This is a genomic window from Ruthenibacterium lactatiformans, assembly GCF_000949455.1.
Taxonomy (GTDB): Bacteria; Bacillota; Clostridia; order Oscillospirales; family Ruminococcaceae; genus Ruthenibacterium; species Ruthenibacterium lactatiformans.
Window position 1 is genome coordinate 1 of the sequence record NZ_JXXK01000025.1, and the last position, 57671, is coordinate 57671.

Here is a 57671-nt window from a genome sequence, read left to right on the forward strand (position 1 = left end):
TATTAGCACAACTATTTCCCTTGCCATTATCCTCTAAATCCGAGCGCATGGTGTCTTACCAATCTTTTTCGCATTTCAGTATTTTTCTCTTTAATAGCGTATGCATGTAACGTACAAAAAAGAAAATTGTTTCTGTACAAGAGAGAGAAACGGAAACCAAACTCTTGACAATGGCTTCGACCGTCCATATCATCAGTAGCAAAAGCTCTCCCTTTTTCGGTCTTGAAAGGAGTTCTTATGGCAATTTATGATATCACGTTTCATCCAGCTTGGTGGCATAAACGCACTGGAGTTTCATTTGACAAAAAATTTTTCCTAAATCCGGATTATCGTATTCAAGCCGACATGCTGATGCGCCGTTTTCTTTTCGAGAACTTTCCGGAAATTTATCCTTCTGAATCATACATGGTTCAGCCGCGTCCTTTGATTGACAGTGATCTTCTTGCCGGAGAATATCTTCAAGCACAGTTGCTCGGATGCGACATTCTTTTTACTGACGACAATCTTCCAGAGGTCCAATGCGCCCATTTAACGGACGCCCAAATTGAGGCGCTTTCTGTTCCAGATTTGGATCACAGCACTGTCTGGGCCATGTACGAAAAACAGATGAAAACGCTTATCAGCCGGTTTGGGCATGTAGAGTCCTATTTGGACTTATGTGGAGTACAAAACCTTGCTTTTGCGCTGCGCGGGCAAGAACTTTTTATTGACTACTATGAAAATCCGAGGCTTGCTCACCATCTTCTCACCGTATGCACACAAACTCTGATCGCGGTTGCCGACCGGCTTCGTCAGTACACTTCTCATATCAGTACCGGCGTTAGCTCTATCCTTGGAAAAACAGCCCCACAAGCCTATCTGACATCAAATTGTACTGTAGATATGATTTCAGCAGATCTGTATGAAACATACCTTATGCCGTACGATATCCAACTTGCAGAACATTTTGGGGTCTTTGCAGTGCATCACTGTGGAATGCATTGCGAACGCTTCGCCCCTCTCTACCGAAAAACCCCCAATCTTGTCTGGCTAGAAGCCGGCGCACACTCTGATTTTCATGCCGTTCGTTCTGCTTGTGAAAATTCATGGCTCAATTTACGCTATTCTCCTCAAAATCTTCTGTGCGAAAGTATTCCAGAGATTCAAGAAAACGTCCGTTCGCAATTCAGTTCCGCCTCTTTCGAGAAGAGAAACGATTTCACAAGTATGTCGTGTGTTGGAATCGACGTCAATACGCCAGATCAAAATGTGATTGCTTTTTGTAGAGCCATACAGGATATCCCGCAATAGCGATAGCTCGGCCTTGCATGACCAGTGCAATTTTTTGCAGTGGTTATAATGGCCTTTCTACAACTCACGCAGGGAATGGGCAAGATCCACGGCTGTTCTGGCATCAGACGGCTTTACCACGCTCTTGCAGGCCAGTGATTCAAACGCGACGAACAGATTGACCTTACCACATTGGCGATATTCATAGCCTTCTCCCTTTGAACTTTCGGGCCTTGACAGAATGCTCCGCCTCTCAATGAGCTGCAGTTCGTCTCATCCAGGCAACGCACCGGGTGCAGAGGAGCATAATGTGCGTTCATTCCTAACTTATCCCCAATCATCCATCCATTTTCACCAACTGATTTAGCGGTTCAGACTACTGTTTGACCACCAATATACAAAAAACTTGCGAGGCCTTCTGATATCAGATTCCGCGGGCTTTTTACCTGTCTTTACAATTTGTACACCTCACTAAAAACAGCATGATTATGCCATTTAAAGCTGTCTGTCACAGTTCTCATTTCTCTGAGACGAGAGGCTATCTTTGGCGCTGGATTCGCCGTGCCTCTTCCTGTTTTTCCGGTCTTGAGGGGCTGCTCCATTCCTTTCACGTCTCCGATGTCCCTACCTTTCTCGTGGCTGTAATCGTAATCAGACACACATACAAAGAATTGACACCACTATTCGGCCAAAGCGATACTAAAAGAGGAAAGCAATGATTCATATTATCCGCCAATAATCAAAACCCGCCCTGTATACAAGATACCGAGCGGGTTTTCTTATGCTCCAAATGTTTTTCATAAAGAGTCTGGTCATATAAAGCTCAGAGTTGATTTTGCCTGCTCCTCATTTTCCACCTCGGCCGAAGACTCTACATCAAGATAGTTCAGCATATCCCGCCACATGGAAACCGGATATCCCGAGAACTGTCCGGAAATGAGGCTCTGACACGCTATTTCTCTGTAAGGAGGCAGTCTCAAATCAGATATGTATATGCAGCCCAGCTCCGCAGATAAATCTTCAAATAAATCTCCCGTCCTCTTCATTTTTTCCTCATCCTCCCGTTTGTTCAAGTTATAAGCCTGTTTTCCTCGCTATAACGAGAATTCTGGAGTCGCTGTCCTGGCGGCTGCAGGTGGAAAGCGCCAGAATTTGATCTCCCCAGACTGCCTGTATACCGGTATCATATAATGCTGCGTCTGCCAGCCGACTGATATATTCCGTGAAGTTCATTTCATCACAGGGAACGGAATAATAGTCCTGCGCCGCCTGCTCCGAGTCTTTGAATTGCAGCACCGCCATGACCTCGTATTCCCGCTGCCGGGTGAGGCTGTCGCACTGGATAATGGGGTGTTCGCGCCAATAAGTTTCCTGCGTATAGCCAGCGATGTCCGCAAACATACTGCCGTCGTTCATGTTGTGGCCGTAGATGATGAGTCCTATCCCCTTTTCCATGTCGCACTGTGCGTCGAGAAAGGGTGTGCCCGCGATGGAGTAGCTCCCCTCGAAGCTGCGGCGAAGATAATACTGTGGTTCCGCCTTTGTCTGTACAACAGGATAGTTCACCGATGTGCCCTCTATCTTTATCCAGCCCACGAAATCCGGATTTTCGGCTTTCAAATCCGCATATGCCTTCGGCGTCTGCCCTGCGGGCAGGCCGACTGTTTCTTTCTCCACCCTCTGGGCCAGTTCATCGAACTCCTTGCGTGCGCCGCCTGTAAGCAGGACATATATCACAAGCCCGCCCAGCGCCACCACGATCAGCCCGATGCACAGGCCCATGAGCAGGCCCATGGCCCAGCGCGGCAGACCCTCCGACCTCTTTTTCGTCCATTTTGTCTGTTTCAATCTTGTTTCCTCGATACGTTCAAGTAAAGGGGCGGCGGATCATTCCGCCGCCCCTTTTCACGGTTGGTTTATGGTGTGCCTTACTTGCCTGCTCTATGCTTTTTCAATTGCACACCGGTAAGTACCACGAGCCCTGTCGTACCGATGCACAGCAATCCCACAAACAACCACACATTGAACGGGTCGCCCGTCTGCGGTGTGGACGTACCTGTGGCAGGCACTGTGGCGCACACACCGTAGCCGCAAACCGTACAGTTTTTCTCCTGCACGCCCGTCTTTGTTGCTGTGGGCGCCAGCGTCGTGTGCCACTCACCAAAGGTGTGCGTGCCCTGGGAGAGCTTTTCGCCGCACACACTGCACACATGCCAGTGATTCGAGCCGTCGGAGCTCCACGCCGCCACCGGCGTATGGGCTGTCTTGGACATCGCCACCGGCGCAGCAATCTCGTTCACGCCATTCCCGTCGCTGAACAGCTTGCCGCACCCGCTGCAGGTCCAGTAAGCCTCGGAGCCTTCCTTTGTGCAGGTGGGCGCCACCGCCTCTGTCTTTACAAGCGTGTGGGCTGTCTTGGGTACTATCACCGGCGCAGCAATCTCATTTGCGCCAGCCTCATCGCTAAACAGTTTTCCACACACACTGCACGTCCAGTATGCCTCTGTGCCCGGAGCCGCGCAGCTCGCTGCCACAGCCTCCGTCTTTACAAACGCATGGGTGTGTACCGTGTAGTCGCCTGTGATGGGATCCTTGTTTGGCGCAAAACCCTCCGCACAGAAGGCCGGGTCCACCGGTTTTTTGAAGGCGCCGCCCGACACGTTGATGTCTGCGCCGGTGCTGTCCGCTGCAGTATGGATGATGCCTCCCGAGCCCTTGTGCTCGCCCTTGTAGATGCTGCCCGTCACGGTGCCTCCTGTGATGTTCACCACAGGCTGCGCCGCCGCGTCCATATAGTTAACGGCCGCCACGTCGCCATCTACCACCGCGCTGCCAGCGATGTTCGTCTCGCTGGGCTGGTCGCCGTAGGCCCATGTGATGACATTCCCCTCCAGCCTGCCGCCGGAAATGTTGGCCTGTGTCCAGTTCTGCACGGCCTGCTCGTTCGAGCGGATGACGCCGCCCGTTACATTTAGAATGCTGTTGTCGTCGTTCTTCACGGCGATGAAGCCCATCTGCTCCACCTCGCCGCCGCTGATGGTCAGCACGGCCTTCGCTGCGGCGCTGTCACCCACGTTGCGGATGAGGGACGAGAAATGCCCCTCGTTCACTACCTTGCCGCCCGCAATCTCCAATGTGCCGTGGTTGTCGATGACATACCAGCTGTTGCCGCCGCTCTGCGACGCGCTCGTGCTGGCCTCGGAGCTGCGTGTGAGCATGCCGCCCCGGATGACGGCCTGTGCGCCTGAGAGGTTCACCAATGCTCCTTTAGCATGAGTCACGTTGTCCACAGTGCCCTCGCCTGTGATGGCAAGTGTGCCGCTGTTGGTGATGGTGTGTGCGCCGTTCGTGTTCGTAAGCGTGACTCCCGCCGGGATGTCCAGCGTCACATTCGCGCCCGCGGGCACGGCCACGCTCTCAGCTTTGCTTTGCAAAAGCTTCACGGTGCCTGCGGCATCGCTGTTCGCTACAGCGTCAATGGCCGCCTGCACGGTGGTGTAGCCTACGCCATTAGCCTCGGCCACAGCCTTCGCCTTGTCCACCACAACGATGAAGTTGCCTTCGCTGTCCGTATCAGTGGTGTTGCCCTCGGGCACAAACTCCTTCACGTCGGACGAGAATTTGCCGCCCGTCACAGAGATAACGGGGGTGGCGCTGCTGCCTTTGCCGATGGCAGCTTTTTTGCCCTCCAGCGTACCGCCCGTCACCGTCACGTTCGCGCTGTCGTAGACCATCACCGCCGTACCGCCCGTGACATTGCCACCGCCGATGTTTACTCTGCTCTTCTCCCGGGCATACACAGCATAGCCAGTGCTGCTGCCCGTGCTGATGGTTCCGCCCGTCATATTCAGCTCCACGACGCCGTAGCCGCTCTGTGTGGAGATGGCAGTGTTCGTCTCAGAGCGGATAACAGCATCACCGGATACATTGATGACAGCGCCGCTGTATGCCTGGATGGCCTGGCCCGTATGCTGCACAGAGCCGCCGTTGATGTTCAGTTCAATGGCGCCGTCCTTGTCGCCGCTCACATACATAGCCAGACGGTTGCTCCCAGCACCCAGGATGTCGCCGCCCTTGATATCCACTTTCACATTCTCTTTGCCGCGGATGCCGAACACGTTATCGGAATTGCCCTGCGCAACCGTGACTGAGCCGCCGTTGATCTCCACCTTCACGTTGACGGCGCTGGTGTAAATATCCAGTGCGGCGCCGTGGCTCGAGGTGATGGTGCCGCCGTTCATGATGAACGTGGCGTTGCTGTACAACTGAACAGGATAGGTGCTGTTCACAGTGCCTGTCCCCTTTGAATCGTTCAGCGTCAGCGAGCCGTTGTTTTTAATGGCAAACAGTTTGCTGCTGCTGTCGCCCGAGCGAGTGATGGAAAAACCATTGAGGTCGAGCGTTACGGCATTCTGGATGGTGAAGCTTTTGCTCGCATTGTCAATGGTGATATTGCCGCTCAGCACTACCGTGCCGCCCGCCGCCAGCGCGGTCTCCAGCTTCTCCGGCGTGTTCACGCCATCGAGCATTGTGACAACAGGCTCGCCGTTCTCCTTCGGAAGCACACATTCGCCCTCATGGCCCTCGGCCAGCGTGCAGCCCTCGGTTTTTGTGCATACCGCAGGCGCGTCGGACTCGCCGCCTTCCTCCGGCAGCACACACGCGCCCTCGTGGCCCTCGGCCAGCGTGCAGCCCTCGGTTTTTGTGCATGCCGCAGGCGCGTCGGGCTCGCCGCCTTCCTCCGGCAGCACACACGCGCCCTCGTGGTCCTCGGCCAGCGTGCAGCCCTCGGTCTTTGTGCACGCCGCAGGTGCATCGGGCTCGCCGCCCTCCTCCGGCAGCACACACACGCCCTCGTGGCCCTCGGCCAGCGTGCAGCCCTCGGTCTTTGTACACGCTGCAGGTGCATCGGGCTCGCCGCCCTCCTCCGGCAATACGCACTCGCCCTCATGCCCATTGGACAATGTACAGCCTTCGGTCACAGTGCATTGGGGCTCCCCTTCGCTTGCCGCCAGCACAGTGGCAGGAAGCAGGGATGTCACCATGCACAAGGCCAGTGCGATAGCGATGATCTTCTTTTTCATCTTACTTCTTCCCTTTCTGATATTTTTTGCCGCTTAGACATCAGTACCGCAAAGCGTCTTTTTCTTCCATCCAAAACCATTCTCGCCTATCGAGCGGGAGTTGTAACATAATGCACATTATGTTGTTTTTCATTTGTCGTTAGGTCTCTCTAAGCCTTGTCACACCCTCAATTTGAAGAGAAATTGCTTTCTTCGGTAATTTTTTCTTTACCCAAGCAGGAGTAAGTGTGAGAAGCTTTCTTTTTTGTGCCTAAAAATACGTTGGAAAGCTGTATTTAAGCTTATTATTCAATTGACAACTGAAACATCAGGAGGATATAATTAGATAATGTAAAGACCCGAGTGTCTTTTTGTGGTTTCTTATGTAACATAATGTGCATTATGTTTTAAATCAACAAATGGAGGCGGGAGATCGCTTTTGCGTGCTCTGTACTGCTTGTAAGTGTATATATCCTCGTTGTTTCTATACTTGAATGTCCCAGAATATCCGCCAGGCGGACGATATCCTTTTCCATTCGGTAAAAAGTGAGCGCAAACAGGTGTCTGAGATTGTGCGGAAACACTTTTTGGGAATCCACATGCGCTTGTGCGCACAGTCTCTTCATCATGCACCATATATTTGTGCGGTTCATAGGCTTTCCCGTGCGGGTGACAAATACCGGCCCGGTGGTAAGTCTCTTTTTTTTACAAAATTGCAGCAAAAGCCCACGCAGTTCCCTTGGCAGGATGATCACACGCATCTTTCCCTTATTGGATATCTGCACCTGTCCTGTCTGCAGCGCTTCGACCGTTACGAAGCGATGTTCACTCACCCGGATGCCGGTACTGCAAATTGTCTGTAAAAGAAGCGAAAGTCTTTCATTGCGGTGTGACTTTGCCGCTTTTACCAATCTCTCATATTCCTGGCGGGTCAAGTCCTTCTCTGGACTGCGGAAGCTTCTGCGCTGCAGTTTAAATAATCTGACACGGCACTGCGCGAGTCCGATATAGCTGAGAAAGCCGTTCAAGGCCACCAGCATGCTGTTGGCGCTGGCCGGGCGATATTTTTGAATCAGCTCCTGTTTGTATGCAAGCACTTTTTCTTTGCTGATCTCCGCTTCTGCCGGCAGGAAGCTGAAAAAAAACGCAATGTCATGGATATATTTTCTAATCGTCTGTGGGCTGTGTTCTTCTTCCAGCAGATGGCTTTGGTAGCTGTCAAGCCATTGCCTTCTTATCGATGAGTTTTTCATAATGTCTGCCTCCCCTATTTTGTTTTCACTTATTGTACCCGCATTTTCTGCGGCTCACGCTCCCTTCTGCCTGTTTAAATATCTGGATATAAGTAAAAAGCAGCGCGCAAGGGCTTTTTTCGCCCTTAAAGCGCTGCTTTTTTCTGCCTGCTTGTGTTATGGAAAAGATGCAGCTTTGTTAAAATTATAAAATGGCTTTTTAAGGGAAACAATATTGAATCTGAATAGCTAATCATATAGTAAAACAGGTAAGTTTTGGTAAAGGAGTTTTATGAGTTCTAAAGAGACACGCTTTTCTTACGTCTACAAAAGCCTGAAATGCCGTATCACGGAAGGATTGCTGTTGCCGGGAAGCCGTCTGCCGTCCTCCCGAGTTTTAAAAGACGAATATCAGGTAAGCCTTTTTACGATAAACAAGGTGCTTGCCGTGCTGCGTGAAGAGGGGCTGATTGAACTGGAGCCGCGGCGGGCCGCCAGAGTTTGCCGCCTGGAAAATGAGCGTACCTTCTCCGCTTCCGTCGAAGCCATTTTATCGCAAAAAGGCTTTTTGCTTCAGCTATACCAGACCATGGAGCTTGTTCTTCCCCCTTTGCTCGCCTTCGCTTCGCACGGATGCAAACTTGAAGCCATGCCCCATTATCGGCAGGTGATGAAAGTAAAAAAGAATGGCGACAGGGCCGGGGGATGGCGGCCTGTCAGTGGTTTTTTATGTGATGTGCTGCGGAACGGAGGCGGCGAGCTTCCCGTCGATTTGTACACCGCTTTAGAACTACAGGGGCGCCTTGGCTTCTTTGTAGATAAGCAAGAGGCTTATACCGGATATTCTCTGAAGAAATATTTCTCACAGTCAGATGTATTTATAAGGATTTTGAACGTATCCGACAACCGGAAAAAGTATTTTGAGCTGTGCCGGCTCTACCAGGCCCTGCATGCCGAAATACGGACAGGCTTAGACCAGCTTGCCCATACTCTGCCTTCGCTGCCTCTTCAGACTGAAACAACATTCTCCTGGAATCCCAACCGCGGCCGGGAATACCGATATATGCATATCGTGCAGGATCTGGAAATCAAAATCGGCACAGGCATTTACCCCGTCGGCTCTTATCTTCCACACGAGGCCGAACTGGCCCAGTTGTACCAGGTATCCGTTTCTACGGTGCGCAGCGCTTTGGCTATACTGGAGCAGAGGACCTTTACCAAAACATTAAATGTAAAAGGAACAATCGTTCAGACACCAAATCTTGATGCACTTTCTCCTTTTACAGATAAATCCACCCGGCAAGCAGCCATACGATATCTGCGCGCTCTGCAATTTTCATCTCTTATTATGGAGCCAATCTCGTATTATGCCGCAGACCTGTTTCAACCGGCGGATTTTATTCAATTGGAGCGGAGATTCGCCGTGCCCCAATCCATTCTTCTTAATGATATTATAGAAACAATGATGCAGCGTATCGGGTTGCCGCCTCTGCTGGTTATTATGACGGAGGCCCGCCGAATGACTGACTGGGGATATTTTCTCGCATTTTATAAAAACAAAAGGCAAACCATCGCCGAACTAAATGAAAAGAGCCTGCTGGCATATCAGTATTTGTGCAAAGACGATAAAAAAGCGTTCGCACACGCAGTCGCTTCATGCTATCATGATATCCTTGATTCAGTGCGCAAACAGCTTGCTACCTAATTTCATCTTGCAGAGGCCGATTCTATCCTTACCCCGCCTTTTTTGTTTACTTGAGGCTGTGAAGTTGCAGTATAATGAACAGCCCCCGTGCCGATATCAACGGCACAGGGGCTGTGTTTCGATAATTTTTTTGTTAACTCTACGCCGGCATTCTTTACCCGTGAAAAACTTCCAATATTTTAAGCCACTCGGCACCTACAACATTGGTGGCGGATACAGCCTGTGACGAATACATTCCAGTTGCATTTACAACTGTATTAGCTACTTGTAGCGTTCAAACGTTACTGCTACATTATATTATTTATATAACTGCTCTATCCTCTCGCTCATTCTCGGCTTAGGTACGTACATTTCTTTAATCCATACAATCATTTCTCCCGGTTTCTGGCTGCACCACGAGCCATAAGGAATGGCCATAAAAGATGTCGATTGTATCTGCTCACTTTCATTTATCCTTTCTCCCTCCAATTTCAAGGTTATTGTCCAACCAAGTAAGTCACCGCACTATACTTCTTCTATGCACGCGGAACTATCCACAAACACGTCGGCAAGGAAACTTCCATCGTCGCAGCCCTCCAGGCAGTATACCTCAAGGCCTCGTACGATTACAATCTTGCCGATATTCTGCTCTCATACGCGGATCGGCTTTTACAAAATGAGGAGACATGGCAAAATCGATTTCCAGTTCTGTATCGCCGGGCAGAGCGTTCAAATATAAAAAGCCCTTTTCAATTTTCTCGAGGTCCGTGCGCCATCCACAAGGAGTTCAAAATTCTCCGCATATTCCGGGATACGCAACGCTAATGAAAAGACTCGCCGTTTTCCGCACCAGTTCGTACTTTGACGTGGCCGCTGCGCGGGAAATCGGTATCCAGTTCCATGGAAACGCGGGTATCATTCATCGAAAATGACATTTTATTTTGTATATAATATCACGATATGCAGCCACGCATCTGCGGCTTAGACAAAAACACACGGTTTTAGATATTTTTTCAAATTCCTTAGACCGGTATTAGGAAGGAGCCATCTGATAGGTGCGCCGGAAAGCTACGCCGAACCGGCCAGTACTCTGATGGCCTATCGCCAATGCCACCTGCAGCACGTTTATGGAGGTAGCACACAGCAATTTTGCCGCATATTCAATCCGTCTAGCTTGCAAGTACCGATGTACCAGCCGACCATATAGCCGCTGTAAACAATCTTTGAACGAAGTTGGGAGAAATGCGGTGTCGGGCCAGCCGTTCATTTATAAGCTTTTCTTTCAAATGTTCCAACATATAGTCGTGAGTTCTACTTACGGTATTCATCAAATATCGATCCCGATAGGATGGACCGATGATCAAATCGGTAGCGGATGGACACTGCACAGCAAGTAAACCAATTCCACTGTTTTAAGAACGCAGTATGCTCCCCGCTGCTCAACTGGCAGGGACTGCAATACGGTGAACGTGCTTTCGCTCCAAGTATTGGCTTTCAGTGCCACGCAACCATCATGACGGAGCATCAGCTTTTTTACCTGTGCCACATCCAAAAATGGACCGCCCAACCGGGCGCATAGCTCCATCAAATTCTGACGGGCACCTGTACCATCTGTTTCGACCAGTATCCCTTGCAAACGCAGTCCAGTGCATTTTGCCTCCCGCAACTGAGCCGCATCCGCTAGAAGAAGTACTCATTTTCCCGAATCGTGTGATTGCTGCCGTCTGCAAGGTTTAACTCGAGCCCTCCCTCACAACAAAAACGTCTCATAGTATCCGGGGCGCAGATATGGAGATAGATGTACAGAGGCATCTACATTGAACACGCAGGTGCAAACGCCCGGCACAGGGATGTTCCATGTGAGTTGAAACAGTGCAGACAACGAACCGCTCAAAAATTCCTCAATTACTGCACGAGCCTCCTCCACAGCTTTTATTTTTCCTTTGGGAAAGCAACCGCGCCGTTCGTTAGTTATAACTAACCAAAAATATTATGTCTTACGCTGAGTATCTGTCAAGCCGCTGCACAATGATTCAAGGCGAATCTTCACAACCTTAGAAGTTACGAAACATTTCCAGCTGCAGATCAAAAATTGGACAGTATTCCGTTACCTCTTGACAATCTCTTTTGTTCGATGTACTATAGCGGTGTTATATAACATCGTTATCAAAAGAGGGGCATCATGGTGGAGAGTTCCAGCGCGACATTGGAAAAAATACAGCAGGCCGCTCTAACGGAGTTTCTTGACAAGGGATTTCTGAGCGCGTCCTTGCGTCAGATCGTGAAAAATGCCGGGGTGACCACTGGGGCCTTTTACGGCTATTTTTCCTGTAAGGAGGCCCTGTTTGCTTCTATTGTAGAACCTCACGCCGCAGCGCTTATGGGACGCTTCATGGAGGCTCAGACGTCTTTTGCCGGGCGACCCGAGGCGGAACAGCCGGAGCATATGGGAGAGGATTCTGAAAGCTGTCTGGACTGGATGGTGGACTACATCTGCCAGAACCGTGAGCCTGTAAAACTTCTGTTGTGCCGGGCGGAAGGGACCGGTTACGAGAGCTTTGTCCACAATATGGTGGAGGTGGAAGTGGAGTATACCCTAAGATACATGGAGGTGCTCCGTCGCCTGGGGCGAAGGGTTCCCACTTTGAGTCGTTCTCTGTGCCATATCATCGCCAGCGGTATGTTTAACGGGCTCTTTGAGGTGGTAATTCACGATATGCCCTATGAGCAGGCCCTTCGGGATGTGAAGCAGCTGCGGGCGTTCTATACTGCCGGATGGCTGGAATTGGTGGGGGCATAGCCCCTGTCTTTTTTAGAGTATGGTTAGCGTAAGCTAACTTCAAAGGGAGGTTTTTCCATGAATCAAAAGAAAAAGAGCGATGTAGCGGTCCTGCTGGACTACGCAGGCAGCCATAAGGGTCTGACTTTCCTGGGACTGGCTTTGTCGGCGGTATCCATGCTGCTGAGCATGGCTCCTTACATCTGCATCTGGCTGGCGGCCCGCGATCTGATCGCCGTGGCGCCGGACTGGACACAGGCTCAGAGCGTTGCCCAATACGGCTGGCTGGCGTTTGGCTTTGCAGTGGCCGGCATCTTCCTGTATTTCGCAGGACTGATGTGTACCCATCTGGCAGCTTTCCGCACGGCGGCCAATATCCGCAAGCAGGGCGTGGCCCGTGTGATGAAGGCTCCGCTGGGCTTCTTCGATTCCAATGCTTCCGGCCTCATCCGGGGACGGCTGGACGCGGCGGCGGCCGACACGGAGACCCTGCTGGCCCACAATCTGGCGGACATCGTGGGTACCATCACCCTGTTTATCGCCATGCTGGTGATGATGTTCGTCTTTGACTGGCGCATGGGAGCGGCCTGTCTGCTGGCAGCAGTGATCTCCATCGCCGCCATGTTCTCCATGATGGGCGGCAAAAACGCCAGAATCATGGCGGAATACCAGGCAGCTCAGGACCGCATAACAAAAGCGGGTACCGAGTATGTCCGCGGTATCCTGGTGGTCAAAATTTTCCAGCAGACGGTCTACTCCTTTAAAGCCTTCCAGCAGGCCATCGAGGATTACAGCAACAAATCCGAATACTATCAGGCCAATGTGTGCCGGATCCCTCAGTCCATCAACTTGACCTTTACCGAGGGGGCTTTCGTGTTCTTGGTGCCCGCAGCCCTGTTCCTGGCGCCCGGCGTTCTGGCGAGCGGTGATTTTGCAGGTTTTGTCACCAACTTTGCTTTTTACGCGGTGTTCTCTGCCATCATATCCACGGCGCTTGCCAAAATCATGTTCGCCGCCTCCGGAATGATGCTGGCCAGCACCGCGCTGGGGCGCATCAATCAGGTTATGTGCGCGCCTGAACTGAAAAAGCCTGAGCATCCGCAGAAGCCCCGTGACGGCCGTGTGGAATTTGAGGACGTGAGTTTTACTTACAACGGTGCGGAGACACCCGCCCTTTCCCATGTTTCTTTTACAGTGGAGCCGGGCCGGACCGTGGCCCTGGTGGGTCCCTCCGGCGGTGGCAAGACCACCGCAGCCAGCCTGATCCCACGCTTTTGGGACGTCACTTCCGGCATGGTGAAGGTAGGCGGTGCGGACGTGCGGCAGATTGATCCCCATGTGCTCATGGAGCAGATCGCCTTTGTGTTCCAGAACAGCCGCCTGTTCAAAGCCTCGATCCTGGAAAACGTCCGGGCCTCCCGCCCGAACGCCACGCGGGGGGAGGTGCGGGCGGCGCTGATGGCCGCCCAATGCGGAGACATTTTGGAAAAGCTACCGAAAGGCATTGACACCCAGCTCGGCCCCGAAGGGACTTATCTTTCGGGCGGCGAGCAGCAGCGCATCGCCCTGGCCCGGGCCATCCTGAAAGACGCGCCCATCGTGGTGCTGGATGAAGCCACCGCTTTTGCTGATCCCGAGAATGAAGCGCTGATTCAAAAGGCCTTCACTACACTGACTAAAGGGCGTACCGTCATTATGATCGCGCATCGCCTGTCCACAGTCGTGGGCGCGGACAAAATTCTCGTGCTGGAGGGGGGCCGCGTCGTGGAACAGGGTTCCCATCGCGAGCTGGTGGAAACGGGCGGCCTCTATGCCCGGATGTGGGCGGATTACAACCAGTCGGTCCAGTGGAAGATCACCAGCGAAGAGGAGGCGAAGTAAATGTTCAGCAAAAATTTTCAGCGCAAATATGCTCTCACCGATCAGGGAATGTGGAACACCAAAAAGGGGACTTTCTGGACGGTCATCGCCAATCTGGTCGTCATGGGCGGCATGGGCATTTTGTACCTGTTGATGGCCGATTTCATGAGCACTTTGACGGACGGCCAGCCGCTGCCCAGTGCATCCCTTTTCATAGGATTGGCGGTTATGTTTGTCATCCTGTCCTTTGTAACCCACCTACAGCAGTACCATAACACCTACAGCTTGGTTTATAACGAGGTGAAGGCCACCCGCCTCAGTCTGGCGGAGCGGTTGCGCAGGCTGCCTTTGGGCTATTTCGGCAAGCGGGATCTGGCGGACCTGACCGAGACTCTCATGGGCGATGTGAACCGCATGGAACATGTCTGGTCTCATGTGCTGGGGTATCTGTATGGCGCGTACATCTCCACGGCGGTCATTGCGGTGTGCCTGCTGATGTATGACTGGCGTCTGGCCGTCGCCTGCCTGTGGGGAGTGCCAGTGGCATTCGGCTTGCTGTTCGGCACCCGGAAGATCTCCGCGCGTGCTTCCGAAAGGACGAAAACAGCCGCTGTCCGCGTCTCCGACGGCATTCAGGAAGCCCTGGAGAATGTCCGGGAGATCCGCGCTACCAATCAGGAGGAGCGGTATCTGGCCGGGCTCAATCAGAAAATCGATATCTATGAAAGGGTCATGATCCAAGGGGAACTGGGTACCGGTATCTTCGTCAACGCGGCCAGCGTCATCATGCGTCTGGGCGTGGCCACGACCATCCTGGTGGGAGCTGATTTAATCCTTTCCGGCCAGATCGACTTCATGCTGCTGTTTTTGTTCCTGCTAATTATTACCCGCGTGTACGCGCCGTTCGACCAGAGCCTGGCCCTCATCGCGGAGATGTTCGTCTCCCAGGTGTCCGCCAACCGCATGAATGAGATTTATGATGCTCCTATCGCTGAGGGCGTGGAGGCCTTTGCTCCCATGGGCCACGACATCGTGTTCGACCATGTGTGTTTTGCCTATGACAAGAAAAAGGTACTGGAGAATGTGAGCTTTACCGCCAGAGAGGGGGAAGTGACCGCACTGGTGGGGCCTTCCGGCTCTGGCAAGAGCACCTGTGCCCGATTGGCAGCCCGACTGTGGGACGCCGCTGAGGGGACGATTCAAGTGGGCGGCGTGGATATCTCCGCCGTGGATCCGGAGGTTCTGCTGCGCGATTACTCCATGGTATTCCAGGATGTAGTGCTCTTTGACGACAGCGTGATGGAGAACATCCGCCTAGGCAAACGGGGGGCCACCGACGATGAGGTGCGTGCTGCCGCCGAAGCCGCCAACTGCGGAGAGTTCATCCGCCGTCTGCCGCAGGGCTACGACACCCCCATCGGGGAGAATGGAGCGAAGCTCTCCGGTGGCGAACGCCAGCGCATCTCTATCGCCAGAGCTCTTTTGAAGAACGCCCCCATCGTCCTGCTGGACGAGGCCACCGCCAGCCTGGATGTAGAGAATGAGACCAAAGTACAAGGAGCCCTCTCCCGTCTGCTGGTGGGCAAGACCGTGCTGGTCATTGCCCACCGGATGCGCACCGTAGCTGGGGCGGATCACATCGTGGTTCTGGAGAATGGCCATGTGGCCGAACAGGGGACACCAGCGGAGCTGATGCAGAAAGGCGGCCTTTACCGGCACATGGTGGAGCTTCAGAGCCAGAGCGCCCAGTGGAAGTTGAACGGGACGAAGCGATAAGACAAGATATAACGATTTTTAAAGTTCATATTTCAAAATCACTGTAGCTGTTTTCCACTTTAAGTTAAAAATGCGGGATGTATTTTTTCAAGAAACACAGCCTCAAATTGGCAAGGAATTGCTCCGCAAGCATTAAATCAAACACACTTTTAAATAAAATCCCTGTTTTTACAATCCTATTCCCGGGTTCCAGTAACGTACACGCAAAGAAAATTTATAGAAACAAATAAGTATATTTCTTCTGAAATCTTTTTTCTTATTTTTCATTGCTTTTTGCGAAAAGACATGCAGCAAACCATAAAAAATTTTCATAGAAGGACACATGATGCTAGACCACGCAAACCTCTTGAGAGGTGCACCGCCCAAGTATAGCATTTCACAAAGCATGGGATATCTCAAAGGCAGAAGCGCATATGTTTTTGTGTAGCGGTTAGAACAAATTTATTTTCGCCCTGCAACTACTATGCTTTTGAAAGCGTTGCTGTACGCTTTTTCAAGTGTAGAATATATACAACACCATTTTTAAGACAGCATAGTATGCAGTACATCCAAAACGACCCTCTACATCTGGGACACATGAGATGTAGGGGATTGTTTTGTGATAGAATTTCAGACCTCAAAAATTGAAAACGGTTTTCAAATTATATTGACAACAAAAACACTTTGTAATAAACTGAAAACAGTTTTCAATTTCAAAGGAGCGGATCCAGTGGCACGCAAAGCACAGTATCAAACCAAACAGATGGCTGAATTACTTGCCTTTCTGAAATCCGTCCCTGGTAGCCATATTACGGTCAATGATATTTGCGACCATTTCAAAAAGGAAGGTATCACAGTGGGAATGACGACGGTGTATCGTCATTTGGAGCGCATGGTAAAGCAAGGCGTGGTTGCAAAATACATCATCGAAGGAAGCAGCAGCGCCTGTTTTGAATATATCGGCGGACAGGATAACTGCGAACCGCCGAGCTGCTACCACTGCAAATGTGAAAAATGCGGCAAGCTGCTCCATGTACAGTGCGGCGAAGTCGCTCATTTGGGACAGCACATGTTGGAGCACCATGGGTTTGAAATGGATTCTCTGCGGACGATATTCTACGGAATTTGCAGCGAGTGCAGGAAAACAGGCTGCTGACGGACAAATCATTTTTGTGAAGGAGGGAAAGTTATGGATAAAAAGGCGCAAAGAATCCTTGCCGGATTTACCTGTGCTGCCTTTGTTATTGTCGCCTTCTTTTCTCTTCTTTTCATCGCAAAAGAGGCCCATCACGACTGCACAGGAGAGGATTGCCCTGTCTGCGCCTGCATTCATCGGGCCGAACAAACATTAAAACAGATCGGAACCGGCTCGTCTGAAACGGCCGGGGCGTTTGCGCCTCAGTTTCCGCTGGTTGTGGCATTTCTTTGCCTTCCTCTGTTTGTACCTGTCGTTTCCCTTATCAGCCAGAAAGTAAGAATGAACAATTAAATAGAATCCTTTGATACAAGGGAATACTATGCCCATTTTCCAATCGGGGAGGTTATCCCTTGTATTTTTGCGCCCATTTTTAAGAAAATATGCGAATTTACGGAGGATTCAATTTCATGAAAAAATACATTTCAATTCTGTTGGCGGCGGTACTGGTTCTCGCCTGCCTGTCCGCCTGCGGCACTTCCGATAAACCGGCAGATGCCGATAATTCGGAGAAGCTGTCTGTTGTAACTACGATTTTCCCCCAATATGATTTTACCCGCCAGATTGTAGGCGACAAGGCAGACGTTACGATGCTGTTGAAGCCCGGCGCGGAAAGCCATTCCTATGAGCCGACCCCGCAGGATATTAAGACGATTCAGAACTGCGATTTGTTCATCTACACCGGAGGCGAGAATGATGTATGGGTGGACGATATTCTGAACTCTATGGGCGATCAGAGGCCGGACACCCTGCGTCTGATTGATTGTGTCCCCACCGTCAATGAAGAAATCGTTGAAGGGATGGAGCACGAGCATGACCACGACCATGGGGAAATTGTGGAAAGCGAAATAAAAGACCGCCCGCTTTCTGATTTTGCCGGAGATTTTCAATCGGTGCTTCCCTACTTTGAGGATGGAACGCTGGACGAGTATATCACAGAAGAAGCCGAAGAAAATGAGAAATCCTTTGATGAAATGAAGCAGGAGTTTTTGGAAAAGAGGAAATCCGATTACAATACGCTTTCCATTGAGGGGAACAGCGTTTCTTTCCACACGCCCTCCGGGACTGTATCTGCGGAGTATGAATATCAGGGGTTTCAGACGGTAAAAGACGACGATGGAGATATTACCAGCGTGTGGTATACATTCCAAGCCAAAACGCCTGATTCAGGAGCGCCGGTTTATCTGGCCTTTAACGACCATGGCACCGGCGCCGACAGCCATGAAGAAGAACACGAGGAACATGAAGAAGAAATCGCTCATTTCCATCTGCGCTATGGTAATGAAAGCGTGGAAGCTCTCATGGATGTAGAAAATTGGGCCCCTACGTTTTACGCTGCTGACGCTACAGCAGACGAAATCAAAGAAGCCCTGGCAGGACACTCCCACGAGCACGAGGAGGAAACCGACGAACATGTGTGGACTTCTCCGAAAAATGCGATTGAAATTGTAGACAAGATTACTTCTCTTATCTGCGGAAAAGATCCGAAAAACGACGATTCCTATGAAAAGAACAGCGCCGATTACAAAGAGCAGTTGGAACAGCTGGACGCCTCTTTCCGCAAAGTTGTAGACAGCGCTAAACGGAAAACGATTCTGTTTGGCGACCGTTTCCCGTTCCGGTATTTTGCCGACGAGTATGGCCTTAGCTATTACGCCGCCTTTACAGGCTGTTCGACGGAAACCGAAGCCAGCGCCGCAACGGTTGCATTTTTGACCGATAAGGTGAAGGAAGAACAGATTCCAGTTGTCTTTACCATTGAGCTTTCCAACGAAAAAATCGCAGATTCTATCTGCGAGGCTACCGGAGCGAAGAAGATGACCCTGTATTCCTGCCATAATATGACGAAAGAGCAAATGGAGAACGGGGCTACCTACCTGTCTATGATGATGGAAAATGTAGACAGCCTGCGCGCTGCCTTAAACTAAAATGAGCAGCGGCGGCGCGTGAGTACTGCCGCTGCTGTTTTTTGAATGGAGGTTACAGAAACGCGATGAATTTAATCACATGCAAGAATATATCTTTTGTATATGACGGCGTTCCCGCTGTAAAGGATTTGGATTTTTCAGTAGAGCCGAACGATTATCTTTGCATTGTCGGGGAAAACGGCGCGGGGAAAAGTACGCTGGTAAAGGGGCTATTGCGTTTGAAAAAGCCAGCGTCCGGTACGATTCACATGGGAAACGGGCTTTTGGCAAAAGAAATCGGCTACCTTCCGCAGCAGACAGCGGTACAAAAGGATTTCCCCGCCAGTGTCTATGAAGTCGTCCTTTCCGGCTGCTTAAACCGATTGGGGTTAAAGCCCTTTTATACCAAACGGGAAAAAGAACTTGCAAATGAAAACCTGCAAAAAATGGGAATTACAAAGCTGAAAAACCGCTGCTATCGTGAATTATCCGGCGGCCAGCAGCAAAGAGTTCTGTTGGCCCGCGCTCTATGCGCCACGAAAAAGGTGATTTTATTGGATGAACCTGCCGCCGGGTTAGATCCTGTGGTGACGCAGAACCTATACGAGCTGATCCGGCAAATCAATGAAGATATGGGGATCACCATCATCATGGTTTCCCATGACATCCACGCAGCGGTACAGTACGCAAAACATATTTTGCACCTGTGCCATTCCCAGCTTTTCTTTGGTACAACGGAGGACTATCGGAACAGCGAAGTGGGCAGCCGTTTTATAGGGGGTGTTTCCCATGCTTGACTTGCTGAAAGAGATGTTTTCCTACCCCTTTATGGTTCGCGCAATCCTCGTGGGAACCATTGTGGCCCTTTGTTCCTCTCTGCTGGGGGTAAGCCTTGTCCTAAAGCGGTACTCCATGATCGGAGACGGGCTTTCCCATGTTGGCTTCGGTGCGCTGGCTTTAGCGACGGCACTGAATATGGCCCCGCTGACGATTTCCATTCCCATTGTGGTATTGGCGGCCTTTCTGCTGCTGCGGATCAACGAAAGCAGCAGGATTAAAGGCGACGCGGCGATCGCTCTAATTTCCACTGGTGCATTGGCCATAGGGGTGATGGTCATCTCTTTAACCACAGGAATGAATACGGATGTGTGCAACTATCTGTTCGGAAGCATTCTGAGCATGTCGCAAAGTGATGTGAATTTAAGTGTAGTTCTATCCGTTATTGTATTAGTGCTGTTCATTCTATTCTATAACCGTATTTTCTCCGTTACGTTTGACGAATCTTTTGCGAAAGCGACAGGCACGAACGCGGGGCTATATAACACGCTGATTGCCCTGCTGACAGCCTTGATGATTGTTTTGGGGATGCGGATGATGGGCGCTCTTTTGATCACCAGCCTGATTGTGTTTCCCGCGCTGACCTCTATGCGGTTATGCAAAAAATTCAAAGCTGTGATTATCAATTCGGCTATCATATCCGTGATATGCTTATGGGCAGGACTGACATTTTCCTATGTATACGCAACGCCTACGGGAGCCAGCATTGTCCTATGTAATATCATTGTCTTTTTCCTCTACTGGGTCATACAAACCGTGAAAGGGGTGATTGGCCGTGCGTAAAATATGGAACAGGATTGTTCCTGCTTTATTGCTCTGCATGCTGCTGTCCGCTTGCGGCAATGGCGGCGGTAAAACAGGGTTCAATGTTACACCTCCCGATTCAAACAGTCCGGAGTCTTCCTTAAATGTTGAATCTGCCGCTCCAGAAACCAAAGCCCTTGAAGAGCCTTCTTCCAGTGTGCCGGCAAGCCGCCCTCCTACGCTTGGCAGCGATTCTCCCAACACACCGGTTACAGACGCAACAGGTGAATCGGCTGAGGGCGATGTGTTGGAAATCGGGGAAAAGATGTTTTTAACACAGATCAGCGATATGTACTGCAATTTTGATCGCTATAAGGATAAAACGATCATCGTGGAAGGAATGTATGCACAGTTTTATTCATGGGACGGCAGTGAAACTGCTCCGGTTGTATACCGAAACGGCCCCGGCTGCTGTGGAAATGACGGCTGGGGAGGTTTCCTGCTAAAATACGACGGGGAGTTTCCCAATGAGAACGACTGGATTAGAGTAACAGGCCACCCAGAATTGGTTACAGAAGGATATTACACCAATTTATACCTTAATGTCGCTTCTCTTGAAGTAAAAGCGGAACGTGGAACAGAATTTGTTACACAATAATCACATGATCATTGAACTAGTACTTTTAAAATTTTTCCCGCAGTTCGTACAAAAGGATGGGAATCGTAGATGATAGGATAACGGCAGAGAGCGTCATAGCACAATCGATTAGAACTGCAAAAAAATTGTGCTGGACGCAAAGAGCGCTGTTGAGAAAATCGTCAAAAAGGCCAACGAGAAGTCTGAAGGAACGTAAAATGGACAACTTGCTTTGCTTGTAGGATATGTACATATGCAAGAACACAAGGCGGCCGATTATAACCTGTCGCCTTGTGCTCTTGCATTCCTAAATTGTGGTATATAAAAAACGGACACTTTAATTTCTCTCCCCCCCCGGAGAGGCCGGGAGCGCCAGCTTCGCCGGACGTGTCAGGCTGTGCAAAAAAGAACGACTCAATCCAATTCTATAGATAGTGCGACCTGTCGGATATTCCTTGAATCTAAAAGAAAGGTTGTCTCCAGAAGCCGTTCGCCTAACACGGAAAACACGATGATGAAGGACTAAGGTTATCAAACAGCCATAAAGAGGGCCCGAGCACGATGAATTTACAAACGCGCTCGGGCGGTTTTGTATGAGCTGTTATATTTTACCATAATCCGAAAAATAATATAATTCTTCTTTCTCTCAATCACAAAAGTGCAGCAGAGTCAATGCCCCGTAATATATCGGTGAATTGTTTCCAGCAGAATGTCCGTGACCATGTCCGATTTTTCGCTGAACCAGTATTGTGCCGTTTCTCCTGATGAGACGGGCATATACGACAGATAGGTCAGCGCTGACAAGTTGCTGACAATTTGAGGGTCCCGTTCAGATGGCGATGAACCCATTAATTTAATGATCCGCGCAAAAAAGTCCTCTTCGAACTTTCGAAACTGCTGCCACTGCTCCTTGCTAACTTTTTGGTTGATATAAAACATATCCTCATAATTGGCAAATTTGAGCTTTCGGTACAATTGGCGATGGAGCACGCTCAACTCTGAAGGCGTTGCTCCTTGCTGACTGGCGTCCAACAGGGCTTGAAATATCTGCTCCATTTGCCACATTACGGCTTTTAGGAAGAAATCCTCTTTCGATTCAAATAATAAATAAAAATAACCTTTTGATCCTCCGGTCAGCTTGATCAATTCATCTACAGTTACATTTTTATATCCTCGTTCCATAATTAAGGCCAATCCACGGTCAAAGAGCAGCTGCTTGTGCGACAACTTTTCTGATTCGGAAAAAATCTTTGGCACCCTTATCACCACCTTTAAAAGTTTAAGATGAGTTATATTATAGATATTTTTACACGAAAAGTATAGACTTTTTTGGGCACACGAGCTATAATGACTAAATAATAGAATCAGTCAAATAAAAACGCCCTAAGGCGCTTATTTTAAATGTTGTTTTTGACTTGTTTTTATTTTTAGTCAAAAACTACAAACAAATTATAAGTAACTTCCTCATCTATATAAGAAAGGAAATGAATCAAAATGCAATTGAAAATCACTACAGATTATGCGATTCGCATGATTCTCTATTTGGCACAAAATGAGTCAGTCATTGTATCCGCTACGGAAATTGCTCAAGCAATGAAGATTCCGCACTCCTACTTAATTCAAATCGGAGCTGTTTTGAAAAAATCCGGGCTTATACAAGCACATTCTGGACGGCTTGGAGGATATTCACTTGCAGAGCCATCAGACAGCATTACACTGTATGACATCGTCGCTGTAATGGAGAGTACTACTCTCATCAACCGCTGCCTGGAGAGCGACAGCTATTGCAGCCGATCCGCCGCTGAATTTTGTCCCGTCCGAAAAAGCTATTGCCTGCTGCAACAACATATCAATAATTTTTTACAGTATCTGACTATTGCAGAACTTTTGAAAAATCATATTTCACACGAAGGTCCTCCCCCATCCTCCGCGCGGGCACCGCAGGCTGCCGAGCTTTCGTCTGCTTTTTTAATTGCTGAAAAAAGATCATAACAGCATTGTTTGACTGGAGGCTTGTCATATGAAAAAGGTAGAGAATTATTTAGAAACGTTAAAGCTAAAAAAATGCTTGTTTGGAGGAATTGCCCCGAAGCAGATTGAAATTGTGATTCAAGAAATCTGTATGCTGTACGATTTGGAACTGTATAACAAAAACAACGAGTTAGAGCAAGAGCGCAAAAAAAATGAACAGCAGGACATCAGGATGGAAAAAGTAGCAGAATACGTTCGGCAAGTGTTGGAAACACTCCGGTCTCAAATTCAGGAAACAAACCATCAATTAAATCAGAGCAGTTCTGCCTATAGTGTTTTAGGCCGAAAGATGGAAGAAATGGAACTGCTATTTGCTTCCTCAGCATATCAAAGATCACATGTTTTCAAATGTCGGAGGCGCAAAAAACGTGTTGTTCTCAGGAAGGGGGTATCAGAGTGAGTTCTATATGTTTTCATTCGCAAGCGGCCACATGGCCGTAGTATTTCTTGGCTGTGACCCAGCGATTTACTAAAGGAGGAATAAAAAACATGTATAAAAGAAAACGATTGGCTTTTTTGTGCTTGGGTATGGTGTTCGCTTTCTTAGTGAACAGCGTCCCCGGATACGCTGCGGAGGGCATAGACAGTCTGCCTGTTGCTGGAACTGTATCAATAGACAATAGTGTTCCAGCAGACCCCTCTTCAATATCAGAAGCTGCTTTTGATACTGACTTGCCGGACAGTCGGTCATCCGCACCAGAAAGCGAGTCTACTTCAGTACCCGCAGATATTTCGAACGAAACCAAACCGGATGACGTAATAGATCCTGCATCATCTACCTCTCGTGTGGAAGCAGAAACCGTCACGGAGCCAATCGAAGGAAGCGAAACGGGCACAGACAGTGAAACCCTTCTTCCAGCAGAAATTGAGCTTAAAAAAATAGCGCCTGTGGATGAATCGCCTTCAGAGACTGCCGCAAGAAGCGCCGATGTAGGGGACATCCCTATTGATGAGCAACACTTCCCCGGTAAAGTGTTCCGGGAATGGTTGTTGGGAAAGCGAGAAGGAGATCCAGCTAATCCCAACGTGTTCGGATCAGACGACGGCGTTTTAACGGAATCAGAACGGGCCGCCGTAAAGGAACTCCGCTTCCATTACAGTACTCAGTCTGGTCCTCTGCCCCCGGCGGAGGGGCTGGATTTAACAGGCATTGAATATTTCCCCAACCTAACAATGCTATCCGTTCAAAATGTTGAAATCACCAAAGACCTCGACGTGAGTCAAAACACGAAGCTCAAAACCCTCTCTCTTGCTTTAACCGGAATCAAAGGTACGGTAGATGTAAGCAGTCTGCCTGATTTGGAAGTATTAATTCTTTCTCGCAATGAAATCACTTCGTTGGATGTCAGCCATAATCCTAAACTAAAAAATTTGGGCGTATCCATGCTTGAAAAAGATGGCCTAACCGGGAAACTTACAGAACTGGATTTGAGTAACAACCCGGCTTTGACATATATAGATATTGACGGAAACAAATTGTCATCATTAGATTTGAGCAATAACAAAGAGCTTACCACTATCGACGTTGACAACAACGAACTGCAGGCTTTAGATGTGAGCATGCTTCCAAAGTTAGAATATCTGTATGCTGAATCAAACGCGCTCCGGAAAATTGATGTTACGAAAAATCCTGCGCTCATCAGACTGTACGTCAGCGGAAATGCCGGCATCACTTCGATGGATATGAGTAATAATCCAAATTTGAAAGAGCTTGGAGTACAACAAACTACCCTTTTCTTTTTAGATGTAAAGAATAATCCTAATCTTGAGATCTTGCATGTTGGCAACAATCCATTGCTAGGGTTTGAGATTCCCGATGGGGGCGGCTCTCTCCCTATCCTGTATTATAATTTTTTGCGGGCAATTACAGTAAAAGCAACACCGGAAGGCACTTTTGACTTGGGGCAGTTGGTTCCCGAGCTTGATTCCAGCCGTATCTCTGATTTGAAAGGTGCTGACAGAATTGAAGGGACAACACTGTATGGCTTAAAGGACGGAGTCGATGTCACCTATTATTACCGTATAGGAACAATGGCAGATGGCAGAAAACCCAATATGCTCGCCCGAATCCATATTGTCCAAGATCCTTTGCCTGTGGGCGAAGCAGAGTTGAATGTCCATGTCTTGAACAGTACAGCAACACCGGAAATGCTGAAACAGATGAATCCCATACTGATAGCGGCCGACGGCACCCAATATCAGCCTAATGAAATAGCAAATGGCTTTAGAGCCAGGTTCCAGGATATTCCGGAAGGTGATTATACTGTGAAATTCACCTATCCCAGCGGATATCGTTTCAAGGCAGGAACTACTGTCTCTAATTATCCTTATCTGGATACCGGGTCTACGGTACATGTCACCGCCGGGAATGTCATGAATAATTTCTATACCCGTTTGAGCGGTGCATATTCTATTTTCTATGACGTCAATGGAGGTGATGCCAATACCTCCACTACACAAACTGACCTCATTCCAGGTCAATATTCCCTCAACAATGCGCAAAAGCCCACACACAGTGATCAAGCTGGACAAGCTGTCGCCTTTATTGGCTGGACTTCCCAAAAAGACCTCACGGTTTACAGCAAGAGTTCCTCCGGGCTTGATCTGTCCCGTTTGTTGAACAGTGTACAGGTTATCGATAAAGATGTTACAGTTTATGCGCTGTGGGGTCTCGATGAAAATGGGAATGGTGTCGCTGACGTTTTAGAAGACAAAGCGCTTCTTGTATTCCGTGTGGTTAATGGCACATGGGCAGATGGCAGCCATGGCGACAAAACCGTAGTAGTGCTTCTTGAGGATGGTAAAGGCACTCTTTCGAACGCCGATGTGCCCACAGGAATGAAGCCGAATCAAAACTATACAAACGGCCACTGGGATCAGACGCCGGACACAACTGTTGGTTCAATCAGTGGAAACCACACTTATACATATCTTTATGACATAGCTGCTTCTGTACCATCTACCCCGCAAAATCCATCACCGTCAAAACCAGCCGCTGTTTCTGCATCTACGCCGCAAACAGGAGATCCGTTCAATATTGTTCTTCTGCTGGGGCTTCTCTTGGCCAGTTGTACAGGACTGCTTTTGACCATCGTTATTAGGCTTCGAAAAAACAAATACAATTAAAAAAATACTGCTGAACGCCAGAAGAGACGGCAAGCATTTGCCGCCTCTTTCAAAAGGAGAAATCAGATATGCAACGCAGAAGCGGCAAAAAACTCAGGACTCGTAGCCCGACATTGACTGCTTTAACTGTTTTTTTCTTAACACTGATTTCTATTTCCCTAGCTTCTCTTCTTTTTTACTCTTTGATGATGAATACCGCAAGAACAGAATTCAAACAAATGGCTCAAATTGTCTCAAATGCAACTATTTCGTCCGAAAAAGATCAGCTATTGGATGTTTACGCAGAATTTCATAAGCAAAATTCAGATTTTGTAGGTTGGATTTCTTTAGAAGGAACCTCTCTGGATTATCCCATCATGCAAACTATAGATGCACCGGAGTATTATCTTCGGCGTGACTTCAATAAAAACTATTCTTTAGCTGGCACACCATTTTTGGATGCACGAAGCGATATGGAAAATGGGAACAGTTTAATCGTTTACGGCCATAATATGAATGACGGAAGTATGTTTGCAGTATTGCAAAACTATTTGAAAGAAGGTTTTCTAGAACAACATCCCGCGTTTGAATGCGACAGCCTATTGCAGAAACGTCATTTTCAAATCTTTGCAGTTCTGCACTTTAAAGACTCTCCCGAAAATGCCAGTTCATATTACGCCTTTCCTTTGGATGAAACGTCTTTTAGCCAATGTGTTGAACGGATCCAGGCAGATGCACTATATGAAACTCCTTCAATAGTTACATGGGGTGATCAGCTTTTGCTCCTGTCTACTTGTGATCAAAACGATGCAGAGTCCCGAATTCTAATTGCATGTTACAGAGAAAAGCAAGATTTATGACATTATAGAAAGGGTGTTTATATTTGGATAAGAATGAACTGATTGAGAAAATTGCAGGCAATACAGGTCTGACAAAAAAAGATGTTGGTATTGTAATCAACACTTTTATCGTAACAGTCACCAAAGCCTTAGTTGAAGGCTCAAAAGTGCAATTATTAGGTTTTGGAGTTTTTGGAACGCGCGAAAGAAACGCCAGAAAAGTCCGTAATCCCCGCACAGGAGAGAGTATAGATCTTGCAGCTTCCACTGTTCCCTATTTCAAGCCCGGAAAAATTTTAAGAGACGTTGTAAAATCCATAAATCATCCCATATAAAAAAGCTTGCATACAATAAATATCCCCCGGATCCCCCGGCAAAGCCGGGGGTTTTTCATATGTGGGCATAGCTCTAGAATACTAGCGTGCGCGTCACGTCACACAAGTACGGTCTGCCAGCCGCGAAGGTTCTGTTACTTGTCGCCCGTAAACGGGCTTTTTAGAAGTTCGGCATGGTCAGTTGCTCTCCTGCTTTGTCTTGCTCATACTGGCGTTAAATATACTCCTGTATCTTCTTTGCATTTTTTCCTGCTGTGTCCACGTGGTACCCTCAGCACCAGAATTCCCGATTTCGGTATTTGTATTTCAGTTCCGGAAACTTCTCGTAAGCATCAGGCGGCTCTTTCCTTTCAGGATCCCCATGAACCTCGATACGCTATCTTTGGCGGCATCTCCATCAGCATGTGGATGTGGTCTGGGCACATCTCCGCTTCGATGCTCTTGATCCCTTTCCAATTGCACAGCGCCCTCAGGATGCTCCCGATTTCTCTTCTTTTCTCACCAAAGAACACTTTCCGCCTGTATTTCGAAGCGAACACCACACATTTGTAATTCCAACTGCTATGCGATAAACTATTTACGTCGTTCATTTTTGAATGACCTCCCTTTGCTTGCTTGTGCAGTTCGCAGACCGCACTTCCAGTATAGCAAAGGGAGTTTTTCTTTTCCCATTATCGACATTAGTCTTCTTTTGAACCACTCGCCTAGCGAGTGGTTTTCGGCTTGCAAATCACTTAATTGCTTTGCAAATTCATTACACGCAGTGTGACGGATTCTCGTCGAAAACCAAAAATATTTTTGATATCTATGAAAAACGGGCTTTTAGGAATTATTCCTAAAAAGCCCGTTTTCCCTTGATTTTATGCGACAAAATCGACTGACATCTTTTTTGTCACATGAACTTGGTGGGGCCTCAGGGACTCGAACCCTGGACCGGTCGGTTATGAGCCGAATGCTCTGACCAACTGAGCTAAGGCCCCCAATCACGCCGCGGCACACAGTGATGCGGCTTATATATTATACAGGATTTTCTCCAAAAAGAAAAGCCCTAAAAATTTTTCTGTTTTCCCGCGGTTCACGCTTCCCGGCAGGGAATGCGCGCGGCCATCACTGCGGCAGCAAGAGCGCCTGCCAAGCCCACAAAAAAGATGCAGCGCAGTGCGTGGGGCGGGTAGGCCTCCAGCACGCCGATGAGCGCAGAGCACAGCACCGAGCCCAGCAGAGCTGAAGCCCCGTTGAACAGTGAGTTGACGGAAAAATACATGCTACGCGTGGCGGACGGACTGGTGGCCACCTGCATTTTCAGGAAACCGACGCCCATGCCCGCGTAAGGCACCGCCCCCAGTATGGACAACACCGGAAACAGGTATGCTGCATTTTGCCGGGTGGCCGCCGCCCACAGCGCGGCCACGCATGCCATCATCGCAATGGTCAGCGCGGTAACATTCTTCCATCCGATGCGCGCAGCCAGACGTGCCATCAGCGGAGTGCACAGCGACCGGCACAGGTTTCCTGCCGTCACCCAGACCATGATTTCAAAAAACGTCAGTTCCAGCACCTGAATCTGGTACACCGCGGCAAAGCCGCCGATGAACATGCCCGAAAGGCTCCACACCATATTCGTCAGCATCACCCTCCGAAAACGGCGGTTGCGCAGCGGCTCCAACAAGGCGGCCGCAGCTGGGGCAGGCTCCTCCTTTTCAGGCCTTTCCGGCGCAGGCAAACGCAGCAGCACTGTCAAGCTGGCGGCCAGCAGCATGGTCTCCAGCACGCCTACGGCCAAAAAGCCGGTCTGCTGTGCGCCGTGCCGGGCAGCGCGGTCAATAATCAGGCTCACGGCGCAGAACACACCGGTATATGTAAGCATGAAAAACATCTCACGCACCGAGTAATAGTCTCCCCGGACACGGCCCTCCACACTGCTCACCAGCCAGTCCGTCTGAGACGGACATGCAAATTGATAAATGCCGATGGCCAACACATAGCACACCACCATCAACGGCGCGCCGGCAGTCCTTGGCAGCAGCACCGAAAAAAACACCAGCGGCAGCAGTACACGCCATGTGCCGTTACACAGGCGCAGAAAGCGCAGCGGACGTGTTGTGCGCTCGTAGGCAAGGCCGCCCGCCAGCTGTAGGATGGGCAGCGTGCCGCTCAGGCCCGTGACCACATTGGACAGCGCGAGTGAAAAACCGTAATATGCCGTCAGGCTGGCAATGATGGCGCCTGTGCAGGCCCAGTATGCCGACATGGAAAGAAGGTTATCGAAAATAAAATCGCGCGGTGTCTTTTCCATTTGCTGTCCGCCCCCGCATCCGTTTGATGCTTATTTTGTTGTACTATGGGATGCGCTCCGCCGTTCCCGCCTGTAAACAGCCGGCAGCGCAGCATAAATCCCAGCACATCATAGCATGGCCCCGCACAAAATACCAGATGAAAAATCATATTTCGGAAATTTTCGATATTTTTTTGAACAGACTGCAAAGCCGCGATCCCTACGGTTCTGTTGTACCCCTTTGCGGCGGCATGCTATAATGAAACAAACACTGTCTTCCCAACCGGGAAATGCCGTTTGTTTCTGCCGTTTTTGACAGCTACGGCCGTTCCCGCGCCGCACGCATCCGAACGTATTTTACAAAGCACCAAAAGCTCCCGGAGGAAATGTATTATGAAAAAACAACCTGTCATTGCAGTCATCGGCGCAGGTGCGCTGGGCGTCATGTTCGGCCAGCGCATGACGCAGACACTTGGCCCGCAGCGTGTATTCTTTGCTGCGGATGCACAGCGTGCAGCCCGTTATGCGGCACAGAGCTTCACCTGCAACGGCGCTGCCTGCACCTTCCGCTTTGTGACGCCGCAGCAGGCGCAGCCTGCCGCGCTGGCGGTCTTCGCCGTCAAAAGTACCGGGCTTGCCGCCGCCATTGAAACGATGCGCCCGTTCATCGGGCCTGAAACACTGGTCATCTCCCTGCTCAACGGCATTACCAGCGAGGGCGAGTTGGCCGCAGCCTACGGGCCGGAGCACGTGCTTTACTGTGTGGCCCAGGGGATGGACGCCGTAAAGGACGGCCCCGCCGTCACCTACCGCAATATGGGAAAGCTTCTTATCGGCAGCGGTACGGGCGCGCGCACCCCGGCTGTGGACGCGGCGGCCGCACTGCTGCTGGAGGCGGGCGTGCCCTGCGAAATACATGAAGATATTCTGTACCGCCAATGGAGCAAGCTGATGCTCAATGTGGGGCTGAACCAGGTATGCGCGGTTTACAATGTGCCGTATCGGGGCGTACAGCACCCGGGGACGGCGCGGGACACCATGCTGGCTGCCATGCGGGAGGCACAGGCCCTGGCCGCACGGGAGGGTGTGACGCTGACAGACGCGGATATTTCCGCCTGGATGAAAATGACCGATGCTTTGAACCCCGACGGAATGCCCTCCATGCGCCAGGATACGCTGGCCCGGCGTCCCACCGAGGTAGAGCTGTTCGCAGGCGCCATGCGCCGCCTTGGGGAGAAGCACAGCGTTCCTACCCCCGTGAACGATATGCTCTACCGCCGCATTGCCGAGCTTGAAGCCGCGTATTGAGCATGCGGCGCGCTATAATCTCATCGCACAGAGAAACCAGCGGAGCCTGTGCCCCATAAAAAGGGCAGGCTCCGCTGGTTTTTCGTCTGTATTCCGCGCTGCAGCGCTCATCCGTTGGCGGGCAGCTTTTCCGCAAAGCCGGGCACATGCACGGCCGGCACCTCCATGCCGCCGTATACCGGCACTTTCTCGGCTGCGCCGCCCTGCGGGGGTGTGCCGCCGCTTTGCCCAAGGCGTTCCTTGGCCACGCTCAGCATCAGCTTGATACGGTTCTCCTGGTTCACCCGCGTTGCGCCCGGGTCATAGTCGATGGGTGTGATGTTGGCGCGGGGATATATGGTGCGGATCTTATTAATCATTCCTTTGCCGCAGATGTGGTTGGGCAGGCAGCCGAAGGGCTGGGCGCAGATAATGTTCTCAAAGCCTGTCTGCTGCAGCTCCATCATCTCGGCCGTCAGCAGCCAGCCCTCACCCATCTTGTTGCCGATGCCGATGATTCCGTCCGCCATTTTTTTCGTGTCCAGAAACAGTGTGGGCGCATGGAACTGGGGATGCTTTTTAATCGCCGCGATCATCAGCTTTTCCCGCACGGTAAGCCAGCTCATCAACGTATCGGAGCCGAGCTCCAACAGCTTGCTGCCGCCGTACAGGCGCACGGTCTCGGCCATGTTGGCAACACAGTACTGCACAAAACCCATCAGGCCCGGCAGGTTCACCTCGCAGTCCTCGCCGTGGAGGAACTGCTCCAGATTGTTATTGCCCAACGGTGAATATTTCACATAGATCTCGCCCACGACACCCACTTTCACCTTGGGCGTATAGGTAACGGGCACCGCCGCAAAATCCGCCGCGATAGCCGCAAAGTTCGCAGCCATATCCTTTTTCGAGAAGCCCTTTTTTTCATCGAACTGGCTCGCCACCCTCCGCGTCCAGGCAGCCACAAGCGCATCCGCCGTGCCCGGCTCGTTTTCATAGGGGCGCGTCTGGTTGGCAAGGCTCATCAGCTCGTCTCCGTAAAACACCGCCGCAACAATCTTTCGGATGAGCGGAAGCGTCAACTGAAAGCCGCTGTCCTTTTCCAGGCCGGAAAAATTCAGGCTGGCCACGGGCACCTGAGGAAAGCCCGCTTTCACCAGCGCCTTACGCAAAAGGTGGATGTAGTTGGACGCCCGGCACCCGCCTCCCGTCTGCGTGATAAGCAGGGCCGTGTGATCCAGATCGTATTTTCCGCTTTTCAGCGCATTGATGAACTGCCCGATGACAAGAAGCGCAGGGTAACAGGTATCGTTGTGGACATATTTCAGCCCTTCCTGCGCCACGGCATGGCCGCCGGAGCCAAGCACCTCCACATGATAGCCTTCGTCCTCCATGGCGGCGCGCATCATCTCAAAATGGATGGGCGCCATGTTGGGGATCAGGATTTTATGTGTCGCTTTCATCTCCGGAGTGAATTTTGGATAAGTATGGACATTTTCCATGGGCATGCCCCTCCTTTGGGCAAATACGCAGTTATGGTTACGGGCGGGAGCATTACTCCGCGTCCGGCGTTTCGCCGGAGGCCGGCTCTATGGCTGCGAACAGACTGCGCAGCCGGATATTCACCGCGCCCAGATTCGCGATCTCATCGATTTTGATCTGTGTGTACAGCTTGCCTTCCCGCTGCAAAATTTCTCTCGTTTCGTCGGTGGTGATGGCGTCCACGCCGCAGCCGAAGCTCACCAGCTGGACGAGGTTCATATCCGGCTGGTCCGCAATGTATTTCGCCGCCGCGTACAGGCGGGAATGATAGGTCCACTGGTTGAGGATGCTGGTGGGGAATTTTTCCACCAGGTGTGAGATGCTGTCCTCTGTGATCACCGCCGCTCCATAGCTGCAAATCAGCTTGTCGATGCCGTGGTTGATCTCCTCATCCGCATGGTACGGACGGCCCGCCAGAACGATGATCTGCCGGCCCTCGGCCCGCGCCTGGGCGATGATCTCCCCGCCCCGGACACGCACGCGGGACATATGCTCCGCATATTCGGCATAGGCCGCGTCCGCAGCGCCCTTCACCTCGCCCAGGCTGATGCCCGCGAAGTATTTTGCAAGGATGGCCGTCATCTTCCTGGGGAAATCCCTTCGGCGGTGAATGCCGATATAATCGTAAATAAAACGGATATTCTCCAGCTCGTGGCAGTTGGCCGCAATGACCTCCGGGTAATAGGCCACCACAGGGCAGTTGTAGTGGTTGTCACCCAGGCCCTCGTCCACATTATACGTCAGGCAGGGGTAAAAAACGGCGTTCACAGCCATCCGGCTGAGCCGGTGGATATGGCCGTGCAGCAGCTTTGCCGGGTAGCATACAGTGTCGGAAGGAATGGTACTCTGGCCCTCCAAGTAAAGCTCCCGGCTGGAGGGACCGCTGGTCACCACCGAAAAGCCCAGCTTCGTGAAGAAAGCATACCAGAAAGGCAGCAGTTCGTACATCCCCAGCCCCAGGGGGATGCCAATAGTGCCGCGGATGCCCGGCTGGGGCTTGTATTCGGCCAGAAGGCGCTGCTTGTATTCGTACAGATTCAGTGGGTTTTCCGCGCCCCGGTGGGACACCGGACGGTCGCACCGGTTGCCGCTGATGTATTTTTTGCCGCCCGGAAAAATATTGACCGTAAGCTGGCAGTTGTTTCCGCACAGGCCGCAGTTGACGCTGCGCACCTTCTGGGTGAAGCCCTCCAGCTCCTCCAGCGTAAGCAGAGACGATTGGCTCTTTCCCTTTGCCTTGCCGTACAGTGCCGCGCCGAACGCGCCCATCAGGCCCGCGATATCCGGCCGGATGACCTCCACGCCCATTTCCATCTCGAACGCACGCAGTACAGCCTCATTGTAGAACGTACCGCCCTGCACCACGATCTTGCGGCCCAACTCCTCCGGGCCGGAGGCACGGATGACCTTGTACAGCGCGTTTTTCACCACGCTGATGGCAAGCCCGGCCGAAATGTTCTCGATGGACGCGCCGTCCTTCTGGGCCTGCTTGACGCTGGAATTCATGAACACCGTGCAGCGGCTGCCCAGGTCCACGGGCTTATCCGCAAACAGAGCCAGCTTCGCAAACTCCGGCACGCCGTAGCCCAGCGCGCCCGCAAACGTCTGCAAAAAGCTGCCGCAGCCGGAGCTGCATGCCTCGTTCAAAAAGATGTTGCTGATGGCTCCGTCCTCGATCTTGAAGCACTTCATATCCTGCCCGCCGATGTCGATGACGAAATCCACGTCCGGCATAAAGTGCCTGGCCGCCGTAAAGTGGGCCACTGTCTCCACCACGCCGAAATCCACGCCGAAGGCGCTTTTCACAATGTCCTCGCCGTAGCCCGTGGCTGTGACGCTGGCCACCCGCAGGCCCGGACGCGCCTTGTAAATGTCGATGAGCATCTGCCGGATGATGGGGATGGGATTGCCGCTGTTTGGCTGATAGCTGGTGAAAAGCAAATTGTCGTCTCCGTCGATGACGGCGGCTTTTACCGTAGTGCTGCCCGCGTCGATGCCGATATGCACAGGGCCGGTGCTGTCCGCAAAGGGACGGCGCGGCACGCTCGCCTTTGCATGCCGTGCGCGGAACGCCTCGTATTCCGCTTCGTCCCGGAACAGCGGCGGGTTGAACGCATAGGTGGCCGTGGCGCTGTATGCGTGCAGCTTTTCCACCACACCCGCCAGATCCAGTTCCTTGTCGGAATACAGCGCCGCGCCCAGCGCCACAAAATAAAGGCTGTTTTCCGGGCAGATCCCCGTCACGCCCAGCGTCTTGTCGAAGCTCTTTTTCAGCTGGGGCAAAAATGTGAGCGGCCCGCCCAGATACAGCACGTTGCCGCCGATCTTCCGGCCCTGCGCAAGGCCCGCGATGGTCTGGTTCACCACGGCATAGAAAATGCTGGCCGCCACATCCCCGGCCTTTGCGCCCTGGTTGATGAGGGGCTGGATATCGCTTTTGGCAAACACGCCGCAGCGGCTGGCAATGGTATATGTTTTTTCCGCATGCCGCGCGGCTTCGTTCATTTCGTCGGGCGTCATCTTCAGCAGCGTTGCCATCTGGTCAATGAACGCGCCGGTGCCGCCCGCGCAGCTTCCGTTCATGCGCACCTCGGTACCGCCCGTCAAAAACAGGATCTTCGCATCTTCGCCGCCCAGCTCGATCACCACGTCCGCATCCGGCGCGTAACGCTTTGCCGCCACCCGTGTGGCAAACACCTCCTGTACGAAGGGCACGCCGCAGGCGTCGGCCAGGCCCATGCCGGCCGAACCGGAGATGGAAAGCTGCGCGGGCGCGCCGTGCAGCACCTCAGTGTGCATGCGCTGCACCAGCTCCGCCGCTTTTTCCACGATGTGGGAAAAATGACGCTCATAGGTTTTGTATGTAATATTCAGCGCGTCGTCCAGCACCACGCATTTGATGGTGGTGGACCCGATGTCAAGCCCGATCTTCAAACTGTTCTCCCTTTCCCCTTAAGCGGCGCGCCGGGCGCGCCGCAGCCCGCCGGTAAGACAGGACCTCCTATCTTAACCTTATCTTTACCTTATATCATAGTATTTTACCGCTTTTTGTCGAAAAATCAACGGACAGATGTGAATATTTGTCAAATTTTTTACGGAAAATTCGTCCTTATTTACAAAATACTGGCGTTATGCCCAAAAACACAGCCTTTTCTTATCAAAACAGGCCCACAGCGCGGAGCCGCAGGCCTGTAAAACCAATTATTCTGTGCGCAGCGCCTCTATGGGGCTCAGGCGCGCCGCCTTGCGCGCGGGGTAAATGCCGAAGAAAATGCCGATGGCGATGGAAAACAGCGCGATATAAACTACAGTGGAGGGTGCCACATAGCCCTCCATGCCCATCAGGCTGCTGATGCCGTAGCCGCCCCACAGGCCCAGCACAATACCGATGACGCCTCCGATGAGCGTAAGCGTACCCGCTTCAATGAGGAACTGGAACGTGATGCTGCCCGTCTTTGCCCCCAGCGCCTTGCGGATGCCGATCTCCCGCGTGCGCTCGGTGACGCTGACGAGCATGATGTTCATAACGCCGATGCCCCCCACCAGCAGGCTGATGCCCGCGATGGCGGCGATGATGCCCGTAAACATCCCTGTCACGCTGCTGATCTGCGCGGTGTACTGGCTTACGTCCATAATGCCGTAGCAGTCCCGCCCGGCGTTGCCGTGTCGGCTTTCCACCAGACGCAGCACCTGCTGTGCCAGCGGTACACTGTTCGCAGTGTCCTGCGCCAGCAGCGCGATCTGGAAATACGGCTGGCCCACATCGTCGGAAAGAGTGGACAGGCTGGACAGCGGCGCCGTCATCTGCGCAGTGATCTTGCCGTTGTAGCTGTATCCGCTCTGGCTTTCGGTTATGCCGATGATCGTGAAATCCGAAGTGCGTCCGCCCACCGTGAGCTGCACCGTCATGCCCAATACGTCGTCGGTTCCAAACAGCGCCTTTGCTCCCGCGGAATCCACGGTCACAACACGGCGCGCGGCATCATAATCCGACGCGTCCCAAAAGCGCCCCGCCTGCAGCGTAGCCGGAAACACCAGAAACATGCTGCCGTTGCCCGCCGAAAGGCTGGCGCCTATTTCTCCCTTTGGGCCGCGCACACTTCCGCTGGCGCCGCCGGCCATCGTCACGCCCGCAACGCCTTCCATACGGCCCACGGCCTCCACGTCCCCGTCGGTAAAATAATCGTTCACAGTGGTATCCTCGCCGGTCACACTCAGATACACCGAACCGGAAGACAGCATGCCCAGTTCGCTGTCCATCATCCGCTGCCCGCCGCCGCCGATGCACAGCACCATAATGACAGCCCCAATGCCGATGATGATGCCCAGCATCGTGAGAAATGAGCGCATTTTGCTGCCCATGATGTTGCGGTACGCCATTTTGGCGTATTCATAGATCTGACGCATCCGGACGCCCCCTTAGCCCATCATCACAGCGCCCATACCCGCGTCCGCGGGCATCTGCGCCGCGGCGGCGGGGTCGCTGCTGACAGCCATGCCCTCCGTCACATCCTGCGGGTTGAGGATGACCTCATCCCCCGCGGAAATGCCGGAGGCGATCTCCACCTGCGTATCGGAAGAAAGGCCTGTCTTCACATCCCGGCGCACAGCCGCGCCGTTTTCCACCACATAGCAGAACTGGCCGCTCACATCCGTATTGACGGCGCTGATGGGCAGGCTCAGCACTCCTTTCGCCTCCCCTGTGGCAATGACCACGTTGGCCTCCAGGCCCAGTTTGATATCGCCGTCCGGCGCGTCCAGCTGCACTTTGGCGTGCACATAGGCCGTGGCCGTGCCTGTGGCGGAGGCCCCGGCCGTGGCCATCGCGTCGATGGACGCCACCGTTCCGGTGTATGTCCTGCCCAGCGTGGTGACAACGGCGCTCTGGCCCGGCTTTACCTTTTCCAGATCGTAGCGGGAGAGCGCCACGTCCACATATACATCGCTCAGGCTCTGGATCGTGCACAGCGGACCATAAGCCGCCGCGCTGGAGCCCGGCACCGCACTGAGGGAGGTGACGACGCCGCTGATGGGTGCGGTCACGCCGTCCCTGCCGCGGGCAAGGTCCTCCTTGGCGCTTTGCACGGAGAGAGATGATGGCACCTGTGCCAGCTCCAACTGGCGCTTGGCGCTGTCGGACAGGACGGCCTGCTTTTCCGCGTCGTAGGTTGCCTTGGCCGCGCTCAGCGCCTGCTGCTGGTTCGCGAGGTCCGCGGCGGCGGCGTCCAAAGCCGCTTTAACAGACAACGCCTCCTCGCTCTGCTTATCCGCGAGGGCCTCGTACTGCGCGGTCAGGCTGTTCACCGCGGCTGAAGCCTTGTCTTTCTGGACGGCAAGATTGTTCAGGTTCGCAGCCGCGTCATTGAAGCGTGCCTGTGCGCTGTCGCTGGCGGTGAGCGCGTCGCTTTTCTGCAGCTGGCCGCTCTCATAAGCGGCAGAAGCCTGCCGGTAGGCGCGCTCCAGCGGCTCTGTATCAAAGGTGGCAAGCAGGTCGCCCGCGTTCACGATCTGCCCCGCTTCCACCTTCACCTCTGCAAGAGGCGCGGTGACGGGCGACGGCACCACTACGGTCTGCCCCGAGGTGAGCGTACCCGTGGTGGACAGGCTTTGGCTGATGTCTCCGGCTGCCGCCGTCTGTGTTTGCACATAGGTCGGCAGCGGGCCGCGCAGCGCGCTCAGAACGGCGTTGCCCGCCAGGGCCAGCACCGCAATGCCTGCCAGTGAAAGCAGCACGATTTTTTTGATGCTGCGCTTTTTCTTCGGCCGTTTGGGCGGCTGCAAAAGCACCTCGCCGGCCTGCGCCGGGTCCTGCACGTTCTGCGCCATCAATTCCTTTGTTTCCATTTTAGAAAACCTCCCGTTCCCCGTCGTCTATTTTTCCGTCTGTGATACGCACGATGCGCTGAGCCTTGCGGGCCAGCCCTTCGTCGTGAGTGATCAGTACAATGGTGTTGCCCTCGGCGTGCAGAGCACGGATGATCTCGAACACCCTGGCGCCCGCTCTGGTGTCCAGGTTGCCCGTCGGTTCATCCGCGAGGATGAGCGGCGGATGTGCCGCGATGGCGCGAGCCACGGCCACACGCTGCTGCTGGCCGCCGGACATCTGGTTTGGACGGTGGTCCATACGGGACGCAAGGCCCACACGCTCCAGGGCCTCCAACGCCAGCAGACGCCGTTTTCCGGCGGGCAGGCCCCGGTAAATGAGCGGCAGCTCCACGTTTTCCAGCGCGTTCAGGTTCTTGATCAGGTTGAAGCTCTGGAAAATAAAACCGATTTGTTCATTGCGGATGGCTGAAAGCGCATTATCGGAAAGCGCGCTTACGTCCTGCCCGTTGAGAAAATATGTACCGGACGTCGGCGTGTCCAGACAGCCAATCATATTCATCAGCGTGGATTTCCCGCTGCCTGAATGGCCTACGATGGCCACAAACTCCCCCTTGTAGACCGCGAGGCTCACGCCGTCCAGCGCGCGCACCTCGTTTTCTCCGGGATTGTAGATCTTGTACATATTCCGGATATCGATGATGGCCTGTTCCAAGCCCATCCCTCCCTGTGCCCGCTGCGCAGGCATTTTTTCCATCTGACATTTATGCAACGATATGGTCCGGCCGGCTTCTTCATTTTCTGCGCGCAATAACGAAAACCGTTCCCTTATTTTCAGCAAAAGGCCAAAAATGCAGATTCCCACACAAAATATCCGGCTGTGCATGTACTATATTTTCCCCGCGCCGCATATCCAAAAGCGAGGAGGTGTCCCCTTATGGAACGGATGGACGGCGTAATGGAATATATCCGGCCCGAGCTGCTGGTGCTGGTGGCGGTGCTTTACATCGTCGGCAAAGCACTCAAGGCCTCGCAGGACGTAAAAGACAAGCACATCCCGCTCATTCTGGGCGGCGCGGGCGTGTTCCTGGCCATGCTGTGGGTGGTGGCAACCGGCAGCTTCGACGGCGTACAGAGCATTGCGCTGGGCCTGTTTACCGGTATCGTGCAGGGCGTACTGGTGGCCGGCTGCAGCGTATACGCCAATCAGCTCGTCAAACAGGCGGGCCGGGCGGATTGACCCGAATGCAAAAGAGCATCCCCGGCGCACGGATACCCCGCGCCGGGGATGCTCTTTGTTTTCTGATATTCTCAGGGAACGTACACGTTTACATACTTCACGCCGTTTGCCACGGATTCGGCATAGGTCTCGTAGAACAGGTCCACCTGCATGCGGTTGGACTGCACAAACGCACCCGTATCTGTCGCAATGGCCCAGCCATATACGAATTTGCCGTCAGCGGAGGTGATATACACCTTTGTACCGTAGGGAATGAGCGTCGGGTCGCACGCAAAAGTACCGTAATACAGGCCCAGGCCGCTTGCGCCGCGTCCGCGGGCGGAATAATAGCCTGTCGCCTTCATGGAATACATTTTGCTGTAGCTGCTGGGCACGTTGTTTTCCACCGTGATGCCCTCGGGGGCCTGCAGCGGGCTGACGGCGTCGGAATTGTATTTCCGGTAGATCTCCGGTATCATCTCGGTGACGACCTGGGTATCCACCACCTCGGTGCTGGAATATCCGCCGTCCACATACTTCTGGCGGTAGGTCACGTCCACAAGGCCGTCCTGCCCCGCCTGCACCAGCACCCCGTGGGAATATTTCCCCGTGCTTTCGGCGGTTTCGTCCAGATACTCCGTCTCATAGGGAACGGTCTCCCGGGCGGTATTCTCAGTATATGTTACACGGTGTACGCGCACACGGCCCATGCCCTCGGTCACCGGGCTGTCCAGACTGGGAGTGGTGTAATCGTCCGGCCCCAGCGTCACGCCCGCGCGGGCCAGCACGTCGGCCACAGTGCCGTCGCTGATCTCCGCCTCGTAATATTCTCCATCCGCCGCTACAGAGACCGGAAAAGCCCGCTGCAGAGAAAGCAGCAGCGTGCCGTCCTCCACCTCGTGCAGACGGGTGCTGTCGTTGCTCTCCAGTTCCATACCCGCCAGGTCCAGCAGGACCTCGGGCTCCGTCACCGCAGCCATCACTGTGCGCTGCGCACCGGCGGAATCCGCCACAGTAACCGTATTCACCGTAGCGGCCAATGCCGTGCACACCAGCCCCAGGCTGCCCGCCGTCGCCGCCACCGCAACGATGCGGGGCCCGGCGGCGGCCAGCCAGCGCCGGATATGCTCCTGTCGCTTTGTCATGCAAAAACTCCTTTGGTTCTCCGTCCACACACCGGGCCGCACAGCCAAAACAAAACGGACGGCCCGCACCAGACCGCCCGTGTATCAACAAAAAAGAACAGCGCCGCGCGCGTTTTTGAAAACAAAAACAACGGATGCATGCGGCTGGGGCAGGCCTTGGTACCTGTGCATTATAGCAAAAGAAAGCCGCCGCGTCAAATTTTCGGCTTCAAACCGCCATTTTTCTATACAATTGGTAATATTTTACGCAGATTTTTTCTTTTTTGCCATCCTGTCCAGACGCTCCGCGCACGCTTCGCCACGGCGGCGGACATTGCATGTTTCCCCCTGTGCAAACCCTGATTTTTATGGTATAATAACCCCCAAAGCTGCCGTTTACACGGCTGCGCGTGTGCAAGGCACACGCCCCTGTGCTGACGCACAGGGCTTTGGGAACATTGAACCATGCAAAACCGCAGCAGGTGCGGTTTTGTTGTGGCCGCTTTGCGGCGTCATGGTATAATATGCCCGCTTAGCGAATGCGAGCCGCAGGCGAAGCAAAAGCAGGGCGGCATAGAAACATGATATACGAAGCATTTAGAGACCCGGCGGCAGCACCGCCCGGCGCCTACCATTCTGATTCGACGGAGGAACGCCCCTTGGCACAGAAAAACATCCGCAATTTCTGCATCATCGCCCATATCGACCACGGCAAGTCCACCCTGGCCGACCGCATCCTGGAATGTACCCAGGCCGTGGACGAGCGCCAGATGGAGGCCCAGCTTCTGGATAACATGGAGCTGGAGCGCGAGCGCGGCATCACCATCAAGGCGCGCGCCGTTACCCTGCACTATACGGCAAAGGACGGGCAGGATTACGAGTTCAACCTCATCGACACGCCGGGCCATGTGGACTTCAACTACGAGGTGAGCCGAAGTCTGGCCGCCTGCGAGGGCGCTGTGCTGGTGGTGGACGCCAGCCAGGGCGTGGAAGCGCAGACGCTGGCCAACACCTACCTTGCGCTGGAGCACGATCTGGAGCTGGTGCCCATCCTGAACAAGATCGACCTGCCCAGCGCCGAGCCGGACCGCGTGGCCCACGAGGTGGAGGACGTGATTGGTCTGCCGTGCATGGACGCACCCCGCGTCTCCGCCAAAATGGGCGTGGGCATCCAGGATGTTCTGGAGCGTGTCATCACCGATATCCCCGCGCCGAAAGGCGATGCAGATGCGCCGCTGAAAGCGCTGATCTTCGACGCGGTGTACGACCCCTACAAGGGCGTCATCGTCTATCTGCGCGTGTTCGACGGCCGCCTTTCCGTGGGCGAGCCCGTGAAGCTGATGCAGACGGGCGCTCAATTCACGCCCGTGGAGGTCGGCCATATGGGCGCTACGGCGCTGGCTCCCTGCGGCACGCTGGAGGCGGGTGAGGTAGGTTATTTCACCGCGTCCATCAAAACGCTGGAGGACACCCGCGTAGGCGACACCATCACGGGTGTGTCCGCTCCCACGGCTGAGGCGCTGCCCGGCTACCGCAAGGTGACGCCGATGGTGTTCTGCGGCATTTATCCCGCCGACGGCGCGGATTATCCCGACCTGAAGGACGCGCTGGAAAAGCTTCGCCTGAACGATGCGTCCCTGAGCTTTGACGCAGAGACCAGCGTGGCGCTGGGCTTTGGCTTCCGGTGCGGCTTTCTTGGCCTTCTGCATCTGGAGATCATCATCGAGCGCCTGGAGCGCGAGTTCGACCTGGACCTTATCACCACCGCCCCCAGCGTGGAATACCGCATCACGCTGACAGACGGTGCCGTAAAACTCATCGACAACCCCACCAATTACCCCGATCCGGCGCAAATCGCCAAGGCCGAGGAGCCGTTCGTGGATGCGCATATCTATACCCCTACCGATTATGTGGGCAGCCTGATGGAGCTGTGCCAGAACCGCCGCGGCATCATGCGGGACATGAAGTACATGGACGCCACCCGTGTAGATCTGCATTATGAGCTTCCGCTGGGCGAGATCGTATACGACTTCTTCGACGCTATCAAAAGCCGCAGCCGCGGCTACGCCAGCTATGACTATGAGATGAAGGGCTTTGTGGAATCCAAGCTGGTGAAGCTGGACATCCTGCTCAACGGCGACATGGTGGACGCGCTTTCGATGATCGTCCACGCGGATACCGCTTATGCCAAGGGCCGCCGTCTGGCGGAAAAGCTGAAGGAAAACATTCCCCGCCAGATGTTCGAGATCCCCATCCAGGCGGCCATCGGAGGCAAGATCATTGCCCGCGAAACCGTGAAGGCCATGCGCAAGGACGTTCTGGCCAAGTGCTACGGCGGCGACATCACCCGTAAGAAAAAACTTCTGGAAAAGCAGAAGGAAGGCAAAAAGAAGATGCGCCAGCTGGGTACGGTGCAGGTGCCCAGCGAGGCGTTCACCGCCGTGCTCAAGCTGGACGAATGAGCGCAGCGCCCGGCCGCCGAAGCTTTCTGCCTTTGGTTTGAAGGTCTGGAGAAAATATTATGAAGCTGAAATGTGTGAATATTGCGACGCCAAACCCCTCCGCAATGAGCCGATTTTACTCGCTGGTACTGGGCCAGCCCTGCCGGCGGCGCGCTCCAAACCGCTTCGAAATTCCCGCCGGCGGCGCTTTTGTCGTTATCACGCACTCCGACACAAAAACACCTGTCAACCCCGATTGCTGCGGACTGGAGTTTGCGGTCGACGACGTAGACGCGGAATACGAACGTCTGCTTACTGCGGGTATTTCTGTGGAACGCCCTCCCGTCACTTACCCGTGGGGGTACCGCGCCATCGGATTTCGCGATCCGGACGGCAATAACATCGATTTTACGGCGTATGTTGGTAAACCGGAATAAGGAACACGACGGCAGCATGCAAAAGCGGACGGCTGATAAAACAGCCGTCCGCTTTTATTCTTGTCGCCCGTACACCTTACAGCTCCGGTTCGGCCGAAGCCGCCGCGCCGCTCTGCGCGTCCGAGGACGCGCCCTCGCCGCCGATGACGCCCGTGGGGCTGACGCCGCCGAACAGCAGCGTGCCTTCCCTGTCCTTACCCACGATAGCCACGTAACTCTTACCCACATTGACCTGCAGCGCCGCGCCGTTCTCGTCCTTCAGGCGCAGCGGGTCCTCCGGGTTGCCTTTTTCCCATGTCACCGCACGGAACTTGCCGCCGTAGCAGTAATAGCCCGTGCCGCTGCTCATAGCGAAGTCCGTCACAAGATTGTTGGGGTCGTCGGGATTTTTCAGTTTTATATCCGTAAAAAGCACCAGTACGTTGTCAAACGCAAGCTGTGCGCCCGTGGATTCATCCACCTGCGGCGCGCCGTAAGCTGTTTTCAGATACTTGGCCGCAGCGGCGTCATAGGTGAGGGTCACCGCGCCGGAATCCGAAAAACTGAACGCCACGTCTGCGGCGTCACCTTGGGCAGGCACCACCGGTTGAGCATCGTGAGCCACAAAATCGAACAATGCCTGGCTGGCGCCCGTTCCCGAAAGCCCCAGCTTTTCCATCCCCGCTGCAATCAACGCCGCGTCTGTGTACCAGCAGTGCTCATTGGCGTAACCGGCCGCACTGCGCGCTTCATCAAACACAAAGGACGTGGACCCCAAATACATGCCGTTGATGGTGGAATACTGATACTGGTTGAGCAGATTTTCAGCATAAATGCTGGTGCCGATGTGCACGATAACCGAGTTCAGCGGCATCGCGCACTGAAGATGCTGGTCCCGCGCGGAACGCACCGGCCCCACCTGGGGCACCGTGTCCTTATCTGCGTACAGCGCAAGCAGGCGGGTGATGCCGCCCTCCGTCACCATTTCAAAAACCGCGTCGGCGCTGCCGATGCCCCGCTGGGGCAGTGCGGCCTGCGCATTGTTCACCATGACGGCCACGGGCCTGTCACCCGCCGCCAGCCCTTCGGCCAGCGCTTCGCCTGTGATGAGGTTGATCTCCGGCGCAGGGCCGTCCGGAATCAGCGGGCTGGCTCCCGGAGCAGAGGCGGAGGACGCGCTCTGCGTCCCCGACGAGGTGTTGTCGCCGCACGCCGTCATGCCAAACGCCAGCATAACGGCCAGCGCAAAAGCGATCATGCGTTTCACGGGCTTCAACTCCTTTCCGTTGTTGATACATAAAACCGGGTCCGCCCCGCGCGCGTTTGCGGGCGGGGCGACGCGGGACGGCCGCGGATCAGCCGTCCGTTTCTTCAAAGTTTTCCAGCGTGCTGTTGTCGCCGGTGGGCACCTCGGCCGTATCCGTGGCTGCCGCGCCCGCGTCATAGCTGAACTTTCCGGCCTCTTCCAGGTCCACCACTGCAAGATACGTCTTGCCGGGGTTCACCTTTACGCTGGTCTCGTTGCCCTCGGCATCAACCAGATACAGCGCCTCAAGGGGAGAGCCCTTTTTCCAGCGGATCGGTTCCGCCTTTCCGCCGTTGAAGTAGTAGCCCACGCCGCCGAAGGTGTAATCCACTTTCTGAAGGTCGTAGCCGGATCCGCCCGGATCAGGATACACGTCAAAATCCGTGAACAGCACGATGACGTTGTCGAACGAAAGCTGCGTGCCGTTGTTCGCGTCGGTGCTGGGCAGGATATCGCGGGCCGCATAGCTGTACTGGCTCATCAGATACTTACCGGCGGCGGCGTCCCAGTCGAAATAGGTGCGGTAGCTTTGGGAGTGCTCGATGGTGATGCCCAGCGCGTTATCGCCTGTCAGCACACGGGCGGGCTCATTGTAATTGACGAAGTCGAAGATCGGGCTGGTGTAGTCGCGGCGGGTATCGGCACCCAAGGCATCAATGGCTTTCTGGATAAAATCTCCATCCACATAAGCCGTGTGTTCCCGCGCCACATTCCCCTTACTTGCATCGCGTGGGAAATCACCCATCCGATCCAAATTCAAATCCATATCCTGATAAGAGTAATCCTTAACATACTGCGTCTGCACCACGCTCTCGCCGATATGCACATAAAGCGGCTGCAGCGGCAGGATAAGCTGGAAGAACTGGTCACGCGCGCTGCGCACGGGGCAGATCTCGGGCAGGTCCCGGTAATCGGTAAACAGGGCGCAAAAGCGGGTGATGCCGCCCTCCACCTTGATCTCGATGAGCACGTCGGCTTCGGACAGGCCGTTCTGCGGACGCGCCTGCTGGTAAGAGGTATTGGAGATATTGTTCACCATGACAGCCGTGACGCGCTGGCCCTCGGGATAATCGTCACTCTTGGGCAGGCCGGTGAGGACGGCCGGGTCATACGGCGGCTCCTGCGGCTCAGGCTCCGAGGAGGAAGCGGCTGGAGCGTCCGTCGTGCTGCCGGACGAAGCGGGCTTGTCGCCGCACGCCGTGAACACGGACGCCGCCAGAGCCAGGATCAAAAGCATGGAAAGAAATTTTTTCATCTGATGGTCTCCTGTTGTAGTGATCTATTTTCAATATCGGGCACTACTGCGTCATTCCGAGTACCGGGCCGCTCAAGACAATTGTCCGGGCAAAACGTTAGCCGGGAATCGTGCGGTGCTGCCAAAAATATTGAAGCAAAAATATTTTATTCCGCCGCCTGCCAAACAGGCGCCGTATCGTTGATGCGGAAATAGGAATACATGTCCAGCCCCACCACCGCAATATAGGTGCGGCCCGGGTTGACTTCCACAGGCGTTTCGGCGCCGTCGGCGGACACGATGCGCAGCGGCTGTTCCGGCGCGCCTTTCAGCCATCGTACCGGCTCGCATCGTCCGCCGTTGAAATACCAGCCCACGCCGCCCCACGCAAAATTCACTTTCGTGAGAATGCCGCCGGGATATTTTTCGGTGTCCGTGAACAGCACCAGCAGGTTATCGAACGTGACGGCCTCACCGGTGTTCTCATCCAAATGCGGCGCGCCGAACTGTGATTTTACATATTGCGCTTTCTCTGCATCGTAGCGGAACGCGCTGTTGGCATAGCTGGAAAAACGGATATAGAGCTGGGACGCTTCCCCACCCGCCAGCACGCGGGGCTCCTGAACGTAGGGGACGAACTGGAACACGGCCTGCTGTGGGCCGTCCATCGCGGTATCCAGCCTGTATTGGGCGGCCGCCTGAGAAAACAACTCCCCGCTGGTGAACCAGCAATGCTCAATGGCCGCCGTCAGGTTGCGCTGTGCATCCAACTCCAGCGCGCCGGCCTGAAAATAACCATCCAAAGATTTGGCCTCATAATGGTATTGGCTGAGAAGCGCCTTCGCATACGTGGAGCCGCCCACATGCAGGTACATCGCTCCCAAGGGGAACATAAGCTGCACATGCTGGTCCCGAGCGGAGCGCACCGGCCCCACCTCGGGCATGGAAGTATAATCGGAATATACGGCCATCAGACGGGTGATGCCGCCCTCGGTCACCATTTCATATACAAGATCCGCACTCTGCAGGCCACGCTGGGGCAGCGCCGCCTGAACGTTGTCGAGCATCACGGCCAGAGGCCGCATGCCCTCAGGCCAATCATCCGCTTTAGCAAGCCCTGTGAGGGGGTTCGCCGACGGGTCTGTCACGATAGCGGGCGTTTCCGGCTCGGGCTGCGGCTGCGGCTCCTGCGCAGACTGGGACACCGAGGAAGGCGCCGGCGCGCTGGAACTCCCGGAAGGCGGCGCGCCTGAGGCCGAGACCTGCCCGCCCGCAGTGCAGGCGCAAAGGCACATCACAGCCGTACTCAGCGCCAACAGGGCGCTGCACAAACGTTTCGTCATGCCTGTCAACCTCGCGATCGGCAAAACGAGACGGAAAGAAGCAAATAAGAAGAAAAGGCGGCATCTGTATAGACGAAGCAGCCTTATCTTTTGTTTCGTTCCCTATCCCGTTTTCACCATAGCGTTTCAGCGTAACTATCCTTATACAATATACACAAAACCGAAGCTTTTGTAAATAGGAAGGCAAACATTTCACACAAGAGCGGCGCCTTCAAGGAGGCAGGAAAGCCTCGGGAGCCGCGCTTTTCCGCGCACCGGCGGTGCGCGCACGGCGGCTACCGGCGGGACAATTTTCCGGCGGGGTATTGACAGAATACCACCTGGCTGATATAATAGTCAAGCGTCATTGGAGAATACAGTATTTCCGTCTTTTCTCTTTTTCTTTATGAGCCATTAGCTCAGTCGGCAGAGCATCTGCCTTTTAAGCAGGGTGTCCGGGGTTCGAATCCCCGATGGCTCACCACATCGGAATGGACTGCGCGCCATTCAAAAAGCCCCGCTTCGGCGGGGCTTTTCTCATGCTTCCGCCTCCTTTCCCCATCCGCCCACAAAATTTTGCGGCGCAAGCTTTCGCGGAGTCCAATGGCACCTGTGTTTCAGCGTCTGCATGGTATCTTTTTTCATCTGAAATGAACTGCGCGCCCGTTGGGAGCCCGGCTTTATGACGGGCCTTTTTATTTTCTCCCGCCGTCTCTAACTTTTTTAAAGTTTTGGTTGACATTCCCTCTTTTATAGCGTATACTTAACTAATCGCCGAAGTGCGAACTAAATTAAAGAGGTACCACATGTTCCAAGACAAAACGATCGTCTGCAAAGATTGCGGACAGGAATTCACCTTCACCGCCAACGAGCAGGAGTTTTTTGCTGAAAAGGGCTTCACCAATGAGCCGCAGCGCTGCAAACCCTGCCGCGATGCCCGCAAAGGTGCTTCCAACAACCGCCAGGGCGGCGAGCGCCAGATGTTTGACGCTGTATGCGCTTCCTGCGGCCGTTCCTGCAAAGTTCCGTTCCAGCCCCGTACAGACCGTCCGGTCTACTGCAGCGATTGCTTCCGTAAATAATTCGCAGCCGACACGCCTTTCGGGGCGTGTTTTTGTTTTCTGCTCCGGCAGGCTTCGTCCGGCAAAAACGGCGTCCCGCGTTTCGGCGGGACGCCGTTTTACTTTCTTCGTGTATTCACCAGCACCAATCGCAGGACGTATAGCCTTCGTCCTCGGCTTCCTGCCGCGTCATTTCCTTCGGTTTGATGACCAGCGGGCAGTCCGGTGAGCTGTGGTATCGGGAACCGAGGCGCTTGGACACCCACACACGTGTGTTCTTCTCCGCTTCCGCCGCGCTCTGCGCCGCGTCCGACGTACCGGAATCATATCCGGCATCGTATCCCTCGCTGGAGCCGTCCTCATGCCCTGCGGCATAGCCCTCCTCGTAGCCCTCGGTTTTGCCCTTGGCAAAGCCGGCGGTATAGCCGTCGTCATAGGTTCCTTTTTCCGCGATGGCTGCATCATAGCCTTCCTGATAGGTGCCGCGCTCCGCCATAGCCGCGGCAAAACCCGCGTCATAGGTTCCCTTTTCCGCAATGGCTCCGTTGTAGCCCCAGCGGTAAATGCCCGCCGCCGCAACGATGAGCAGCACGACCCCGAGCGTGAGCCCAAAGGCCAGCACAAAGCGCCGGGTGTTTTTCGTCATCGCAGGCAGCCGGAGCCGCTTCCAGCTTTCCGGTAATTCCCATAGGAACTTGCGGCCGCTGCCTCCACCCGGCAACTCTTTGTCGTCCGTCGGCTGCGCCCCGGCCTCCTCCGCAGCCTCCACGGCCGCAGAGATCGCCACCGCCGTTCCGCTGCGTCCATCTGCCACGCCGCTGAAAAAGTCATCCACGTAAGCGCTTTCCATATATTGTTGCGCCGTCATGCCGTAGCAGGATGCGATGCCCTGCACCAGCCGCAGCACGCGGCATTCTTCAGCGGGCACGTCCAACGTCCCACAGTTCTCCCGCCGCTGCGGGCCTGCGGGCATGACCTTCCAGCGCACCTGCTCCAGCCGCTCTTCCAGCTCTGTCATAGCGTCATCGAAAGAGACTCCGCGCTGTTCGGCAAACTGCCGTACCCGTGCAGCATACGCACACGCTGTACCGCAGCGCCCGTCCATCTGGGGATATTGCTCCGCCATCTCTCTGCACCTCATTCCATCTCCGGCCGGCAAAAAAAATGCCGTCCCTTATTCCATGTAAACATATCGCCGTTCCCACGGCAGAAGCCGGTCAACTCTATCAAATTTTCACATCATGTTTCGCATATCATCCGCATTCAGCGGGCGGGCATATTATACCATGACGCCGCAAAGAGGCCTCAACAAAACCGCACCTGCTGCGGTTTTGCATGGTTCAATGTTCTCAAAGCCCTGTGCGCCAGCACAGGAGCGTGTGCGGCGCACACGCGCAGCCGCGCAAGCGGCAGCTTTGGGGGTTATTATACCATATGACGGGTCCGCTGAAAAGCACCAATCTAAGCCAAAAGATTTGTTCCGCCCGGGCCTTTCCTTTTTCCAGGCTCCACCGGTGGCGCTTTTTTCATTTTCCGCTTTATTTCCGAAAAAAACGCCACAGCTTTTCCAAAGAGCTGCGGCGTTTTTCTCCCAATTAAACAAAATTTAATGTGCTGCCTCACATAGGATCAGATAGCGGTGTATGACGGAAAGCCCCAGCTTTCCGCTTTTCTCCGGGTGGAACTGGCAGCCGATGACACTGCCCTTCTGCGCCGCCGCACACAGCCTGCGGCCGCCGTATACCGTGTCTGCCAGGCGGTGCGCGTCATAGGCGGGCTTCGCCTCATAACTGTGAACGAAATACAGCTCCCCGCCCGGGGGAACATCCTCGAACACCGTTCCTCTGAAGCTTCCGCCCCGCTTCTGCGGCGGCAGAACGGGCGCCCATCCCACATGGGGCACGCGCTGCGGCGCGCCGTCCGTGTCCACGCCGGGAATGCGCTCCACTCGCCCGGGGATCAGTCCCAGCCCCCTGTGACGTCCGAACTCATCACTTTCATCGAAGAGCATCTGCATGCCCAGGCAGATGCCCAGAAGCGGCGTGCCTACAGCGCATTTATCGGCGATGGCATCCGCCAGAGAAAGACCGGAGAGGCCCGCCATGCCGTCCTTGAACGCGCCCACGCCGGGAAGCACCAGCGCCTTCGCGGACAGGATGCGGCTGCGGCTGCCGGTAACCTCCACCTCCGCACCGAAATACTCAAAGGCACGCCGCACGCTGAGCAGATTCGAAAGCCCGTAATCGATCACTGTTATCTTCATTTTCAGCGCACCTCTATCCCGTGTTCCCGAATGCCGGCCTTGAGCTGCGGCACCGTTGTTTTCTTGTAATGGAGGATACTGGCTACGGCCACGGCGGACGCGCCCGCCTGTGCCGCGGCTGCGGCGTCCCCCGGGCCGCCGCACCCACCCGAAACGATGACGGGCACGCTGACGGCCGCGCACAATTCACGGATGAGCGGGCAGTCCATGCCCCGTTCAAATCCCTCTTTGTCCACGCTGGTGAGCAGGATCTCGCCCGCGCCCAGCGCCACGCCGCGCCGTGCCCACTCGATGACATCCTTGCCCGAGTGTTCCCGCCCGTTGTCATAATAAGCCTCATAACCCGGGCCGTCCCGGCGTTTTTTCGCCTCGATGCCCAACACCATGCACTGGCTGCCGAACGCCTCGGCCACCTGGGTAATGATGCTCTCGTCCTTGATGGCCGCGGTATTGATGGCCGCCTTGTCCGCCCCCATCTGAAGAATGCTCCGCACATCGTCCACACTGCGCAGGCCGCCGCCTACCGTGATGGGAATGAACACGTCGTCCGTGGTGCGCCGCACGATAGCCGACAGGTTGTTGCGGTTGTACAGACTGGCGACGATGTCCATATACAGCAATTCGTCGACACCCTGCCGGTAATAATCTGCCGCGAAATCATGCGGGTCTCCCAGCTTGCGCAATCCTTCCAGCTGAATCCCCTTTACCAGATGGTCGTTCTTTACGTCCAGACGGGCGATGAGGCGTATTTTTTTCGCCATGCCGCTTCCTCCTTTAACGTTTTTCGGCAGGCACGCCGTAATTGCATTCGGAATCCCCCTCAAAGGGCTTATGGCGTAACTCCCACCGGCCATTCCGGTACATCCAGATGTGCGGTGAACGGAAGCGGTCCGCCAGGTGCATGAAGTATTCTCTGTCCATGGCGGGCTGTTCAAACAGCCTGCTCGCGTGAGGGAAATGCCTTTCATCAAGAGAGAGGTAATCCCATATCTCCTGCTCAAAGCGCGTGGGGAATTCGCCGTCATAGCGCTTGCAAAGCGCCACTCCCTCTTCGCGGGTGATTTCTTCGTTGCGGATCTCCTGGGCGGCGTCATAGCTGGTGCGGCCGATGCCATATTTGATATAGGTGGTGTAATAGAAGAAATCGTCGATCTTATCGTCGATGGAATTGTATTTGGAATAGGTACCCTGCGTGCGCTCCGGGCTGGGTTTAAAGCCGCCGTGCTCCACACTGTAATAATAGGCGCCCTGCGGGTGCCATTTGAGATAATAGCCCAGATAATGTACCTGAATGTGGTTTTTTTCGATGTCCGAGGTATCGCTGGGCAGATAGATGGCAAGGTCCGCCGGGTCCACCTTGAAATCCTCCTCCAGCTGCCGGAGAGACACGCCGCCCAGATAGATATTATCCCGGGAATTCGTGGCAAAGAAATGCTCGTCCCGCAGCGCGGATTCATTGTCCGCAATGGGATTGCCGAACTCGGCTTCATTTTCGCCGTAGAACACCAGTGGGATGCCGAATTTCGCAGCCATTTTCGGAGCAAGCTGTTTCTGGCCCAGAATGAACGCCTGGAACGGATGGAACAGGTTTTCGGTGGCGAGCCGTGTCAACAGGCGGTGCGTCATGCCGTTGGGCGTACACAGGTAATTGTCAAAGCCCGCGTGAATCCATGCCTGAAAGTTCTCCCACCCCCAGGGCGTATAGATATGCGGCGCCCAGGTGACGGTGAGCGGGTGCATGCCGTACTTGTATTTGAGCATATGCGCCGCGTAAAAACTGTCTTTGCCGCCCGAGCCGGGCACAAGGCAGTCGTAGCTTCCGTCTGTTCTGCGGTAACGGTCGCACAACTCCCGCAGCCGGCGCTCCCGGTCCTCCCAGTCGATCCTGCCCACCTTGTTGCGGCAGGCGTGGCAGGCGTCACACACACCGTCCTCCCCGATGTGCATGCTTTTTTTCACGCTGTTGATGGTATGCTCGAACTCATAGCATGAATTGGGCTTCTGGTTGCTCATCACACATTCCCTGCAGAACTGCACATGGGCAGGCAGACCGTATCGGGCCTCCAGCTCCGCCTCAGGCAGGTCCGGCGCGAATTTTGCATAATCGATGGGAACATAGCGTTTATACGGTTCCATACTTCATTTCCCCTTATCCTCATATTCCTTGCTGTATCCGGCAGCAAAAAAGGCGCCGCCCGCAGGGTATACCATACCCTGCGGGCAGCGCCTTTGCTGTTCATACGCATTATCATACCACAGTGCCCGGCAGCTTTCAAGCCTGCGGCCCATTTTATCCGAATTGTACATTTGCCCGAAAAAAGTATATAATAGGAAATAACAAAACAATGAAGGGCGCCGACGGCCGCGCCCCCCCGAAAGGAACGACTATATGGAAAACGACGGAAAGGTCATCGCGTTGCTCATCGACGCGGAGAACGTCTCGCCCAAATACATCAAGACGATCATCGACGAGGTGAGCATGTACGGCACCCCCGCCTACAAGCGCATTTACGGAGATTGGACGGCCCCCGACATGGTGAGCTGGAAAAAAATGCTTCTGGAGCACAACCTGACGCCCATCCAGCAGTTCAGCTACACACAGGGCAAAAACGCGTCGGACTCCGCCATGATCATCGACGCAATGGATATTCTGTACACAAAAAATGTGGACGGGTTCTGCATCGTCAGCTCAGATTCCGACTTCACGCGGCTGGCCGCGCGCCTGCGCGAGAGCCGTATGTTCGTCATTGGCATGGGAGAGAGCAAGACCCCCACGGCGTTCAAATCCGCCTGCGACACCTTCAAATACCTGGACGTGCTGATGGGAATGAAAAAGGAGACGCTGCCCGTGGCTGTGTCCGAAAAGGCTTCCAAGCAGCCGGCCCAGCAGCCGAAAGCCGCGAAGAAGCAGGCCCAGCCCGCTCAGCCAAAAAAAGCCGCAGGCAAAAAGGGTCAGAAGCCGGAGCCGGAAAAGGAACCGGAGCCCGTTCCCGCCGCGCCTGCGGAGCCGCATCACGACGAGGAACTGGCCGCCGCGTTCGTCTCTTTGGACGAGATCGTAGCAAAAATCCGCGAGATCGTAGAGCACGACTCCGACGAGGACGGCTATATGCCGCTTTCCCAGGTGGGCGTGATGCTCTCGCGTATTTACGCGGACTTTGATTCCCGCAACTACGGCTTCTCCAAGCTGCACAAGCTCATCGACTATACCAAAGCGTTCGAGACGAAGTACGAGCAGTTTGAAAACGGCGGAAAGAACCTCGTTATCCGCAACAAGGGGTGAACGGGATGGCGCCGGAGCTGGAGCGGCAGCTTGCCGCATACCATCCCTGCTGCGAGCAGGAAGCCGTGGACCGGGACGTGATGCTGCATTTTCTGCGGGAAAACACGGATGCGTTCACGCGGGAAAACCTTGTGGCGCATTTCACCGCATCGTCGTGGATCGTAAACAGCAGCCGTACCCATGCGCTGATGGCCTGGCACAACCTGTACCGGGCATGGAGCTGGACGGGCGGCCACGCCGACGGCGAAACAGACCTGCTTTCCGTGGCTCTGCGGGAGGCCCGGGAGGAGACGGGCCTCGTTCACGTCGCGCCCGTATTTCCGGAGATCTTCTCACTGGAGACCCTCTGGGTGGAGGGGCACGAAAAGCGCGGCAAATATGTGCCGTGTCATCTGCATCTGAACGTAACCTATCTGCTGGAAGCCGACGCAGGAGACGCGCTGCGGGCAAAGCCCGACGAGAACAGCGGCGTGCGCTGGTTCATGCTGGACGAAGCCGTGGAGGCCTCCACCGAGGAATGGATGCGCGCCCGCGTGTACGAAAAGCTGAACCGCAAGGTGCGCGCGCTGGGCTGACGCCCGCAAGTCTTTGAAAAAGCTGCCGCGTCCGGGGCGGGGCTGGGCGGGGCGGAGGATAGCCCTTCCGCCCGCCGGGCGCTTTTTGAGGAAAACTCTATGAAGATCGACCGTCTCATCGGCATCGTCACGATCCTGCTGCAAACCGAAAAAAGCACCGTGCCCGCGCTGGCGCAGCGGTTTGAGGTGTCGCGCCGTACCATCGAGCGCGACATCGACGCACTGTGCCGGGCCGGTGTCCCGCTGGTGACGGTGCAGGGCTACGGCGGCGGGGTATTCATTGAACCGCGCTATAAGCTGGACAAGACGCTGCTCTCCGGCCCGGAGCTGGCCGCTCTGGTGGCCGGAGCTGCGGGCGTAGGCAGCGTTTCCCCCGCGCCGCTGGCCCGCAGCCTGGCCGAAAAGCTGGGCGGTTCAGGCACGGACGACCTGCTCATCGACCTCTCCTCCCATTACCGGGAGAGCCTGACACCGAAGATAGAGCTGCTTCGCACGGCCATCGCAGAGCATGCCCGTGTGCGCTTCACCTATTACTATGCCAAAGGCGTTGCAGAAAAATGTGCGGAGCCCTACCGCATCGTATTTCAGTGGGGAGACTGGTACATGTTCGGCTGGTGTCCGGACGCGGCAGGCTGGCGCATGTACAAGCTTAACCGCCTGACGCTCCTGTCCGTCACGGCGCAGACGTTTGAACCCCGCGCCATACCGCCCGAAGCGCTGGATTTCAACGCGCGCTTCCACGACGGCACACTGCTGCGCGCCCGCGTCGCGGCCAGCGAATGCTACCGCCTCGTGGAGGAGTACGGCCCGGCCTGCTATACCCGCCAGCCGGACGGAAGCCTGCTGCTGGAGATCGGCTACACCAACGAAGACGTCGCGGCAGCCTGGCTGCTGGGGTTCGGGGCAAAGGCCGAAGTGCTGGAACCGCCCGCGCTGCGGGCGCGCATGGCGTCCGAGGCGCAGGCTCTGTGCGCGGTATATGGCGCGCCAAAAAAATAAAAACACAGGGACACGACACGCAGATGTCGTGTCCCTGTGTTTATAATCAATGCAAAGGAGGCGAACCGCCATGAAAAAAATTGAGACCGGGGCCGCACGGCCCGAAACGTTTCCCGAGCAATGGCCGGGACAATGTGAGGTGTTTTCCCATTTGGAATACGCCTGCGGCATCCCGTCCATCCTGTACGCCGTTACAACGTATAAAGAAAACGGCCTGGGCAATGTATGCTGCGGCGCATGGGCCAGCTTTCCCGGAGACGGCGGCGGCTTTTATGCGCTGGTGCCGCTGCCGGCCAGCACGCACACACTGGCGAATATCCGCCGCACCGGAGAATTCTGCGTCAACTTTCTTCCCGTCCGGCACTTTGACGCGCTGATGCGCACCGTGCGCCAAAACGGCATGGAGGACGATGAGTTTACCGAGGGCGGCTTCACGCCGGAGCCCGCCCGCACTGTGGGTGCTCCGCGCATTGCGGAGAGCTTTCTCACGCTGGAATGCAGAGCAGAACGCATCGAAGCTCTTTCCGATTCGGGACGCATGATGTTGGTGAAAGGGCGGGTACTCAACGCGGTATCCGCGCCGGATCACGCACAGGGCGTGGACAAACGATACGGTCCGGAGGGCTTTGTCCTCAACATCAACGAGCCCCGGAACCTGCTGGCGCATCATTCGGACGCCCCCAGTGCCCTGGCCACACTGCATGTGGAGCGGGAATATCAATAACAGACAAAATCACAAACGCCCGGCGGAACACTCCGCCGGGCGCTTGTGCTGTTATAAAATCATCCCCGCCTGGCAATGTTCCGCGCGCAAGCCGCGCCCAGCAGGCCCGTGCATCCCAGCGTGATGGCCAGCGGAAACGAGACCGGCGTGTCCACGCCGTTCATCCCCTGCCATACGGCCTGGGGCAGTGCAAGGCAGGTGCAGAAGAAGAAAGCCAGCAGCCCGCAGCGGCTGAGTGCCGGCGCCGTGCCGACGCCGCCGGGCAGATACAGCGCCCGCAGCAGCGCCGTCACAAACAGAAGCGCCGCCAGCGCGGAAAAAATCTCCACCGCCGGCAGGATGCGGTACAGGCTGGCGGGCTGCTCCACAAAACGCACCACTGTGTGCAGGTAAAACGCGGCGCTTCCGGCCACGCCCAGATACAGCATCCAGCCGCCCCGTTTTTCCCGGGCGCGGTTTTCAAAAAACACCAGAAGGCACCACACGCCGAACACGACGAACAGCGCCGCGCGCGTCACATCCGCCAGCTGCCCCAGCAGGATGCGCTCCGCCGTCTGGTGGCGGCCCGCCTGCTCCGGCGTGCCGAACAGCACGTTCAGCACCGTCAAAAAGCCGTACAGCTCACTGCAGAAGGCCAGCGGCACAAACACAAAATTCACGCCGCTCATCCACACGCCCGCACCCGGCCGCAGCCCGCAGGGCTGCTTGCGCGGCACATACAGCCCGGCCAGCCACGCCAGAATGACAACAGGCGCCATCAGCCAGTACCGGGTCCAGACGCTGCCGGAAAGCAGAAAGCCCGTGGCGGTATCCGTATTCAAAAACAGGTCTGCCGCGCGCGCGGCCCCCAGCAGCAGGCTCACGGCCAGCGTGCCGGTGCAAAACGCTTTTTTCATCCACGTTCCTCTAACGGTATATATTCCTGCTCATGCCCCAGATATTTGTAAGCCGGGCGCATGATGCGGTTTGCAAACACGACCTCCTCCACGCGGTGCGCGCACCAACCGGGAATGCGGCTGATGGCAAACAGCGGCGTGAACAGATCCTCGCTGATGCCCAGCATCCGGTAGATCAGGCCGGAAAACAGGTCCACATTGGCGCACACGTCCTTTGTGCCCTTTACCTCGCGCACCGCGTCCGGCCCAAGGCGCTCCACGGCGCACAGCACGCGGAACTCATCCTCAAAGCCCTTTTCAACAGCCAGATGCTCCGCGTTGCGGCGCAGGATCACGGCGCGGGGGTCGCTTTTGGTATACACGGCATGGCCCATGCCATAGATAAGTCCGCTGCCGTCGCCCGCCTCTTTGCGCAGGATCCTGCGCAGAAACGCGGCGATCTCGGCGTCGTCCGAATGGTCCTTCACGCCTTCCATGATATAGCCCAGCATCTCCATGACCTTGTGGTTGGCGCCGCCATGCTTGGGACCCTTCAGGCTGCCGATGGCCGCCGAGATGGCCGAATAGGTATCCGTACCGGAACTGGACAGCACACGGCAGGCAAAGGTCGAG

General features: G+C 54.5%; 49 protein-coding genes, 2 tRNA genes and 2 pseudogenes (1 of these 53 running past the window's edge). 29 read left to right on the forward strand and 24 right to left on the reverse strand.

Features of this window, described 5'->3' with window-relative positions; all coding sequences use genetic code 11:
- Positions 1-237 precede the first annotated feature (237 nt).
- Positions 238-1290: a uroporphyrinogen decarboxylase family protein gene (locus TQ39_RS14435; protein WP_050006033.1), complete on the forward strand. Its 1053-nt coding sequence runs from the start codon at positions 238-240 to the stop codon at positions 1288-1290.
- A 791-nt stretch (positions 1291-2081) separates the two neighbouring features.
- Here TQ39_RS14435 and TQ39_RS14440 read toward each other — a convergent pair.
- The 4 genes from TQ39_RS14440 to TQ39_RS14455 all read right to left on the reverse strand — a co-directional run bounded on the left by TQ39_RS14440 (position 2082) and on the right by TQ39_RS14455 (position 7585).
- Positions 2082-2342, reverse strand: coding sequence for a hypothetical protein (locus tag TQ39_RS14440; RefSeq protein WP_050006034.1), 261 nt, complete (start codon positions 2340-2342; stop codon positions 2082-2084).
- A 1-nt stretch (position 2343) separates the two neighbouring features.
- Positions 2344-3117 (reverse strand): class B sortase, encoded by a 774-nt coding sequence (locus TQ39_RS14445; protein WP_050006035.1) that lies wholly within the window; start codon positions 3115-3117, stop codon positions 2344-2346.
- A gap of 80 nt (positions 3118-3197) precedes the next feature.
- On the reverse strand, positions 3198-6353 hold the full coding sequence (locus TQ39_RS14450; protein WP_050006036.1) for an autotransporter outer membrane beta-barrel domain-containing protein: 3156 nt from the start codon (positions 6351-6353) through the stop codon (positions 3198-3200).
- Positions 6354-6739: 386 nt separating this feature from the next.
- Positions 6740-7585, reverse strand: a complete 846-nt coding sequence (locus tag TQ39_RS14455; RefSeq protein WP_050006037.1) for a tyrosine-type recombinase/integrase — start codon at positions 7583-7585, stop codon at positions 6740-6742.
- Positions 7586-7856: 271 nt separating this feature from the next.
- Here TQ39_RS14455 and TQ39_RS14460 point away from each other — a divergent pair, with 271 nt between their 5' ends.
- The gene (locus tag TQ39_RS14460) at positions 7857-9269 is read left to right on the forward strand and encodes a GntR family transcriptional regulator (protein ID WP_050006038.1); all 1413 of its coding nucleotides are present in this window, start codon (positions 7857-7859) and stop codon (positions 9267-9269) included.
- Positions 9270-9934: 665 nt separating this feature from the next.
- Positions 9935-10180 carry a hypothetical protein gene (locus tag TQ39_RS20945; RefSeq protein WP_156146335.1) on the forward strand — a complete coding sequence of 82 codons (246 nt, stop codon included), beginning with the start codon at positions 9935-9937 and terminating at the stop codon, positions 10178-10180.
- A 101-nt stretch (positions 10181-10281) separates the two neighbouring features.
- Here the strand turns inward: TQ39_RS20945 and TQ39_RS21990 are convergent, their stop codons facing one another.
- Positions 10282-10515, reverse strand: coding sequence for a helix-turn-helix domain-containing protein (locus tag TQ39_RS21990; RefSeq protein ID WP_082052278.1), 234 nt, complete (start codon positions 10513-10515; stop codon positions 10282-10284).
- Positions 10516-11430: 915 nt separating this feature from the next.
- Here TQ39_RS21990 and TQ39_RS14465 point away from each other — a divergent pair.
- From TQ39_RS14465 to TQ39_RS14505, 10 genes and pseudogenes are all read left to right on the forward strand, one after another.
- A complete protein-coding gene (locus tag TQ39_RS14465; RefSeq protein WP_050006039.1) occupies positions 11431-12048 on the forward strand; it encodes a TetR/AcrR family transcriptional regulator in 618 nt (205 codons plus the stop codon).
- A gap of 57 nt (positions 12049-12105) precedes the next feature.
- Entirely contained in the window at positions 12106-13908 is a 1803-nt protein-coding gene (locus TQ39_RS14470) for an ABC transporter ATP-binding protein (RefSeq protein ID WP_050006040.1), read from the forward strand.
- Complete coding sequence (locus TQ39_RS14475; RefSeq protein ID WP_050006041.1) at positions 13909-15663, forward strand: ABC transporter ATP-binding protein; 1755 nt, start codon at positions 13909-13911, stop codon at positions 15661-15663. It abuts the gene before it with no gap.
- A gap of 310 nt (positions 15664-15973) precedes the next feature.
- A pseudogene (locus TQ39_RS20420) lies at positions 15974-16075 on the forward strand (transposase); the annotation flags it as partial.
- 186 nt (positions 16076-16261) lie between these two features.
- Positions 16262-16798, forward strand: a complete 537-nt coding sequence (locus TQ39_RS14480) for a Fur family transcriptional regulator (protein ID WP_333492264.1) — start codon at positions 16262-16264, stop codon at positions 16796-16798.
- A 33-nt stretch (positions 16799-16831) separates the two neighbouring features.
- A complete protein-coding gene (locus tag TQ39_RS14485) occupies positions 16832-17131 on the forward strand; it encodes a hypothetical protein (protein WP_050006042.1) in 300 nt (99 codons plus the stop codon).
- A gap of 116 nt (positions 17132-17247) precedes the next feature.
- On the forward strand, positions 17248-18765 hold the full coding sequence (locus tag TQ39_RS14490; RefSeq protein ID WP_050006043.1) for a metal ABC transporter solute-binding protein, Zn/Mn family: 1518 nt from the start codon (positions 17248-17250) through the stop codon (positions 18763-18765).
- A gap of 65 nt (positions 18766-18830) precedes the next feature.
- Positions 18831-19541, forward strand: coding sequence for a metal ABC transporter ATP-binding protein (locus tag TQ39_RS14495; protein ID WP_050006044.1), 711 nt, complete (start codon positions 18831-18833; stop codon positions 19539-19541).
- Entirely contained in the window at positions 19534-20364 is an 831-nt protein-coding gene (locus TQ39_RS14500; protein WP_050006045.1) for a metal ABC transporter permease, read from the forward strand. Before TQ39_RS14495 ends, TQ39_RS14500 begins: the two co-directional genes overlap by 8 nt.
- On the forward strand, positions 20357-20983 hold the full coding sequence (locus TQ39_RS14505) for a TIGR03943 family putative permease subunit (RefSeq protein WP_156146337.1): 627 nt from the start codon (positions 20357-20359) through the stop codon (positions 20981-20983). The genes TQ39_RS14500 and TQ39_RS14505 overlap by 8 nt, the downstream gene beginning before the upstream one ends.
- Positions 20984-21631: 648 nt before the next feature.
- Here TQ39_RS14505 and TQ39_RS14515 read toward each other — a convergent pair.
- Positions 21632-22219 (reverse strand): TetR/AcrR family transcriptional regulator, encoded by a 588-nt coding sequence (locus TQ39_RS14515; protein WP_050006048.1) that lies wholly within the window; start codon positions 22217-22219, stop codon positions 21632-21634.
- 237 nt (positions 22220-22456) lie between these two features.
- On the opposite strand from TQ39_RS14515, the gene TQ39_RS14520 reads away from it, so the two are divergent.
- The 5 genes from TQ39_RS14520 (at position 22457) to TQ39_RS20425 (ending at position 27272) form a co-directional block, all read left to right on the forward strand.
- Positions 22457-22954, forward strand: coding sequence for an RrF2 family transcriptional regulator (locus tag TQ39_RS14520; RefSeq protein ID WP_050006049.1), 498 nt, complete (start codon positions 22457-22459; stop codon positions 22952-22954).
- 28 nt (positions 22955-22982) lie between these two features.
- Positions 22983-23393, forward strand: a complete 411-nt coding sequence (locus tag TQ39_RS14525; protein WP_050006050.1) for a hypothetical protein — start codon at positions 22983-22985, stop codon at positions 23391-23393.
- An 89-nt stretch (positions 23394-23482) separates the two neighbouring features.
- Positions 23483-26119 carry a leucine-rich repeat domain-containing protein gene (locus TQ39_RS14530; RefSeq protein ID WP_050006051.1) on the forward strand — a complete coding sequence of 879 codons (2637 nt, stop codon included), beginning with the start codon at positions 23483-23485 and terminating at the stop codon, positions 26117-26119.
- A 68-nt stretch (positions 26120-26187) separates the two neighbouring features.
- Positions 26188-26958, forward strand: a complete 771-nt coding sequence (srtB, locus tag TQ39_RS14535) for a class B sortase (RefSeq protein WP_050006052.1) — start codon at positions 26188-26190, stop codon at positions 26956-26958.
- 23 nt (positions 26959-26981) lie between these two features.
- Positions 26982-27272: an HU family DNA-binding protein gene (locus TQ39_RS20425; protein WP_082052280.1), complete on the forward strand. Its 291-nt coding sequence runs from the start codon at positions 26982-26984 to the stop codon at positions 27270-27272.
- Positions 27273-27406: 134 nt separating this feature from the next.
- Here the strand turns inward: TQ39_RS20425 and tnpA are convergent.
- From tnpA to TQ39_RS14550, 3 genes and pseudogenes are all read right to left on the reverse strand, one after another.
- Positions 27407-27862, reverse strand: a pseudogene (gene tnpA, locus TQ39_RS14540) (IS200/IS605 family transposase).
- Between the two features lie 313 nt (positions 27863-28175).
- Positions 28176-28252, reverse strand: a tRNA-Ile gene (locus TQ39_RS14545).
- A gap of 95 nt (positions 28253-28347) precedes the next feature.
- Positions 28348-29568 carry an MFS transporter gene (locus TQ39_RS14550; protein WP_050006053.1) on the reverse strand — a complete coding sequence of 407 codons (1221 nt, stop codon included), beginning with the start codon at positions 29566-29568 and terminating at the stop codon, positions 28348-28350.
- Positions 29569-29940: 372 nt separating this feature from the next.
- Between TQ39_RS14550 and TQ39_RS14555 the strand changes: the two genes are divergently transcribed.
- A complete protein-coding gene (locus TQ39_RS14555; RefSeq protein ID WP_050006054.1) occupies positions 29941-30855 on the forward strand; it encodes a ketopantoate reductase family protein in 915 nt (304 codons plus the stop codon).
- 107 nt (positions 30856-30962) lie between these two features.
- Here the strand turns inward: TQ39_RS14555 and TQ39_RS21850 are convergent, their stop codons facing one another.
- The 5 genes from TQ39_RS21850 to TQ39_RS14580 form a co-directional block, all read right to left on the reverse strand.
- A complete protein-coding gene (locus TQ39_RS21850) occupies positions 30963-32333 on the reverse strand; it encodes a 2-hydroxyacyl-CoA dehydratase (RefSeq protein WP_050006055.1) in 1371 nt (456 codons plus the stop codon).
- 52 nt (positions 32334-32385) lie between these two features.
- Positions 32386-35307: an acyl-CoA dehydratase activase gene (locus TQ39_RS14565; protein ID WP_050006056.1), complete on the reverse strand. Its 2922-nt coding sequence runs from the start codon at positions 35305-35307 to the stop codon at positions 32386-32388.
- A 267-nt stretch (positions 35308-35574) separates the two neighbouring features.
- The gene (locus TQ39_RS14570) at positions 35575-36780 is read right to left on the reverse strand and encodes an ABC transporter permease (RefSeq protein WP_009321970.1); all 1206 of its coding nucleotides are present in this window, start codon (positions 36778-36780) and stop codon (positions 35575-35577) included.
- A 12-nt stretch (positions 36781-36792) separates the two neighbouring features.
- Positions 36793-38217: an efflux RND transporter periplasmic adaptor subunit gene (locus tag TQ39_RS14575; RefSeq protein ID WP_050006057.1), complete on the reverse strand. Its 1425-nt coding sequence runs from the start codon at positions 38215-38217 to the stop codon at positions 36793-36795.
- A 1-nt stretch (position 38218) separates the two neighbouring features.
- On the reverse strand, positions 38219-38911 hold the full coding sequence (locus TQ39_RS14580; protein WP_009321968.1) for an ABC transporter ATP-binding protein: 693 nt from the start codon (positions 38909-38911) through the stop codon (positions 38219-38221).
- 222 nt (positions 38912-39133) lie between these two features.
- Here TQ39_RS14580 and TQ39_RS14585 point away from each other — a divergent pair, with 222 nt between their 5' ends.
- Complete coding sequence (locus TQ39_RS14585; RefSeq protein WP_050006058.1) at positions 39134-39436, forward strand: phage holin family protein; 303 nt, start codon at positions 39134-39136, stop codon at positions 39434-39436.
- A gap of 71 nt (positions 39437-39507) precedes the next feature.
- Here the strand turns inward: TQ39_RS14585 and TQ39_RS14590 are convergent, their stop codons facing one another.
- Positions 39508-40560, reverse strand: a complete 1053-nt coding sequence (locus TQ39_RS14590; protein WP_050006059.1) for a 3D domain-containing protein — start codon at positions 40558-40560, stop codon at positions 39508-39510.
- Positions 40561-41198: 638 nt separating this feature from the next.
- Between TQ39_RS14590 and lepA the strand changes: the two genes are divergently transcribed.
- On the forward strand, positions 41199-43001 hold the full coding sequence (gene lepA, locus TQ39_RS14600) for a translation elongation factor 4 (protein ID WP_040909604.1): 1803 nt from the start codon (positions 41199-41201) through the stop codon (positions 42999-43001).
- Between the two features lie 59 nt (positions 43002-43060).
- Positions 43061-43417, forward strand: a complete 357-nt coding sequence (locus tag TQ39_RS14605; protein WP_050006061.1) for a VOC family protein — start codon at positions 43061-43063, stop codon at positions 43415-43417.
- Between the two features lie 76 nt (positions 43418-43493).
- Here TQ39_RS14605 and TQ39_RS14610 read toward each other — a convergent pair whose 3' ends face one another.
- The 3 genes from TQ39_RS14610 to TQ39_RS14620 all read right to left on the reverse strand — a co-directional run bounded on the left by TQ39_RS14610 (position 43494) and on the right by TQ39_RS14620 (position 47279).
- A complete protein-coding gene (locus TQ39_RS14610) occupies positions 43494-44654 on the reverse strand; it encodes a DUF3048 domain-containing protein (protein ID WP_242853511.1) in 1161 nt (386 codons plus the stop codon).
- Between the two features lie 97 nt (positions 44655-44751).
- Positions 44752-45957 (reverse strand): DUF3048 domain-containing protein, encoded by a 1206-nt coding sequence (locus TQ39_RS14615; protein WP_050006062.1) that lies wholly within the window; start codon positions 45955-45957, stop codon positions 44752-44754.
- Positions 45958-46103: 146 nt separating this feature from the next.
- Entirely contained in the window at positions 46104-47279 is a 1176-nt protein-coding gene (locus TQ39_RS14620; protein ID WP_082052282.1) for a DUF3048 domain-containing protein, read from the reverse strand.
- Positions 47280-47666: 387 nt separating this feature from the next.
- Here TQ39_RS14620 and TQ39_RS14625 point away from each other — a divergent pair.
- Together TQ39_RS14625 and TQ39_RS14630 are read left to right on the forward strand one after the other, a co-directional pair.
- Positions 47667-47742 (forward strand) — tRNA-Lys (locus TQ39_RS14625).
- Between the two features lie 322 nt (positions 47743-48064).
- The gene (locus TQ39_RS14630) at positions 48065-48340 is read left to right on the forward strand and encodes a zinc-ribbon domain containing protein (protein WP_009321938.1); all 276 of its coding nucleotides are present in this window, start codon (positions 48065-48067) and stop codon (positions 48338-48340) included.
- 115 nt (positions 48341-48455) lie between these two features.
- Here the strand turns inward: TQ39_RS14630 and TQ39_RS14635 are convergent, their stop codons facing one another.
- A complete protein-coding gene (locus tag TQ39_RS14635) occupies positions 48456-49445 on the reverse strand; it encodes a hypothetical protein (RefSeq protein WP_009321937.1) in 990 nt (329 codons plus the stop codon).
- A 160-nt stretch (positions 49446-49605) separates the two neighbouring features.
- Here TQ39_RS14635 and TQ39_RS14640 point away from each other — a divergent pair, with 160 nt between their 5' ends.
- Positions 49606-49929 (forward strand): hypothetical protein, encoded by a 324-nt coding sequence (locus TQ39_RS14640; protein ID WP_133303690.1) that lies wholly within the window; start codon positions 49606-49608, stop codon positions 49927-49929.
- Here the strand turns inward: TQ39_RS14640 and hisH are convergent.
- The 3 genes from hisH to TQ39_RS14655 are packed head-to-tail and all read right to left on the reverse strand — an operon-like array spanning position 49926 to position 52718.
- Positions 49926-50582, reverse strand: a complete 657-nt coding sequence (gene hisH, locus TQ39_RS14645; protein WP_050006064.1) for an imidazole glycerol phosphate synthase subunit HisH — start codon at positions 50580-50582, stop codon at positions 49926-49928. The two genes, TQ39_RS14640 and hisH, sit on opposite strands and share 4 nt — an antisense overlap.
- A 2-nt stretch (positions 50583-50584) precedes the next feature.
- Positions 50585-51343: an imidazole glycerol phosphate synthase subunit HisF gene (gene hisF / locus TQ39_RS14650; protein ID WP_009321935.1), complete on the reverse strand. Its 759-nt coding sequence runs from the start codon at positions 51341-51343 to the stop codon at positions 50585-50587.
- 13 nt (positions 51344-51356) lie between these two features.
- On the reverse strand, positions 51357-52718 hold the full coding sequence (locus tag TQ39_RS14655) for an N-acetyl sugar amidotransferase (RefSeq protein ID WP_009321934.1): 1362 nt from the start codon (positions 52716-52718) through the stop codon (positions 51357-51359).
- A gap of 253 nt (positions 52719-52971) precedes the next feature.
- On the opposite strand from TQ39_RS14655, the gene TQ39_RS21285 reads away from it, so the two are divergent.
- The 4 genes from TQ39_RS21285 to TQ39_RS14675 all read left to right on the forward strand — a co-directional run bounded on the left by TQ39_RS21285 (position 52972) and on the right by TQ39_RS14675 (position 56163).
- The gene (locus TQ39_RS21285; RefSeq protein WP_009321933.1) at positions 52972-53865 is read left to right on the forward strand and encodes an NYN domain-containing protein; all 894 of its coding nucleotides are present in this window, start codon (positions 52972-52974) and stop codon (positions 53863-53865) included.
- 5 nt (positions 53866-53870) lie between these two features.
- Positions 53871-54440: an NUDIX hydrolase gene (locus TQ39_RS14665; protein WP_050006065.1), complete on the forward strand. Its 570-nt coding sequence runs from the start codon at positions 53871-53873 to the stop codon at positions 54438-54440.
- A gap of 99 nt (positions 54441-54539) precedes the next feature.
- Complete coding sequence (locus TQ39_RS14670; RefSeq protein WP_009321931.1) at positions 54540-55439, forward strand: helix-turn-helix transcriptional regulator; 900 nt, start codon at positions 54540-54542, stop codon at positions 55437-55439.
- Positions 55440-55509: 70 nt separating this feature from the next.
- A complete protein-coding gene (locus TQ39_RS14675) occupies positions 55510-56163 on the forward strand; it encodes a flavin reductase family protein (RefSeq protein ID WP_050006066.1) in 654 nt (217 codons plus the stop codon).
- A gap of 59 nt (positions 56164-56222) precedes the next feature.
- Here the strand turns inward: TQ39_RS14675 and TQ39_RS14680 are convergent, their stop codons facing one another.
- Both TQ39_RS14680 and TQ39_RS14685 read right to left on the reverse strand, forming a co-directional pair.
- Complete coding sequence (locus TQ39_RS14680; RefSeq protein ID WP_009321929.1) at positions 56223-57059, reverse strand: hypothetical protein; 837 nt, start codon at positions 57057-57059, stop codon at positions 56223-56225.
- Positions 57056-57671 carry the end of a citrate synthase gene (locus TQ39_RS14685; RefSeq protein ID WP_050006067.1) on the reverse strand. The gene runs 749 nt beyond the window's last position, so 616 of the gene's 1365 nt are visible here — the last part of the coding sequence; its start codon lies beyond the right edge, outside the window; its stop codon occupies positions 57056-57058. The genes TQ39_RS14680 and TQ39_RS14685 overlap by 4 nt, the downstream gene beginning before the upstream one ends.

Coding starts and splice junctions, on each gene's coding strand:
- TQ39_RS14435 (WP_050006033.1), top strand. CDS start 238: ATGGCAATTTATGATATCACGTTTCATCCAGCTTGGTGGCATAAACGC.
- TQ39_RS14450 (WP_050006036.1), bottom strand. CDS start 6,353: ATGAAAAAGAAGATCATCGCTATCGCACTGGCCTTGTGCATGGTGACA.
- TQ39_RS14455 (WP_050006037.1), bottom strand. CDS start 7,585: ATGAAAAACTCATCGATAAGAAGGCAATGGCTTGACAGCTACCAAAGC.
- TQ39_RS14460 (WP_050006038.1), top strand. CDS start 7,857: ATGAGTTCTAAAGAGACACGCTTTTCTTACGTCTACAAAAGCCTGAAA.
- TQ39_RS20945 (WP_156146335.1), top strand. CDS start 9,935: ATGGCAAAATCGATTTCCAGTTCTGTATCGCCGGGCAGAGCGTTCAAA.
- TQ39_RS21990 (WP_082052278.1), bottom strand. CDS start 10,515: ATGAACGGCTGGCCCGACACCGCATTTCTCCCAACTTCGTTCAAAGAT.
- TQ39_RS14465 (WP_050006039.1), top strand. CDS start 11,431: ATGGTGGAGAGTTCCAGCGCGACATTGGAAAAAATACAGCAGGCCGCT.
- TQ39_RS14470 (WP_050006040.1), top strand. CDS start 12,106: ATGAATCAAAAGAAAAAGAGCGATGTAGCGGTCCTGCTGGACTACGCA.
- TQ39_RS14475 (WP_050006041.1), top strand. CDS start 13,909: ATGTTCAGCAAAAATTTTCAGCGCAAATATGCTCTCACCGATCAGGGA.
- TQ39_RS14485 (WP_050006042.1), top strand. CDS start 16,832: ATGGATAAAAAGGCGCAAAGAATCCTTGCCGGATTTACCTGTGCTGCC.
- TQ39_RS14490 (WP_050006043.1), top strand. CDS start 17,248: ATGAAAAAATACATTTCAATTCTGTTGGCGGCGGTACTGGTTCTCGCC.
- TQ39_RS14495 (WP_050006044.1), top strand. CDS start 18,831: ATGAATTTAATCACATGCAAGAATATATCTTTTGTATATGACGGCGTT.
- TQ39_RS14500 (WP_050006045.1), top strand. CDS start 19,534: ATGCTTGACTTGCTGAAAGAGATGTTTTCCTACCCCTTTATGGTTCGC.
- TQ39_RS14520 (WP_050006049.1), top strand. CDS start 22,457: ATGCAATTGAAAATCACTACAGATTATGCGATTCGCATGATTCTCTAT.
- TQ39_RS14525 (WP_050006050.1), top strand. CDS start 22,983: ATGAAAAAGGTAGAGAATTATTTAGAAACGTTAAAGCTAAAAAAATGC.
- TQ39_RS14530 (WP_050006051.1), top strand. CDS start 23,483: ATGTATAAAAGAAAACGATTGGCTTTTTTGTGCTTGGGTATGGTGTTC.
- srtB (WP_050006052.1), top strand. CDS start 26,188: ATGCAACGCAGAAGCGGCAAAAAACTCAGGACTCGTAGCCCGACATTG.
- TQ39_RS14550 (WP_050006053.1), bottom strand. CDS start 29,568: ATGGAAAAGACACCGCGCGATTTTATTTTCGATAACCTTCTTTCCATG.
- TQ39_RS14555 (WP_050006054.1), top strand. CDS start 29,941: ATGAAAAAACAACCTGTCATTGCAGTCATCGGCGCAGGTGCGCTGGGC.
- TQ39_RS21850 (WP_050006055.1), bottom strand. CDS start 32,333: ATGGAAAATGTCCATACTTATCCAAAATTCACTCCGGAGATGAAAGCG.
- TQ39_RS14570 (WP_009321970.1), bottom strand. CDS start 36,780: ATGCGTCAGATCTATGAATACGCCAAAATGGCGTACCGCAACATCATG.
- TQ39_RS14575 (WP_050006057.1), bottom strand. CDS start 38,217: ATGGAAACAAAGGAATTGATGGCGCAGAACGTGCAGGACCCGGCGCAG.
- TQ39_RS14585 (WP_050006058.1), top strand. CDS start 39,134: ATGGAACGGATGGACGGCGTAATGGAATATATCCGGCCCGAGCTGCTG.
- TQ39_RS14590 (WP_050006059.1), bottom strand. CDS start 40,560: ATGACAAAGCGACAGGAGCATATCCGGCGCTGGCTGGCCGCCGCCGGG.
- TQ39_RS14605 (WP_050006061.1), top strand. CDS start 43,061: ATGAAGCTGAAATGTGTGAATATTGCGACGCCAAACCCCTCCGCAATG.
- TQ39_RS14610 (WP_242853511.1), bottom strand. CDS start 44,654: ATGATCGCTTTTGCGCTGGCCGTTATGCTGGCGTTTGGCATGACGGCG.
- TQ39_RS14615 (WP_050006062.1), bottom strand. CDS start 45,957: ATGAAAAAATTTCTTTCCATGCTTTTGATCCTGGCTCTGGCGGCGTCC.
- TQ39_RS14620 (WP_082052282.1), bottom strand. CDS start 47,279: ATGACGAAACGTTTGTGCAGCGCCCTGTTGGCGCTGAGTACGGCTGTG.
- TQ39_RS14630 (WP_009321938.1), top strand. CDS start 48,065: ATGTTCCAAGACAAAACGATCGTCTGCAAAGATTGCGGACAGGAATTC.
- TQ39_RS14635 (WP_009321937.1), bottom strand. CDS start 49,445: ATGGCGGAGCAATATCCCCAGATGGACGGGCGCTGCGGTACAGCGTGT.
- TQ39_RS14640 (WP_133303690.1), top strand. CDS start 49,606: ATGACGCCGCAAAGAGGCCTCAACAAAACCGCACCTGCTGCGGTTTTG.
- hisH (WP_050006064.1), bottom strand. CDS start 50,582: ATGAAGATAACAGTGATCGATTACGGGCTTTCGAATCTGCTCAGCGTG.
- hisF (WP_009321935.1), bottom strand. CDS start 51,343: ATGGCGAAAAAAATACGCCTCATCGCCCGTCTGGACGTAAAGAACGAC.
- TQ39_RS14655 (WP_009321934.1), bottom strand. CDS start 52,718: ATGGAACCGTATAAACGCTATGTTCCCATCGATTATGCAAAATTCGCG.
- TQ39_RS21285 (WP_009321933.1), top strand. CDS start 52,972: ATGGAAAACGACGGAAAGGTCATCGCGTTGCTCATCGACGCGGAGAAC.
- TQ39_RS14665 (WP_050006065.1), top strand. CDS start 53,871: ATGGCGCCGGAGCTGGAGCGGCAGCTTGCCGCATACCATCCCTGCTGC.
- TQ39_RS14670 (WP_009321931.1), top strand. CDS start 54,540: ATGAAGATCGACCGTCTCATCGGCATCGTCACGATCCTGCTGCAAACC.
- TQ39_RS14675 (WP_050006066.1), top strand. CDS start 55,510: ATGAAAAAAATTGAGACCGGGGCCGCACGGCCCGAAACGTTTCCCGAG.
- TQ39_RS14680 (WP_009321929.1), bottom strand. CDS start 57,059: ATGAAAAAAGCGTTTTGCACCGGCACGCTGGCCGTGAGCCTGCTGCTG.